Source organism: Anaerobacillus arseniciselenatis, assembly GCF_001865995.1.
Taxonomy (GTDB): domain Bacteria; phylum Bacillota; class Bacilli; order Bacillales; family Anaerobacillaceae; genus Anaerobacillus; species Anaerobacillus arseniciselenatis.
In genome coordinates this window covers 1-49,632 of record NZ_MLQQ01000007.1, presented here as the reverse complement: position 1 = coordinate 49,632, position 49,632 = coordinate 1, and the positions used below count along the sequence as shown (strand labels likewise).

At 36.6% G+C, this 49,632-nt stretch carries 46 protein-coding genes, 1 rRNA gene and 1 pseudogene; all 48 read left to right on the top strand.

Translation table 11 applies throughout. From position 1 onward, the window contains the following. The coding region (locus tag BKP35_RS19825; protein ID WP_211274602.1) for a hypothetical protein at positions 1-186 on the top strand (186 nt) is incomplete at its 5' end. Further along, positions 137-2,086 (top strand): methionine--tRNA ligase, encoded by a 1,950-nt coding sequence (gene metG / locus BKP35_RS06915; protein WP_071312645.1) that lies wholly within the window; start codon positions 137-139, stop codon positions 2,084-2,086. The genes BKP35_RS19825 and metG, both read left to right, overlap by 50 nt. A 112-nt stretch (positions 2,087-2,198) precedes the next feature. Next, the gene (locus BKP35_RS06910) at positions 2,199-2,969 is read left to right on the top strand and encodes a TatD family hydrolase (protein ID WP_071312644.1); all 771 of its coding nucleotides are present in this window, start codon (positions 2,199-2,201) and stop codon (positions 2,967-2,969) included. 241 nt (positions 2,970-3,210) lie between these two features. Continuing rightward, entirely contained in the window at positions 3,211-4,401 is a 1,191-nt protein-coding gene (locus BKP35_RS06905; RefSeq protein ID WP_245741896.1) for a G5 and 3D domain-containing protein, read from the top strand. A 183-nt stretch (positions 4,402-4,584) separates the two neighbouring features. Next, positions 4,585-5,145, top strand: coding sequence for a ribonuclease M5 (rnmV, locus tag BKP35_RS06900; RefSeq protein WP_071312642.1), 561 nt, complete (start codon positions 4,585-4,587; stop codon positions 5,143-5,145). After that, positions 5,138-6,016 (top strand): 16S rRNA (adenine(1518)-N(6)/adenine(1519)-N(6))-dimethyltransferase RsmA, encoded by an 879-nt coding sequence (gene rsmA / locus BKP35_RS06895; protein ID WP_071312641.1) that lies wholly within the window; start codon positions 5,138-5,140, stop codon positions 6,014-6,016. The genes rnmV and rsmA overlap by 8 nt, the downstream gene beginning before the upstream one ends. Positions 6,017-6,089: 73 nt before the next feature. Next, positions 6,090-6,977: a sporulation peptidase YabG gene (gene yabG / locus BKP35_RS06890; protein WP_071312640.1), complete on the top strand. Its 888-nt coding sequence runs from the start codon at positions 6,090-6,092 to the stop codon at positions 6,975-6,977. A 469-nt stretch (positions 6,978-7,446) separates the two neighbouring features. Beyond that, positions 7,447-7,710 (top strand): biofilm formation stimulator Veg, encoded by a 264-nt coding sequence (gene veg, locus BKP35_RS06885; protein ID WP_071312639.1) that lies wholly within the window; start codon positions 7,447-7,449, stop codon positions 7,708-7,710. A gap of 218 nt (positions 7,711-7,928) precedes the next feature. Then, positions 7,929-8,111 carry a small, acid-soluble spore protein, alpha/beta type gene (locus tag BKP35_RS06880; protein ID WP_071312638.1) on the top strand — a complete coding sequence of 61 codons (183 nt, stop codon included), beginning with the start codon at positions 7,929-7,931 and terminating at the stop codon, positions 8,109-8,111. Between the two features lie 292 nt (positions 8,112-8,403). Further along, positions 8,404-9,267 (top strand): 4-(cytidine 5'-diphospho)-2-C-methyl-D-erythritol kinase, encoded by an 864-nt coding sequence (gene ispE / locus BKP35_RS06875; RefSeq protein ID WP_071312637.1) that lies wholly within the window; start codon positions 8,404-8,406, stop codon positions 9,265-9,267. A gap of 58 nt (positions 9,268-9,325) precedes the next feature. Then, positions 9,326-10,180: a pur operon repressor gene (purR, locus tag BKP35_RS06870; RefSeq protein ID WP_071312636.1), complete on the top strand. Its 855-nt coding sequence runs from the start codon at positions 9,326-9,328 to the stop codon at positions 10,178-10,180. 2 nt (positions 10,181-10,182) lie between these two features. Beyond that, on the top strand, positions 10,183-10,557 hold the full coding sequence (locus BKP35_RS06865; protein ID WP_071312635.1) for a RidA family protein: 375 nt from the start codon (positions 10,183-10,185) through the stop codon (positions 10,555-10,557). 336 nt (positions 10,558-10,893) lie between these two features. Next, complete coding sequence (spoVG, locus tag BKP35_RS06860) at positions 10,894-11,187, top strand: septation regulator SpoVG (protein WP_071312634.1); 294 nt, start codon at positions 10,894-10,896, stop codon at positions 11,185-11,187. Between the two features lie 348 nt (positions 11,188-11,535). Beyond that, positions 11,536-12,903 carry a bifunctional UDP-N-acetylglucosamine diphosphorylase/glucosamine-1-phosphate N-acetyltransferase GlmU gene (gene glmU, locus BKP35_RS06855; protein WP_071312647.1) on the top strand — a complete coding sequence of 456 codons (1,368 nt, stop codon included), beginning with the start codon at positions 11,536-11,538 and terminating at the stop codon, positions 12,901-12,903. A 143-nt stretch (positions 12,904-13,046) separates the two neighbouring features. Next, positions 13,047-13,997 carry a ribose-phosphate diphosphokinase gene (locus BKP35_RS06850; protein WP_071312633.1) on the top strand — a complete coding sequence of 317 codons (951 nt, stop codon included), beginning with the start codon at positions 13,047-13,049 and terminating at the stop codon, positions 13,995-13,997. A 99-nt stretch (positions 13,998-14,096) separates the two neighbouring features. Then, positions 14,097-14,729 (top strand): 50S ribosomal protein L25/general stress protein Ctc, encoded by a 633-nt coding sequence (locus BKP35_RS06845; RefSeq protein ID WP_071312632.1) that lies wholly within the window; start codon positions 14,097-14,099, stop codon positions 14,727-14,729. Between the two features lie 251 nt (positions 14,730-14,980). Beyond that, entirely contained in the window at positions 14,981-15,538 is a 558-nt protein-coding gene (pth, locus tag BKP35_RS06840; protein WP_071312631.1) for an aminoacyl-tRNA hydrolase, read from the top strand. A gap of 131 nt (positions 15,539-15,669) precedes the next feature. Beyond that, complete coding sequence (locus tag BKP35_RS06835) at positions 15,670-15,900, top strand: anti-sigma-F factor Fin (RefSeq protein ID WP_071312630.1); 231 nt, start codon at positions 15,670-15,672, stop codon at positions 15,898-15,900. Between the two features lie 310 nt (positions 15,901-16,210). Continuing rightward, positions 16,211-19,735 (top strand): transcription-repair coupling factor, encoded by a 3,525-nt coding sequence (gene mfd, locus BKP35_RS06830; protein ID WP_071312629.1) that lies wholly within the window; start codon positions 16,211-16,213, stop codon positions 19,733-19,735. Between the two features lie 562 nt (positions 19,736-20,297). Next, a complete protein-coding gene (spoVT, locus tag BKP35_RS06825; RefSeq protein ID WP_071312628.1) occupies positions 20,298-20,837 on the top strand; it encodes a stage V sporulation protein T in 540 nt (179 codons plus the stop codon). A gap of 285 nt (positions 20,838-21,122) precedes the next feature. Further along, positions 21,123-22,721 (top strand): putative polysaccharide biosynthesis protein, encoded by a 1,599-nt coding sequence (locus BKP35_RS06820; RefSeq protein WP_071312627.1) that lies wholly within the window; start codon positions 21,123-21,125, stop codon positions 22,719-22,721. 150 nt (positions 22,722-22,871) lie between these two features. Further along, positions 22,872-24,335 carry a bifunctional methyltransferase/pyrophosphohydrolase YabN gene (gene yabN, locus BKP35_RS06815; protein WP_071312626.1) on the top strand — a complete coding sequence of 488 codons (1,464 nt, stop codon included), beginning with the start codon at positions 22,872-22,874 and terminating at the stop codon, positions 24,333-24,335. Positions 24,336-24,438: 103 nt separating this feature from the next. Continuing rightward, the gene (locus tag BKP35_RS06810) at positions 24,439-24,705 is read left to right on the top strand and encodes an RNA-binding S4 domain-containing protein (protein ID WP_071312625.1); all 267 of its coding nucleotides are present in this window, start codon (positions 24,439-24,441) and stop codon (positions 24,703-24,705) included. A gap of 374 nt (positions 24,706-25,079) precedes the next feature. Beyond that, positions 25,080-25,388: a sporulation protein YabP gene (gene yabP, locus BKP35_RS06805; protein WP_071312624.1), complete on the top strand. Its 309-nt coding sequence runs from the start codon at positions 25,080-25,082 to the stop codon at positions 25,386-25,388. Then, the gene (gene yabQ / locus BKP35_RS06800) at positions 25,385-25,975 is read left to right on the top strand and encodes a spore cortex biosynthesis protein YabQ (protein WP_071312623.1); all 591 of its coding nucleotides are present in this window, start codon (positions 25,385-25,387) and stop codon (positions 25,973-25,975) included. Before yabP ends, yabQ begins: the two co-directional genes overlap by 4 nt. 13 nt (positions 25,976-25,988) lie before the next feature. Then, complete coding sequence (locus tag BKP35_RS06795) at positions 25,989-26,369, top strand: FtsB family cell division protein (protein ID WP_071312622.1); 381 nt, start codon at positions 25,989-25,991, stop codon at positions 26,367-26,369. Positions 26,370-26,412: 43 nt separating this feature from the next. After that, positions 26,413-26,913, top strand: a complete 501-nt coding sequence (locus BKP35_RS06790) for a S1 domain-containing RNA-binding protein (RefSeq protein ID WP_420534807.1) — start codon at positions 26,413-26,415, stop codon at positions 26,911-26,913. A gap of 319 nt (positions 26,914-27,232) precedes the next feature. Continuing rightward, positions 27,233-29,727 (top strand): annotated as a pseudogene (spoIIE, locus tag BKP35_RS06785) (stage II sporulation protein E). Positions 29,728-30,167: 440 nt separating this feature from the next. Further along, positions 30,168-30,899 carry a VWA domain-containing protein gene (locus tag BKP35_RS06780; RefSeq protein ID WP_071312620.1) on the top strand — a complete coding sequence of 244 codons (732 nt, stop codon included), beginning with the start codon at positions 30,168-30,170 and terminating at the stop codon, positions 30,897-30,899. Continuing rightward, positions 30,868-31,839 carry a serine/threonine protein kinase gene (locus tag BKP35_RS06775; protein WP_071312619.1) on the top strand — a complete coding sequence of 324 codons (972 nt, stop codon included), beginning with the start codon at positions 30,868-30,870 and terminating at the stop codon, positions 31,837-31,839. Before BKP35_RS06780 ends, BKP35_RS06775 begins: the two co-directional genes overlap by 32 nt. A gap of 180 nt (positions 31,840-32,019) precedes the next feature. Continuing rightward, the gene (locus tag BKP35_RS06770) at positions 32,020-32,775 is read left to right on the top strand and encodes a threonine/serine exporter family protein (protein ID WP_071312618.1); all 756 of its coding nucleotides are present in this window, start codon (positions 32,020-32,022) and stop codon (positions 32,773-32,775) included. Positions 32,776-32,914: 139 nt separating this feature from the next. Next, positions 32,915-33,358 carry a threonine/serine exporter family protein gene (locus BKP35_RS06765; protein ID WP_071312617.1) on the top strand — a complete coding sequence of 148 codons (444 nt, stop codon included), beginning with the start codon at positions 32,915-32,917 and terminating at the stop codon, positions 33,356-33,358. Beyond that, entirely contained in the window at positions 33,318-34,730 is a 1,413-nt protein-coding gene (tilS, locus tag BKP35_RS06760) for a tRNA lysidine(34) synthetase TilS (protein WP_169819157.1), read from the top strand. The genes BKP35_RS06765 and tilS overlap by 41 nt, the downstream gene beginning before the upstream one ends. Before the next feature lie 135 nt (positions 34,731-34,865). Continuing rightward, positions 34,866-35,405, top strand: coding sequence for a hypoxanthine phosphoribosyltransferase (gene hpt, locus BKP35_RS06755; RefSeq protein ID WP_071312646.1), 540 nt, complete (start codon positions 34,866-34,868; stop codon positions 35,403-35,405). Between the two features lie 72 nt (positions 35,406-35,477). Next, a complete protein-coding gene (gene ftsH, locus BKP35_RS06750) occupies positions 35,478-37,487 on the top strand; it encodes an ATP-dependent zinc metalloprotease FtsH (RefSeq protein ID WP_071312615.1) in 2,010 nt (669 codons plus the stop codon). Between the two features lie 150 nt (positions 37,488-37,637). After that, a complete protein-coding gene (locus BKP35_RS06745; RefSeq protein WP_071312614.1) occupies positions 37,638-38,405 on the top strand; it encodes a type III pantothenate kinase in 768 nt (255 codons plus the stop codon). Between the two features lie 93 nt (positions 38,406-38,498). Beyond that, complete coding sequence (gene hslO / locus BKP35_RS06740; RefSeq protein WP_071312613.1) at positions 38,499-39,377, top strand: Hsp33 family molecular chaperone HslO; 879 nt, start codon at positions 38,499-38,501, stop codon at positions 39,375-39,377. Positions 39,378-39,483: 106 nt separating this feature from the next. Next, entirely contained in the window at positions 39,484-40,407 is a 924-nt protein-coding gene (cysK, locus tag BKP35_RS06735) for a cysteine synthase A (RefSeq protein WP_071312612.1), read from the top strand. Between the two features lie 588 nt (positions 40,408-40,995). Next, positions 40,996-42,453, top strand: coding sequence for an anthranilate synthase component I family protein (locus BKP35_RS06730; protein ID WP_071312611.1), 1,458 nt, complete (start codon positions 40,996-40,998; stop codon positions 42,451-42,453). Positions 42,454-42,466: 13 nt separating this feature from the next. Then, positions 42,467-43,039, top strand: a complete 573-nt coding sequence (gene pabA, locus BKP35_RS06725) for an aminodeoxychorismate/anthranilate synthase component II (RefSeq protein WP_071312610.1) — start codon at positions 42,467-42,469, stop codon at positions 43,037-43,039. A gap of 5 nt (positions 43,040-43,044) precedes the next feature. Beyond that, on the top strand, positions 43,045-43,896 hold the full coding sequence (pabC, locus tag BKP35_RS06720; protein ID WP_071312609.1) for an aminodeoxychorismate lyase: 852 nt from the start codon (positions 43,045-43,047) through the stop codon (positions 43,894-43,896). Between the two features lie 82 nt (positions 43,897-43,978). Next, complete coding sequence (gene folP / locus BKP35_RS06715; RefSeq protein ID WP_084031497.1) at positions 43,979-44,740, top strand: dihydropteroate synthase; 762 nt, start codon at positions 43,979-43,981, stop codon at positions 44,738-44,740. Beyond that, positions 44,740-45,105: a dihydroneopterin aldolase gene (gene folB / locus BKP35_RS06710; RefSeq protein WP_071312607.1), complete on the top strand. Its 366-nt coding sequence runs from the start codon at positions 44,740-44,742 to the stop codon at positions 45,103-45,105. The genes folP and folB overlap by 1 nt, the downstream gene beginning before the upstream one ends. Further along, positions 45,098-45,613 carry a 2-amino-4-hydroxy-6-hydroxymethyldihydropteridine diphosphokinase gene (gene folK / locus BKP35_RS06705; protein ID WP_071312606.1) on the top strand — a complete coding sequence of 172 codons (516 nt, stop codon included), beginning with the start codon at positions 45,098-45,100 and terminating at the stop codon, positions 45,611-45,613. The genes folB and folK overlap by 8 nt, the downstream gene beginning before the upstream one ends. After that, on the top strand, positions 45,583-45,789 hold the full coding sequence (locus BKP35_RS06700; protein ID WP_071312605.1) for a helix-turn-helix domain-containing protein: 207 nt from the start codon (positions 45,583-45,585) through the stop codon (positions 45,787-45,789). Before folK ends, BKP35_RS06700 begins: the two co-directional genes overlap by 31 nt. Positions 45,790-45,814: 25 nt before the next feature. Next, positions 45,815-46,816, top strand: coding sequence for a tRNA dihydrouridine synthase DusB (gene dusB / locus BKP35_RS06695; RefSeq protein ID WP_071312604.1), 1,002 nt, complete (start codon positions 45,815-45,817; stop codon positions 46,814-46,816). A gap of 411 nt (positions 46,817-47,227) precedes the next feature. Continuing rightward, complete coding sequence (gene lysS / locus BKP35_RS06690) at positions 47,228-48,724, top strand: lysine--tRNA ligase (protein ID WP_071312603.1); 1,497 nt, start codon at positions 47,228-47,230, stop codon at positions 48,722-48,724. A gap of 721 nt (positions 48,725-49,445) precedes the next feature. After that, a 16S ribosomal RNA gene (locus BKP35_RS06685) occupies positions 49,446-49,632 on the top strand; the annotation flags it as partial.

The following is a 49,632-nucleotide window of genomic DNA, read 5'->3' as shown; positions in this document are numbered from 1 at the left end:
AGCGTACCCACCAATTGGCATAGTTTCACATATTATAAAAATAATGTTAGAGGTCGTGTCGAAAAATATTTTTTTGGTACTTCTCCAACGGCTCAAACCGTTGGTATATCAATATTTATAGAGGGAGGAAATACATATGATGAAAAAAACTTTTTATATTACAACACCTATTTATTATCCAAGTGATAAGCTTCATATTGGACATGCCTACACTACGGTGGCTGGTGATGCGATGGCAAGGTATAAACGCCTGCGGGGATATGATGTCATGTATTTAACAGGGACAGATGAGCATGGGCAAAAAATTGAACGTAAAGCTGAAGAAAAAGGAGTGAGCCCTCAACAGTTTGTAGATGAAATTGTAAGTGGGATCCAAGATTTATGGACGAAGCTTGACATTTCTTATGATGATTTTATTCGTACAACAGAACCAAGACATAAGGAAATTGTCCAACAAATTTTTGACCAACTGTATAAACAAGGGGATATTTATTTAGATGAGTACGAAGGCATGTATTGTACACCGTGTGAATCGTTTTATACAGAAAGACAATTAAAAGAAGGGAATTGCCCGGACTGTGGCCGTCCTGTTGAAAAAGTAAGAGAGCAATCATATTTCTTTAAAATGAGTAAATACGCTGATCGACTTTTAAAGTTTTATGAAGACAACCCTGAATTTATTCAACCAGAGTCAAGAAAAAACGAAATGATTAATAACTTTATTAAGCCTGGTTTAGAGGATTTAGCTGTTTCTCGTACTTCGTTTGAATGGGGTGTGAAAGTACCGAATGATCCAAAGCATGTTGTCTACGTATGGATTGATGCGCTTTCAAACTATATAACGGCATTAGGTTACGGGACAAATGATCAACTAAAATATGAGAAGTATTGGCCAGCAGATGTTCATCTCGTAGGAAAAGAGATCGTTCGTTTCCATACAATATATTGGCCAATTATGTTGATGGCATTAGATCTCCCATTACCGAAAAAGGTGTTTGGTCACGGCTGGCTACTGATGAAGGACGGGAAAATGTCAAAATCAAAAGGGAATGTTGTCGACCCAGTCCCATTAATCGATCGTTATGGGTTAGATGCCCTTCGTTATTACTTGTTACGTGAAGTTCCATTCGGCTCTGATGGAGTTTTCACACCAGAAAGCTTTGTTGAAAGAGTAAACTTTGATTTAGCAAATGACTTAGGAAACCTTCTCAATCGTACAGTTGCGATGATTAATAAATATTTTGATGGTGAGATTCCGGCATATGTAAAAGATGCAACAAGTTATGATGCTAGTTTACAAAGCCTCGTTAAAGAGACGGTAACGAAAGTAGAAGAGGCAATGGAAGAGATGGAGTTTTCTGTTGCGCTATCTGCAATATGGACACTCGTAAGTAGAACGAATAAATATATTGATGAAACACAGCCTTGGGTGTTAGCAAAAGATGAAGTCAACCAAGCACAGTTAGGCTCAGTCCTTTATCATTTAAGTGAGTCATTACGTTACGTTTCAATTTTAATTCAACCATTTATGACGAACACTCCAAAGAAGATTTGGGAACAGCTTAAAATTCGTCCTGAACAAACAGAGTGGAATAGCATGGAGAACTTTGCACAACTTCAATCAGGTGTAAAGATCGACAAAGGAGAGCCGATTTTCCCAAGATTAGACGTTCCTGAAGAAGTAGCTGAAATCGTAAAAATGATGGAAGCGCCGGTTGCTCAGCCTAAAGAGGAAGATGTAGAAGTAGAAGCTCCTGACGTTGAGGAAATTACGATTGATGATTTCTTTAAAGTAGATTTACGTGTTGCGGAAGTATTAAAAGCAGAACCTGTGAAAAAAGCGAATAAGCTATTAAAAATCCAATTAGATTTAGGTTATGAACAACGACAAGTTGTATCAGGGATTGCTGAGCACTATAAACCAGAAGAACTGGTCGGTAAAAAAGTGATTTGTGTGACGAACTTAAAACCGATTAAGCTCCGTGGTGAATTATCACAAGGAATGATTTTAGCCGCTTCCCAAGGTGGAAAATTGACATTAGCAACGATTGAACAAACATTACCAAACGGATCGCAAGTTAAGTAATAATTTTGAGTGAAGAGTGTTGAGTTGTTGTTAGTAAAGCTTCGAAGCATAACTTTCATAAACTCAACACTCAACACTCAAAATTCAAAACTCAAAGTGGAGGTTTTTTTTAATGTTATTCGACACACATGCCCATTTAAATGCGGATCAATTTGAAGAGGATGTTGCTCTCGTTATTGAGCGTGCAAAAGAAGAGGGCGTCTCAAATATTGTTGTCGTAGGCTTTGATGAAAAGACGATCAAAGGGGCAATTAATTTAGCTGAAAACTATGATTTTATTTATGCGGCGGTTGGTTGGCATCCAGTAGATGCAATTGATATGACTGAAGATCACTTAAAGTGGATAGAAGAACTAGCCAGTCACCCTAAAGTAGTTGCGTTAGGAGAGATGGGGTTAGATTACCATTGGGATAAGTCACCTAAAGACGTTCAAAAGGAAGTTTTTCGTAAACAAATTCAGTTAGCTAAAAAAGTCAACTTGCCGATTATTATCCATAATCGCGATGCTCATGAAGATATAGTGACGATTTTAAAAGAAGAAGATGCAAGCGCTGTAGGTGGAATTATGCATTGTTTCGGAAGTAGTTTAGACATTGCCAAGCAATGTTTAAAAATGAATTTTTATATTTCATTCGGAGGTCCGGTAACGTTTAAAAATGCAAAGCGTCCGAAAGAGGTTGCAAAAGAGATTCCGCTTGATCGTCTTTTAATTGAAACTGATTGCCCTTATTTAGCGCCCCATCCATATCGTGGTAAACGCAATGAGCCGAGTTATGTTAAACTAGTAGCGGAAGCAATTGCTGAATTAAAAGATATTACATATGAAGAAGTAGTAGCTGTTACAAATGAAAATGCGAAAAAACTTTTTGCTATAAAACGATAGCCGTTTTTGTCGAATAGTATAGAGTGTTGTCCAGGAAAAACTATCTTCTCGTTAGTTCTACATCGAAAACCATTGTCATATGCTAGTCTTGTCGAATGTTTTATGTACCCTTTTTTACCGTTTTTATGGATAATACTACTTAAGAATTCCTAAAGGAGGGGTTTATTTCCATTGACAAGACTTCCATAACTGTATATAATTCGGTCTTTAGAAGGGGGAGTTTATCACTATGATACCAAACATGAAGAAACTTTTTTCCGATTCACTTACTGGAAAAAGGTTAATCATGTCCATCGTTAGTATGCTATTACTAATAGGTGTTGCGAGCTTTGCTACGTATGAGTTAACAAAAACGCAAGTGACGCTAGTAATAGACGGCGAAGAAATAGCCCTGAAAACTCATTCCAAGACTGTGGATGAACTAATGTTGGAGAATGATATTTTAGTAGGAGAACATGATTTTATTGAACCGTCATTGGAAACAGAGTTGACGAATGATGTAAATGTCGTTTGGACTCCTGCAATTTTAGTTTATGTGACAAATGATGGTGAAAGATCACCAGTATGGACGACCGCAAATACGATAGAAGAGTTGTTCGAAGAGTTAAACATAATAGTAGAAGATTACGATAAAATAAAACCGAGTCTAGAAACGAAACTTACTGAGGACTTGCAAGTTAATTACGAGTCTGCATTTGCTGTCACGTTAAATTCTGATGGTGAAAAAAAGGAAGTGTGGACGACTTCGACAACGGTCGCTGACTTTTTAGAAGCAGAAGAGATTACTTTAGGAGAGCTTGATCGAGTTGAACCAGAAAAAGAAAAATTCGTTAAAGCAAATAGTGAAATCAATGTAGTAAGAGTGGAAAAGGTCACCGATGTTGTGGAAGAAGCAACAAACTTTGCGACTGTGTCTAGAAATGATAATTCGCTTACAAGAGGAACTGAGCGAGAAGTTCAAAAAGGAGAACAAGGGAAGGTCGCAAAGCATTATGAAGTTATCTTTGAAAATGGTGAAGAAATATCAAGAGAACTGATTAAAACTGAAACGGTTCAAGAAAGTACCGATCGTATTGTCGCTGTAGGGACAAAACCGGTAGAGCAACAAGTCTCACGTGGTGGCACACCTGGTGAGTGGCGAACATTTGAAGCGACAGCGTATACTGCTTACTGTGTAGGGTGTACGGGAGTCACGTATACCGGATTAAATTTAAGAGCAAACCCTAATAAAAATGTCGTTGCTGTTGACCCGAACGTCATTCCGCTAGGTTCTGTTGTTGAAGTGAGACATAACGGAAGAATATTAGGACAATATAAAGCAGCTGATATTGGGAGTGCCATCCAAGGTCGAAAAATAGATATTTTCATGTCCGACCGCAGTGCTGCACTTAGATGGGGACGCCAAAATGTTCAAGTACGAATTATAAAATAACGTTTATGGGGATGACTAAGTCATCCTCTTTCTTGTTTCCTAATATTAGACGCTATATACTATGAAATAGTTACAAGAAGTTTTGAGTTTTGAGTGAAAAATTTTGAGTTATGTAAGTGCTTCGAAGCATAGCCTTCCAAAACTCAACACTCAAAACTCAACACTCAAAATTCAGGAGGATTTATGAAAATAAAAGAAATTATCGTTGTCGAAGGTAAGGATGATACGGTAGCGATTAGAAACGCCGTAGACGCCGATACAATCGAAACGAATGGTTCAGCTATAGGAAAGAAGGTAATCGAGCAAATAAAGCTCGCTAAAGAGCGTAGAGGGGTCATTGTGTTAACAGATCCCGATTATCCAGGAGAAAGAATTAGGAAAATTGTCAGTCAAAGTGTCCCAGGGTGCCAACATGCATTTTTACCTAAGAAAGAGGCAGTATCAAAAAACGGAAAAAATCTTGGTGTAGAGAATGCCTCGCCAGAAGCGATTCGGATTGCTCTAAAGGATGCCCAACAAGAAGAAAGCGACTGGGATGAGCAAATTTGTTGGGAAGAACTTGTAGCACTAGGTTTAATAGGTGGGAAAAAAGCAAGACGGCGACGAGAACGTTTAGGGGATTTACTGAAAATTGGATTTACGAACGGTAAACAGCTTTATAAGCGATTAATTATGTTTAAAATAAGTTCAGAAGAATTTTCAAAGGCGATCCGCCAAGTAATAAAGGAGGAAAAAGATGAGTAAGGATATCGCAACACCAAATCGTACGAAAGAGATTTTAAAGAAATACGGTTTTTCTTTTAAGAAAAGTCTGGGACAAAATTTTTTAATCGATACGAATGTATTAAATAATATTGTTGATTGTGCTGATCTAGAAACAAGTTCAGGGGCCATTGAGATTGGACCTGGAATTGGTGCTTTAACTGAACAGATTGCAAAACGTTGTGAAAAGGTTGTTGCTTTTGAAATAGACCAACGCCTATTACCAATCTTAAACGAGACGCTAGCTCCTTATCCTCACGTAAAAATAGTCCATTCGGATGTTTTAGAGGCTGATATACATAGTGTAATCAAAGAGAACTTTAAAGAAGGACAGGATTTAATGGTCGTAGCTAATTTGCCTTATTATGTGACGACTCCTATTTTGCTTAAACTTCTTGAAGAAAAGTTACCGATTCGTGGAATTGTCGTAATGATTCAAAAAGAGGTAGCTGAAAGAATTGCTGCTAAGCCAGGGACAAAGGAGTATGGGTCACTTTCAATTGCTACACAATATTATGCAGAAGCGACCACGGAACTAATTGTTCCTAAAACGGTTTTTGTACCACAGCCCAATGTGGACTCTGCAGTGTTAAAGCTTACGCTGCGCAGCGAGCCTGCAGTTGATCTCAAAGATGAATCTTTCTTCTTTCAACTTGTAAAAGCGAGTTTTGCGCAAAGAAGAAAGACGTTAATGAATAACTTAACGCATAATTTGTTTACAAAAAATGAAAAAGAAAAACTTGAATTAAAGATGCAAGAATGTGGAATTGATCCATCAAGGCGTGGTGAGACGTTAAGTATGGATGAATTTGCAGCATTGGCAAATGCTTTAGTAGGATTGAAAGCTTATTAAGCCTCCTTCGCCTTTCTTTTTCTACACTGTTTTGTGCTTTTCTTCATAGGCTATAAATGAGGAGGAGTGTGAGATGAAACTAAACGTAGGTGACTTTGTTGCAAGAAAATCGTACGGATGCGATATTTTATTTCGCATCTCAAAAATTGATAATGAAAAAAGTGTATTAATTGTCGGCGAAGAAATGCGATTAATTGCAGATGCTCCGTTAGCCGATTTAGTGTTAATAAACGATAATGAAAAAAGTGAAAGAATGGTGAAAGAAAAGGAGAAGATAGAAAGTTGCTATCGATTATTTAGGCAAGACACCCGCCTTCTCCGTCAAAAAAGCGAGTATGAAATGAGTGAAGGGTATAGTAGTAAAAATTCTTACTTTGAACTTCCCGGAAGGATTTTGCATATTGATGGGGATCCTGTTTATTTGAAGAAATGTACAGAGTTATACGAAAAATTAGGAGTCCCAATATACGGGGTTCACATGCCGGAAAAAGAAATGCCTGAACAAATTACCTCACTTTTAGAAATGGTCCGCCCAGAAATACTCGTAGTCACTGGACACGATGCGTATATGAGAAGTAAAGGCAGCGAGAATGATGTTAAGGCATATCGAAATACAAAATACTTTGCAGAGGCTGTGAGAGAGGCGAGGAAGTTCGAGCCACATATCGATCACTTAGTCATTTTTGCAGGTGCTTGCCAGTCTTATTTTGAAACATTAATAAGGGCTGGAGCTAATTTTGCTAGTTCTCCAGAACGAGTTAATATACATGCGTTAGACCCCGTTTATATTGCAGCTAAAATAAGTTTAACCTCATTTATGGATAGCGTTAGTATTTGGGACCTGTTACGAAATACGTTAACTGGAGAAAAAGGATTAGGTGGAATTGAAACGAAAGGCCTTTTAAGAAGAGGTATACCGATTAAAAATAGCGAAAGTTTTTATGAAAGAAAAAAGGATTAAAATAAGGAAAAAAGACTTATTAGCTGCGAGCTGCTAAGTCTTTTTTTATATAAAAAGAACGAGGGATTTCCTTCTCTTCGCTTTAAATTTCTATCGAATTTTAGAGGCTCGTTCAGGAAATCACTCGTCTTTTACATAGTAGATGGTGAAGATTAATATCGTCGTTCCATATTTTTCAACACTATTTGAGTGAATTTCATAATTACCAAAAATGAGCCACATCATGCAATATATAGTTTGCGAATGGTTTTGACGCAACTATATATTGATCTTAGTGGCGAGAATCATGAATTATGAAATTCATTTACATAAAATATAAAATCTGCGTCATACTAACAAATAAAAAATAACACAAAAAAATAAGCGAATAGTATTGACAATCAATCTGTTTAATTGCTATAATTTAAATTTTGTTTGACAATATTGTACTCGCTGTGTTATAATTTGTCTAAGTGAGGTGGGTTCAATAATGGGAAAAACATTAGTGGATATCAAAAGGACTTTAGATGCTAATATTGGAAAGCGAATTACAATAAAGGCGAATGGTGGGCGTAGGAAGACCATTGAACGTTCTGGTTTCCTTGAAGAGACATACCCGTCTGTATTTATTATAAAGCTGGATGAAGATGAAAATGCTTTCGAAAGAGTATCATATAGCTATGCGGATGTTTTAACGGAGACAGTTCAGTTATCGGTTTGTGAAGATGAGAGTGCAGTTGTAGAGGTTGATTAATTTTTAATGAATAAGAGGTATACTCATAATTTGGGTTAGACTTCTCCATTGTAAAGTATTTCTAACACTTTTTAGATATAAGTGTTTTGTGAAAATGCTTTATAACGGAGGTGCCTGACCCTCTACTTATGAGTATACCTCTTATTGGTTTATATTAAATTATTGATGAAAGGTTATACTAACGGTGTCGTAACAAGTTCTTAAAAGGAGTTGTTATTATGGCAAGAAGACGAGGGATTATGTCTGAGCAGTTTAAGGAAGAACTTGCAAAGGAACTTGGCTTTTATGAGACCGTCCAAAAAGAAGGCTGGGGTGGAATTCGTTCAAGGGATGCAGGTAATATGGTTAAGCGTGCGATAGAAATTGCCGAACAACAGCTATCCAACGGGCAAAAAAAATAAAAGTTAACTTGTTACGATAGGGTTGTCTCATAAGTATCTGACACAATGCAGATGTTACTAAATATAGACGTATAAATTTATTATCCGGCTATATTTGGTGCCTAACGGTGTCTGACACTTTCTGGGACAATCCTTTTTGTTATATACATATATGTACTAGGTTATCCTTATATAAAGTTTTAAATTAAGTGATTAGAAAAATATGTAATAGATTAATGATGAATTTTCTGGTTTGTAAGGACAACAAATGATAAAATAACGTAAGCATATGGAACATAGAAGGTGATAAAAGGTGAAGATCTCATTAAAAGCGCCGGCAAAGATTAACTTATCTCTTGATGTCCTTCACAAAAGGGAAGACGGCTTCCATGAAGTTGAGATGATCATGACTACAGTTGACTTAGCTGACCGTATTGAACTAACACGATTAGAAGAAAATCGAATTAAGGTAGATGTCTCTGAAGGTTTTGTACCTAATGACCATAGAAATTTAGCTTATCAGGCTGCAAAACTCTTAAAAGATCGCTACAACGTTAGTGAAGGAGTTTTAATTCATATTAGGAAAAATATTCCTGTTTCGGCAGGTCTTGCTGGTGGAAGTAGTGATGCTGCAGCTACATTGCGTGGACTAAATGAATTATGGAATTTGCAATTATCAATCGATGAACTGGCTAGTTTAGGTGCGCAAATCGGTTCTGACGTTTCTTTTTGTGTTTATGGAGGAACGGCGTTAGCTACTGGCAGAGGGGAAAAAATTAAACATATTAGTGCACCTCCTCCTTGTTGGGTGATATTAGCGAAGCCACCAATAGGCGTTTCAACAGCAGAAGTTTATCGAAATTTAAAATTAGAACATCTCAAACACCCGAACATTAATCAGATGATTTCGGCAATCGATAACGCTGATTATCCACTTATTTGCTCTGAGTTAGGAAATGTTTTAGAAACAGTAACATTTAAGCTTTACCCTCAAGTTCAACGCATTAAAGAACAAATGATTAGATTCGGTGCTGATGGGGTACTAATGAGTGGAAGTGGACCTACCGTTTTTGGACTTGTAAAACATGAGTCTAGAATGCTTAGGGTTTACAATGGATTAAGAGGTTTTTGTAACGATGTATATGCAGTTCGGGTAATGGGGGAACGTTACTATTGATAAAATCCGTACAAAAGTGTAAAATTACTGTTAAATATTCGGATTTTTGGAGGTAGTTATGAAGAAGTTTCGCCGCAGTGGCCGTTTAGTAGACATGACCAATTACTTAATACAAAATCCTCATCAACTAATACCGTTAACATATTTCTCAGATCGTTATGAATCCGCTAAGTCGTCGATAAGTGAGGATTTAACGATTATAAAAGAAATTTTTGAAAGTCAGGACATTGGAGTTTTGTTAACGGTAGCCGGGGCGAGTGGTGGTGTTAAGTACATTCCTACAGCAAACGAAGATGAAATAGTTCAGTCTTTAAAACAATTATGTATGAAGCTTGAGGATGCTAACCGAGTATTACCAGGTGGTTACTTATATATGATGGATATTATCGGTAATCCAAAGCTTATGAATGAAATTGGTCGTTATTTTGCTACGTTGTTTGCGGGTACGAAAGTTGATGTCATTATGACAATGGCCACAAAGGGGATTCCACTTGCATATGCCGTAGCTACATACTTAAATGTTCCGGTCTGCATTGTAAGGCATGAACATCGAATTACAGAAGGTTCACTTGTCAGTATAAACTACGTCTCTGGATCGACGAAACGGATTCAAACGATGTCACTTGCAAAAAGAAGTTTGAATGAAGGTTCAAATGTTCTTATTATTGATGATTTTATGAAAGCGGGTGGCACGATCAGAGGGATGATCAGCTTAGTAGAAGAATTTAATTCGAACGTTGTTGGCACTGGAGTTTTAGTAGAAGCTGAACATACAGAAGAAAGGCTCGTAGATGAGTATATATCAATGACCCGCTTATCTGAAGTAAATACGAAAGAAAAGATTGTAAAGGTTGAAATTGGGAACTTTTTTGAAAAGTTAAAAAATCATAAACAACAAGTTCAGGAGGATTAGTAATGAAAACAATTCAAACTTCAAATGCACCTGCAGCAATTGGTCCATATTCTCAAGGAGTAGTTGTTAATAATATGTTTTATAGCTCGGGACAAATCCCACTAAAACCAAACGGTGAACTCATAGAAGGAAACGTTTCCGACCAAACAGAACAAGTATTAAAAAACGTTGACGCTGTCTTACAAGAAGCAGGAGCATCTCGAAACACAGTAATAAAAACAACAGTATTTATTAAAGATATGAATGATTTTCCTATAATAAACGAAGTTTATGAAAAATATTTTTCTGAGCATAAACCAGCGAGATCTTGTGTCGAGGTTGCACGGTTACCAAAAGATGTATTAGTAGAAATTGAAGTAATTGCATTAGTTAAATAAGTTAGGAGACTATTTGAAAAAGGGTTGTTCCGTAATAAAGTGTCAGACACTTTTGGGACAGTCCTTTTTTATTTGGAAAGTTTGTTAGTTCGCTAGGTTGGAAAGTGTCCGCCTTTTCACCTTAGATGGTGACGGTTATCATCATGGTTTTGTATGTAAAGAACAAACTATAGTTACTTAACAAGTGGTTGAATTATGACTATTCTGTGAACGTTTTGTAAATGTTTACAAATACCGATAAAAATCTCGGAATTTTCTTTTTAAAAAGAAGGAAATGAACAAAGTGTGTTGAATTTATACAAAGACATATTTAATTGGAAAAAGGTGGTGGCAGAAATGGAAGTAACAGACGTAAGATTACGCCGTGTAAATACGGAAGGACGTATGCGCGCAATAGCATCCATTACAATTGATCACGAATTTGTTGTTCATGATATCCGTGTTATTGATGGAAATAATGGCATGTTCGTCGCTATGCCGAGTAAGAGAACTCCAGATGGCGAATTTAGAGACATCGCACACCCAATTTCTTCTCACACTAGAGAGAAGATTCAATCAGCGGTATTATCTGAGTATGAAAAAGCTGGGGATATTGATGAAGTTGAATATGAAGAAGCAGGTGCTTCATAAAAAACAAATTGAATGAGACTGTTAGTGTCAGTCACCTTAAATGGTATTAGTATAGAAGTGTACATTGTACAAGCTATGTTTAGTATCCTTGAGGTGGCTGACGCTTTTTTAGTTTTGAATTGTGAGTTTTGAGTGTTGAGTTACTTTCAAAACTCAAAATTCAAAACTCAAAACTCTACAGATATTGACCCTTTCCTTAAGAATAATATTTTTGTGTTCACAAAAGATAATCATGTATCAGACCATAAGGATGTTAATACTAATTTGTTTGAATTCTTAAATGTGCTTGAAAAGGCAACGGTTTTAGGATATATTCATAATGGAAAAAAAGAACCGTTGGAGGTAGCTATGAACAATCGTTATGCGGTAATATTAGCGGCTGGTCAAGGGACTAGGATGAAATCAAATCTTTACAAAGTGCTTCATCCAGTTTGTGGAAAGCCTATGGTACAGCATGTAGTTGATCAAGTCTCGAAAGTTGGGGTAGAAGAAACTGTTGTTGTAGTAGGACATGGGGCCGAGAAGGTTCAAGATCAACTAGGTGATAAAATTACATATGTTCTACAGGAAGAACAACTAGGTACTGGCCACGCAGTTGTGCAAGCAGAAGAACTTTTGAAGGATAAAAACGGAGTGACAATCGTTCTCTGTGGTGACACCCCTCTTATTACATCTGAGACAATGGAAGCTTTGTTAGCTTACCATGAAGAGCAAGGAGCAAAAGCAACGGTTTTAACAGCTAAAGCAACCGATCCGACTGGGTACGGTAGAATTGTTCGAGATGATAGTGGAGCTGTTGAGCGAATCGTAGAACATAAGGATGCTACGCAGGAAGAACGTGAGATTACGGAAATTAATACAGGTACGTATTGTTTTGACAATACTTTACTGTTTTCAGCTTTAAAACATGTAGGAAACAGCAATGTTCAAGGCGAGTATTATTTACCTGATGTTATTGAAATTCTTCAAAAAAATAATGACCTTATTGCAGCATTCCAAACAACTAGTTTTGATGAAACTCTAGGTGTGAATGATCGTGTCGCATTAGCTAGTGCAGAGAAGGTCATGAAAAAAAGAATAAATGAAGACCATATGCGTAAAGGTGTAACAATTATTGATCCGGAAAATACGTATATTGGACCTGATGTTACCATTGGTATCGATACGGTTATCGAACCTGGCTCCATTTTAAAAGGTAAGACTACGATTGGAGCACAGTGTCAAATTGGTCCGCATACAGAAATTGTCGATAGTTATGTGGGGAATGAAACGACCATAACCCAATCTGTCGTGAAGAGTAGTGAGGTTGGCAATCTCGTCAAAATTGGTCCTTTTGCTCATATTCGACCACTTTCTCAACTTAGTGATGAAGTAAAGGTCGGAAATTTTGTCGAAGTGAAAAAGTCTAGCTTCGGAAAAGGGAGTAAAGCTTCTCATTTAAGTTATATAGGGGATGCAGAAGTTGGCAATGATGTCAATTTAGGGTGTGGTTCAATTACTGTTAACTATGACGGTGTGAAGAAACACTTAACAAAGGTTGAGGATGGAGCTTTTATTGGATGTAACTCAAATTTAATTGCACCTGTAACTATTGGGAAAAATGCTTATGTAGCAGCAGGTTCAACAATTACAAAAGATGTTCCTAGCGATGCTTTAGCTATCGCTCGCGAAAGGCAAGCTGTCAAAGAAAACTACGTTAATAAATTAAAAGGTTAAATTTCTACTGTCATAACGCTAATATTAATATACATCTTAGTTGAGTTGATCGACTACCAACGAAAGTGTAGATAAGCATGACATATAAGAAATCGCTAATATACAAGTAATAAATTCATTTATTTATGGGGGTAAGTTTGATAATGGTGAAATATGGTGATCCAAGCTTAAAGGTGTTAACGTTAAATTCAAATAGGGATCTTGCAGGAGAAATTGCGGAAAAGATTGGCATTGAATTATCTAAGAGTTCGGTAACAAGATTTAGTGATGGGGAAGTACAAATTAACATTGAAGAAAGTATTCGTGGGTGTGACACGTTTGTTATTCAATCTACTTGTGCTCCAGCAAATGAACACATTATGGAATTATTGATTATGATTGATGCCCTAAAACGGGCTTCTGCAAAAACAATTAACGTGGTCCTCCCATATTATGGATATGCACGTCAAGACCGCAAAGCAAGAGCACGTGAACCAATTACAGCTAAGTTAGTCGCTAACTTACTTGAAACAGCAGGTGCTACACGGGTTATAGGTTTAGATTTACATGCGACACAAATTCAAGGATTTTTTGATATTCCTGTTGACCAATTAGTAGGTGTACCGCTTTTATCTGATTACTTCCAGGAAAAGCAAATGGATGACATCGTTATCGTTTCACCAGATCATGGTGGAGTGGTTAGAGCAAGAAAGATGGCTGATCGTCTTAAGGCGCCGATTGCGATTATCGATAAACGTCGCCCGAAACCTAATGTTGCAGAAGTAATGAATATTGTCGGAAACATCGAAGGGAAAACAGCAATCATCATAGATGATATAATCGATACTGCGGGAACAATCACACTTGCAGCTAATGCTTTAGTTGAAAATGGTGCTAAGGAAGTGTATGCGTGTTGTACTCACCCAGTTCTTTCTGGTCCAGCGATCGAAAGAATTGAAAATTCGAAGATCAAAGAATTAGTTGTAACTAATACAATACCATTAAGTGAAGATAAACTTATCCCAAAAATTAAACCATTATCTGTGGCCCCATTAATCGCCAAAGCGATTATTCATGTCCATGAAGAAAGATCTGTCAGTCAGCTTTTTGATTAAGACGGTAATCTCTAGAGTTAATTTTTAACGTTCATTGTTTTAAAAACCTCTATAATGGGGTACACCATATAAAGAACGAAAAATAATGAGGTGAAAACAATGGGCACTATGTTAAAAGCTAGCAGTCGAGATGATTTAAGAGGTTCATCGTTAAGGAGTCTTCGTAAAGAAGGAAATGTCCCTGCGATTGTTTACGGTAAGGATCTCCCTAGTAAACCGGTTTTTGTAGATGAAGTAGATTTTATAAAAACAGTAAAAACCACAGGGAAAAACGGGATCATTTTTTTAGCTACCGATGAAGGAACCCATCAAGTGATTGCTAATGATGTTCAAATGGATTCGTTGAAGGGCGACATAATTCATGTTGATTTCTTTAAAGTTGACATGAAAAGTGAAATGGATGCTAATGTTCCGCTTCAACTAGTCGGTGAGGCAGCAGGACTTAAAGATGGTGGAATAATACAACAAACACTCCATGAAATATCAGTCAGATCTTTACCAAATGATATTCCTGAAGCCATTGAAGTGGATATAAGTCATTTAATGATTGGGGATTCTCTTCAAGTTAGAGATCTACCAAAATCGGACAAGTATGAAATTAATAATGAACCTGAAGAAGGGATCATGTCGATTTTACCACCGGTTCTAAATAATGAACCAGATGAGCAGCAAGAAGAAGCTGATAAAGAAGAAGTACAAGCTGAAGCTGAGAATACAGCTCAAGAGGAATAATACATTGAAGGGGCTGTCCCAAAAGAAAGTGTCAGACACTTATGGGACAGCCCCTTTTTCCGTACTATATGGTCGGTAGATCGATAGTGGATTTGTTGGGATGGCATTCATCTTTAACATACTAGATGATGAAGGTATGTCTATCATGCTCGTTATGTAACGAAAATGAAGATTATAAAGGATTTTATAAACTTTTATTGAATATATATTTTTAGGATAGAAGCGTAACGTTAGAAAGTGAGGAAATATAGGTGAAGTTAATTGTCGGGTTAGGTAACCCTGGGAAAAAATACGAAGCAACAAGACATAACGTTGGTTTTTGGGCGATTGATGAGTTGGCCGAAAGTTTAAACATTTCACTGAATCATGAGAAATGGAAGGGTCAATTTGGCTTTGAGGTGATCAATGGTGAAAAGGTTTTCTTGTTAAAGCCACTTACTTATATGAATTTGTCCGGTGAAGCAGTGAGGCCTTTAATGGATTTTTATAAAATACCTCTGGAAGATATTGTTGTCATTTATGATGATTTAGATCTGCCACCAGGAAAGATCCGTTTGCGTCAGAAAGGTGGCCACGGTGGTCATAATGGTATAAAATCGTTATTAGCTCATTTGGAAAATGAAAAATTCAAAAGAATAAGAATAGGTGTAGGGAGACCGGAACCTGGTACTTCTGTAGCCAATTATGTTCTTAGTACATTTGCTCCTAGTGAAAAGCTTGAGGTTAGCGAAGCGGTGAAGCAGGCAACTAAGGCTAGCGAAGCATGGCTAAGTGAGGATTTTATTACTGTAATGAATAGATTTAATTAATTGCTGCATACAAATTCCCCTAATAGTTCATACTATAATAGATTTTTCAATTACTTCTTCTAAAGGGAGAAGCGGTTGAGATATTACATCAAAGTTAAGCATAATTTGGATATTATTAGGGAGGAATTAGTATGGCAATCCATTACCGGTGTCGCCATTGTGGATTTGACGTAGGAAAAATAGAAGAACATAATTTAAATAGTGAACAATTAGGTTTCCATCAACTTGATAGCAATGAGAGAACAGAAATGATTGAATACGATGATGACGGACATATGCATGTTAAAACGATATGTGAGGACTGTCACGAAGCACTAGATCGAAATCCGCAGTTTCATGAAAATCAAACATTTATTCAGTAAGTTTTAATTAAAGTGAATACGGTGTTTTAAATTTATTCTTTTGAGTGAGTTTCATAATTACCAAAAATGAGCCACATCACGCAATATATAGTTTGTGAATGGTTTTGACGCAACTATATATTGATCTTAGTGGTGAGAATAATGAATTATGAAATTCATTGTATGAATAAAAATTAGTTTAATGACACATAAAAGAATACTTAAATTTTTATAAAAGTGATGCACGATTAGCTTTGGTTTATACCAAGGCATTTTTCCGTTAATGAAAATGGATGGGGGAGGAATTTTTTTGACAAAGGGGGAAAGCCAATTGTTAGGATTAAAAAAGTTTTTTTTACAAGATGATGATGTAAGAGCGGTACTAGATGGGATTGAAGCAGAATTAAGTGAACAAATGATTGCTGGCTTGACAGGTTCAGCTAGAACCTTGTTATTAGCATCAGTTTTTGAACAAACGAAGCGCCCACAACTAATTGTGACAAATAATTTATTTCAAGCACAAAAGCTATATGATGACCTTATCGGCCTTATTGGCGGACAATCCGTTTATTTATATCCTGTAAACGAATTAATTTCTTCTGAAATTGCCGTAGCAAGTCCAGAGATGAGAGGGCAGCGAATAGAAGTATTAAACTATTGGAGTGAAATGCAAACGGGAATTGTCATTACTCCAATAGCAGGCTTAAGAAGATTATTACCACCTAAAGAAATTTGGCGTCAGTGCCAACTTCATTTTAAAGTTGGTGATGAAATAAATGTAGAGGAAAAACTCGATAAACTCGTACAAGCAGGTTTTCAAAGGTCAGAAATGGTCTCAAGCCCAGGACAATTTAGTTTAAGGGGCGGGATCATCGATATATACCCTTTAACTGAAGAAATGCCGTTACGAATTGAGTTGTTCGATACTGAAGTAGATTCAATTCGTTTTTTTGACGTGGACACTCAAAGGTCTCAAAAACAACTAAATGAGATTAATATTGGACCTGCTCAAGAAGTGATTATGTATGAGGAGCACTTTAGGCGTGGAGCTGAAAATTTAAAGCAAGGTCTATCTAGTAGTTTAGCAAAAATCAATGACTCCAAAGTAAAAGAAAGTTTGCTTGAACAAATTTCTTACGAGATTGAGCTTTTGAGTGGTAAAAACTCATTTGAAGGTATGTATAAATATATGTCCTTGTATTATGACGAGGTGACGACATTAATTGATTATTTACCGAATAATGGTGTTGTCTTCATTGATGAAATTAGTCGGGTCCAAGAAATGGGAGTAAGTTTAGATAAAGAAGAGGCAGAGTGGCAAACAACTTTACTAGGACAAGGTGCAGTTATTTCAGATTTGAAAATGTCTAAACATCTTGAAGAAATAATTGAAGAAACAAAAGTTCCATTCCTTTATTTTTCCCTTTTCTTAAGGCATGTACCTAATACAAGTCCGAAAAACATCATCAATTTTAATTGCAAAACGATGCAAAATTTTCACGGCCAACTTAATCTTTTAAAAAATGAGGTAGAGCGTTGGACGAAAGTCCAATATAAGGTTGCGATCGTTGCCCAAGATAAAGAACGGGCAAAACGGATCGATCATATTTTGGAAGATTATAAGATTGAAGCACTTGTAGTAGACAGCGATACAGACCTTATAACAGGATCTTGTCAAATTTTAATTGGACAACTAAGTGGAGGTTTTGAATTACCTTTACAAAAATTGATTGTTATTACTGAAGAAGAGGTTTTTACGAAAAAAGCGAAACGACCAAAAAGGAAGCAAAAGTTATCGAATGCCGAAAGAATAAAAAATTACTCAGAGTTAAAAGTCGGTGATTTAGTTGTTCACATTAACCATGGGATCGGTAAATATTTAGGGATCAAAACTCTTGAAATTAATGGTATTCATAAAGATTATATGCACATTACGTATGCAGGTAATGACAAATTATATGTTCCAGTTGAGCAAATTGATCAAGTTCAGAAGTATGTAGGTTCTGAAGATAAAGAACCGAAAATATACGCGCTAGGCGGAAGTGACTGGAAAAAGGTTAAGAAGAAGGTGCAATCTTCGGTTGAGGATATTGCCGATGACTTAATAAAACTATATGCAGAACGTGAAGCTAGCGTTGGTTATGCTTTTTCAGAGGATGGACCTGAACAAAGAGAATTTGAAACTTCCTTTCCTTATGAAGAAACTGAAGATCAAATTCGCTGTATCGAGGAAATTAAGGAAGACATGGAAAGAGAACGGCCAATGGATCGCTTGCTATGTGGTGATGTAGGGTATGGAAAAACTGAAGTTGCAATTCGAGCAGCGTTTAAAGCAATTATGGATGGTAAACAAGTTGCATTTCTCGTTCCAACAACAATATTGGCACAGCAACATTATGAAACGATTCGCGAGCGTTTTGCAGAGCACCCTATTAATATTGGCTTATTGAGTCGCTTTAGAACAAGAAAAGAGCAGAACGAAACATTAAAAGGATTAAAATCGGGGGTTGTTGATATCGCTATTGGGACTCACCGTATTTTATCTAAGGATGTTCAATATAAAGACCTTGGTTTATTAATTATTGATGAAGAACAACGCTTCGGAGTTACTCATAAAGAGAAAATTAAACAGTTAAAAGCGAATGTTGATGTGTTAACACTGACGGCAACACCTATACCTCGAACATTACATATGTCAATGTTAGGAGTTAGAGATTTATCAGTGATTGAAACACCACCTGAAAATCGTTTCCCGGTACAGACGTATGTCGTTGAGTTTAATGAAGCACTCGTTCGTGAGGCGATTGAAAGAGAGCTTAGTAGAGGTGGGCAAGTTTACTTTTTGTATAACAGAGTAGAAGAAATAGCGCAAATGGCTGATAGAATTTCAATGCTCGTTCCAGATGCTAAAATTTCTTTCGCTCATGGAAAAATGAATGAAACAGAGTTAGAGACAGTTATCATTGATTTCTTAGAGGGGAATAGCGATGTTCTAGTAACGACGACGATTATTGAGACGGGTGTTGATATTCCTAACGTTAACACGTTAATCGTTTATAATGCCGACAAAATGGGCTTGTCTCAATTGTATCAATTACGCGGTCGTGTCGGTCGTTCTAATCGAGTTGCTTATTCGTACTTTACGTATCAAAAAGATAAAGTATTAACAGAAGTGGCAGAAAAACGACTTCAAGCGATTAAAGAATTTACTGAGCTTGGTAGCGGGTTTAAAATCGCAATGCGCGACTTGTCAATTCGTGGTGCAGGAAACTTATTAGGGGCTCAGCAACATGGCTTTATCGCCTCTGTAGGTTTCGATATGTATTCACAAATGTTAAAGGATGCAATTGAAGAACGAAAAGGAAATAAAACAGAACAAGTGAAAAAAAATGAAGTTGAAATCGATCTCAATGTCGATGCCTATATCCCTGAGTCGTATATTGTGGACTCTAAACAAAAAATTGATATGTATAAGCGCTTTAAGTCGATACAGTCAGAAGATGATATCATCGACCTTCAAAGTGAAATGATTGACCGGTTCGGTGATTTCCCTAAAGAAGTAAATTATTTATTTAAAATTTCCGCGATTAAGTTGTTATCTTCCGAAGAAGGGATTCAATCCATTACAGAAAATAACCATCAGTGTTCAATTTTATTGGCTGAAAAAGAAAGTCAAACTATTGATGGGATGAAATTATTTGAATTAATTAGCAAAATGAGTCGTGAAATTGGCGTAGGTACTGCCGGTAACCAAATAAAAATAACGATTAAAACGAAAAAATTTGAACCAATGAAGTTTTTAGAGGTAATTGAGGAAATTTTATCTAAATTATGGACGGTGAAAAAAGACACTTAGTTGGTTAGTTGGATTGTTGGTCAGTCGGTAGTTGAAAAGCTGAATGTTGGAAAGTTGGAAAGGAAAACCCCTCGCCCTTTATATTTTACAAGGTGACGTGGGTACCGTCATGAGGGTTTTGCATGAAAAAAGGCGGGTGCTTTTGCGAACGAACGTCTGAGATTCGTTAGAAGGTCAAGGTGAAGTGAGGAAAAGCACCCGCCTTTTCCATATTAGATGGTGACGGTGGTACTGTCATGCGCCTTTTTCCCATCTTAGATGGTGATGTTCTGTCACATTTATATATTTGATGTTTCCGTTACTTTCTTGCTTTGTTGTAGTAACTCTTTTTTGAATAATGTTAGTTAATAAAGAAAAACTAAACTAACCATACTAATAATGGTAACAAGTTAGTTCAAAGATCAATTTCCGTTAAAGCATTTAATTGGAAAATTGGTGAATAGTTATTTTCTAAAGAAGGATAATAAGACCAAGAATTAAGTATTAATTTCTTAGTTCTACACTAAAGAAATTGATTCCTTACACCAAGTAACTACAACAAAGAAAGAGAGGCATCATCACAATGAAAGCTACTGGAATTGTACGTCGAATTGATGATTTAGGTCGTGTAGTAATCCCAAAGGAGATTCGCCGAACGCTTCGAATCCGAGAAGGCGATCCATTAGAGATTTTTGTTGATAGGGATGGAGAAGTGATACTAAAGAAATATTCTCCAATTTCTGAGCTCGGTGATTTTGCAAAAGAATATGCTGAAGCTCTTTATGAAAGTTTAAACCATGCCGTCTTAATTGCTGATCGCGATACATATATAGCGGTTGCAGGAGGTTCTAAGAAGGACTATTCAAACAAAGCTATTGGAGAAATAGTTGAGAATGCAATGAGTGATCGACAGTCGACTCTAGAGACTACAAAAGGTGAGTATAACATTGTCGGTGACTCAACAGAAGAAGTTACTTCATATGTCGTTGCACCTATTGTAGCTAATGGTGACCCTATTGGAGCAGTTGTAATGGTTTCAAAAAACGACCGTACAATGGGAGATGTAGAGCAAAAGTTATCCGAAACGGCTGCAGGATTTTTAGCTAGACAAATGGAACAATAGTAATTGAGAAGGGATTGGGTTCCCTTCTTTTTTGTTGTTTAAACAAGGTGCTGGCCCTCCAACGCTTTTCAGGGCTGTCAAGGCGCTTGCGCTTTTCTTTGTCTAGTTCCAGCGCCTAGCTTCTCGAGCGTTTCGGTCCATCAAGATTTGCCTATTTGGTGGTGTTTCGAAGAGGAGGCAAAACGTTGCTGGCCCTCCAACGCTTGTCGAAGCTTCCCAAGGCGCTTGCGCTTTTCTTGTGTTATAATGTCTTAAGTTTATTAAGGCGGTGCAGGGGGATAAATAATGGATAGCGCAGCAAAAAAATCGAACAAGTTATGGCAAGGCGCAGTTTATTTATCACTAGCTGCTATTGTTATTAAAATATTGAGTGCTGTTTATCGTGTACCTTATCAAAACATTGCTGGTGATGTTGGTTTTTATGTTTACCAACAAATATATCCGGTGTATGGCATTGCTATTTTATTATCTACATATGGATTTCCTGTCATTATTTCTAAGCTGATGAGTGAAAGAGAAAGCGCGAAGCATGAACAAATTATAAAGAGCGCTTTTTTTAGTTTATTTTTAATAAGCTTTTTTGTATTTATTGTCTTTTATGTTAATGCGCCTTTTCTGGCTAATGTTATGGGGGACGAGCTTTTAATTACACCGTTAAGAGCGGTTTCATTTACTTTTTTTGTCATTCCGTTACTTTCTGTGATGCGAGGTTATTTCCAAGGAAAAGAAGAAATGTTGCCTACAGCAGTATCCCAAGTAACAGAACAAATAACGAGAGTGTGCGCCATATTACTTTTTACATATTTTTTAATGTCTAGCGGTTTTGGACCGTATGCCGCCGGAACAGGGGCAGCGATTGGCTCAGTCATTGGTGGCTTTATCGGCTTTATCGTTTTGTATAGTTATTACATTAAACAAAAAGGGACTGTGCAGTCACAGCATCAAACCAATAACCGCATATGCTTTGAAAAAGTTAAGACGATATTAGTACAAGGAACGATGGTTTGCTTTAGTAGCCTCATATTAATTATTTTCCAACTGATTGATTCGGTGACAGTATTAAGGTTTTTATTAGAGAGTGGTATCCACATAGAAATCGCTAAAGTCTCTAAAGGTATTTTTGACCGAGGTCAACCGTTAATTCAAATGGGAACGATAATAACAACTTCTTTCTCATTAATCGTCGTACCTCTCATTGCAAAAGTTAAGCTAGGTGGTCGCGGTGATTTAGTTCAAAAATATAGCAGCCTTTCTTTAAAAATTAGTTTTCTTGTCGGTGCAGCGGCATCGATCGGACTTGCTGTAATTATTGAACCGACGAATGTGATGTTATTTAAAGATAACCAAGATTCTGTTGTTTTAGCTGTAATGGGATTAGCGATTGTTTTTACTGCTTTGTTTCTAACATCTTCGGCAATCTTACACGGTTTAAATAAAGTGTATGTAACTGTCATTCATGTCATTGTTGGTACTTTAATCAAGCTATTGTTAAACGTTGTTCTTGTACCAATTTTAGGTACTTTAGGTGCAGCAATTGCGACGGTAGTTGCCTGTGCAGTTTGTGCAACACTTAACCTAATTTTCTTATCGAGGTTGCAAGTGCTGCAAAGGGTATCTTTTTCAATAGGAAGTAAAGTTGTCATCAGTTTAATTGCCTTAGGAACAGTGACGTATTTATGGAAAAAAACGAACTTTATTATTTTTGATGAACTACTTTATAGTCGTATAGGAAGCAGTTTTGTAGCGCTAAGTAGTGTTGCAATAGGTATAACAGTCTTTTTAATTTTTATTATTGTTAGTAAATTATTTTCAGAACAAGAATTAGAGTATCTCCCGAAAGTAGGGAAGCTCGCAGTGTTTATGCAGTCGAAAATAGGTAAATAACTAGTTTTGAGTTTTGAGTGAAGAGTTTTGAATTTTGAGTGTTGAGTTATGAGTTGCTTGAAAGAAGGGCTTCGTAGCGATACCTTGATCTAACTCAACACTTTTAACTCAAAACTCAAAACTCAAAACTCAAAAGGAGAGAGTTGTACGATGGGAAAAGTAGTTGTTTTAGGATTAGGAGCTGGGGACCTTAATCAAATGCCTTTAGGTATTTATAATAAATTAATGAATGCTAAAGATGTATTTTTACGAACTAAGGAGCACCCAGTTGTTGCTGAATTAGAAAAACAAGGGTTTACATATGAATCGTTTGATAATGTTTATGAAAAAAATGATCAATTTGAAAACGTATATGAAGAAATCACAACTCAAATCATCAAAAAAGCCGAAAAAAGTGAAATAATATATGCGGTTCCAGGCCATCCTTTCGTTGCTGAAAGAACTGTACAGCTACTCCTTGAGCAAGGCAAAAAAGCTCATATAGAAGTTGAAATAGCCGGAGGCCAAAGTTTTTTAGACAATATGTTTCAAGCTGTACAAATCGACCCAATAGAAGGCTGTCAAATGGTAGATGGCACTTCACTTTCTCGGGTAGAATTGCAAGTAAGGCAACATATTATTATTTGCCAAGTGTATGATGCTTTTATTGCTAGTGAAGTGAAATTAACTTTAATGGATTTACTACCAGATGATTATGAAGTGACCATTGTTACAGCAGCGGGAAGTAGTGAACAATTATTAAAACGTGTTCCTTTATATGAGTTAGACCGAGTGACGACATTAAATAATTTAACAGCAGTTTATGTTCCGCCAGTTACAGATGAGACGATCCTTTACCGTGATTTTGATAAATTGCGCGAAGTCATCGCTGAACTAAGAGGACCGAACGGTTGTCCGTGGGATCAAAAACAGACACATCAATCGTTAAAGAAATATTTATTAGAAGAAGCGTATGAAGTTTTAGATGCAATTGATGAAGAAAATGATGATCATTTAGCAGAAGAACTAGGTGACGTTCTTTTACAAGTAATGCTTCATGCTCAAATAGGGGAAGATGAAGGAATGTTTTCCGTCGATGATGTCATACATTCGATCACTGAAAAAATGATTCGTAGACATCCGCACGTCTTTGAAGCAGGAAACTTAGACGGTGAAGACGAAGTTATAAAACAGTGGGATGAAATAAAGCGGCAAGAAAAAGAAGAGAGCGGGAATAAAGAAAGTTCCACCTTATCAGGAGTTCCTAAAAGTATGCCGGCGCTGTACCGCGCTAGTAAGCTACAAAAAAAAGCAGCAAAAGTTGGTTTTGACTGGGATGACGTTGCACCAATCTGGATGAAAGTTCAAGAAGAGATTGCTGAGTTTATGAATGAAACGAAAAATAATAATATAGATAAAGCTCATAAAGAATTCGGCGATGTTTTGTTTGCTTTCGTTAATTTAGGAAGGTTTTATAATATCGACCCCGAATTGGCATTACAATCAACAAATGAAAAGTTTTATAACCGCTTTAAATACATCGAAGAAACCCTTGAGCAAAGAGGTCTTAATTTTAATGAAGTTGATTTAGCCTATTTAGATGAGATATGGGAAGAAGCGAAAAAGCAGTCTTGAGTGAAGAGTGTTGAGTTTTGAGTTAGTTGTGGGTAAAGCTTCGAAGTGCTACTTTCACCAACTCAACACTCAAAACTCAAAACTAAATAAAGGAGTTGTAACGATGAGGTTAGATAAATTTTTAAAAGTTTCTCGATTAATAAAACGACGTACGTTGGCAAAAGAAGTGTCAGAGCAGGGGCGTATTTCGGTCAATGGTCAAGTAGCAAAAGCAGGCTCAAATGTGAAGGTAGGAGACGAACTAAAGATCCGTTTCGGTCAAAAAATAGTGACTGTTAAAATCGATGATATAAAAGAAACGTCCAAAAAAGACGAAGCAGCAACGATGTATACGATTGTCAAAGAAGAAAGTGTTAATGCAGAAACATAATTTTAGAAAAAGGAGATGACTACTGTCACTCCTTTTTTAGTTTTGAGTGATGAGTGGAGAGTGTTGAGTTATTTGCGAGTAAAGCCTAGAAACTTTTATTAAGTGAGTGAATTTCATAATTACCAAAAATGAGCCACATCACGCAATATATAGTTTGCGAATGGTTTTGACGCAACTATATATTGATCTTAGTGGTGAGAATAATGAATTATGAAATTCATTGAAGTATATAAATAAATTTAAGTCGATTACTTCGAAGCGTTACTTCCACCAACTCAAAACTCAAAACTCAAAATTGAATTGGAACAGCTTGTTCTATTCTCATTCCTCTATACATAAAATAGCGTAAAAGAGGATATGAGGAGGAACTTATCATGGATCAATACGAATACGGAACACCAATGGGTAGAGATAGAAAGGCAAGGGAACATAATATTACGATGCGAGGAAGGAAGCATTTAGATATTACGGGCGTAAAACAGGTAGAAAGTTTCGACAATGAAGAGTTTTTATTAGAAACAGAACTAGGCTTTTTAGCGATCCGTGGTCAAAATTTGCATATGAAAAATTTAGATGTTGAACAAGGTATTGTATCAATTGAAGGGAAAGTATACGACCTCGTTTATTTAGATCAGCAGCATAACGACAGTTCTAAAGGATTCTTTGGGAAGTTATTCAAGTGAGTTTAACAGTTCAGTTACAAACAATGCTAGTAATGGTGGCTATGGGTGGGTGGTTAGGAATGGCTATTGACACCTATAGCCGCTTAATTAGAGGTCGTAAGTGGAAGCAATGGATTACAGTAATAAATGATAGTTTATTTTGGATTATTCAAGGTTTATTAGTTTTTTATATTTTATTACAAATAAATGAAGGGGAAATGAGGTTTTACATTCTCTTAGCACTTCTTTGTGGATATTCGTGCTATCGCGCTCTTTTATATCGCATTTACCAAAATATTTTAGAGGCAACTATTCAAGCGATTATTAAGACATATAAATTTTGTAAAGCCGCTTTATTTATGCTTGTCATAAATCCTACTAAAGGGTTATTGAAACTTTTATACACTGTGTGTATGATGATATTAAGTTTCTTAATAACAGTTATATTTTTCCTATTAAAGGTGCTTTATACCCCCTTCATTTGGTTAGGAAGAGGAATTTGGCGCCTTTTGCCGAAAGAAAAATTGGACAAATTTTCAAATAAACTAGGATTTTTTAAAAAGATCAAGAACTATATAATGCGATGGTTTACAAAAAAAGGTTCTTAAAAAGGGTGATCGTATGAAGAATGGACAACAAAGAAAAGTGAGCGAGATAAACTCTCGTTACATAGAGCAACAAGAAAAAAATACAGAAATAAAGTCCCGGAGCAAAAAAGGACTTTTTCGTCGACTAAGTGCTTTAGGAATATTTGTTGTAGTTGTCTTAGTAATAACAGGAATTACCCTCCATTCGCAAAGTAGTGTTCTTGAAAGAAAAATCGAGAGGAAGCAAGCTTTAGAGATGGAACTTGCTCAGCTTGAATTAGAAGAAAGAGATTTAAAAGACGAAATTAATAATTTACATGATTTGGAGTATATTTCCGAAATTGCAAGGCGTGACTACTATTTAACTAAGCCTGGAGAAATTATCTTTAAAGTCGCACCATATTCTTCAGATTGACACTTGTTTTTTTCTTCATGTATAATTAGATAGTATTATAATTATGTTTTTAAGGAGGAGCATTTTTTTCATGTCAATCGAAGTAGGCAGCAAGTTACAAGGAAAGGTAACAGGTATCACCCATTTTGGAGCATTTATTGAGCTGCCAGGTGGTAAAACCGGTCTTGTTCACATCAGTGAGGTAGCAGATAATTATGTTAAAGACATCAACGAATTTTTAAAGGTTGGTGATGAAGTAGAGGTTAAAGTAATTGCTGTAGAAAAAGATGGCAAAATTGGACTTTCAATTCGCAAAGCTAAGGACCGTCCGCCAGAAGAGCAACCAAGACCTCAAAAGCGTCCACCACGTGATCGTGAGCAACAACGACCAGCAAACAAACAATACGGTTCTCGTAATAGCAGTAATAGAAATAACCAAGCTCGCCCATCCCTTTCTTTTGAGGATAAAATGAATCGCTTTTTAAAAGATAGTGAGGAAAGACTGACTTCAATAAAGCGAAACACTGAATCTAAGCGTGGAGGTCGAGGAGCTAGACGAGGATAACTTGCTGCAAATTGACAGTAATAGATGGATTCTTACTCAAATTAAATAAAGAGTTAAAAGCTTACTCGTATGAGTAAGCTTTTTTTTGCTTTTTCGCTTTTCGTGTAACAATATTCGTGCTAATCGGCTGTTTTATTTGTATATTTCGAGTTCTTTTACATGATTTATAAATAAAATCCTACCATTTAGTGGTATTTTGGCAGGGTTACTAGAAACTAGTCGAACGATTCTTTTAAGATGCTCTGTTGTTTTGACAAAAATTGAAAGAAAAATCTGTTTATAATAAGAGCACGATAAAAAATATGGGTGGTGGATGTAAGTGTTTCGAAAAGTACTGAAAGCTGTTGAGCCAATGAGAGGGGCAGTGGTGTCTGATTCAGTAGATTCGGACAACCAGTTAAAGGGGAGAATTACAGAACGGTTAAGCAATCTACCTTCTCTAGTGCTCTATAAATGGGGTTTTTTAATTTTTATTATTGGATTTTTACTCGGTCGAGCGATGATTTTATCAGAAATGCTCCCTTTTATTTTGCCGTTTTTTGCGACGATCTTTTTGTTGAAAAGGGAAAAAGCGATGATTGCGATGTTGGCATTAATTAGTGGTGCGATAACACTAGTGCCAATTCATGGGGCTTATGCATTTGCTTCTATCTTTCTTTTTTTAATACTATATCGGCTTTCTATTAAATTATATGAGGACAAGCTTAAATTATTACCGATTTTAGTATTTAGTTCAGTTTTTATTTCAAAAATCTCCTTTGCCTATGTAATTGAAGGAACGATAACAAATTATATATGGCTCGTTTCTGCAGTTGAAGGTGGTTTAAGCCTTATATTGACAATGATTTTCATTCAAAGTGTACCGTTGATTATGGATCGAAAAAAGAAACATTCGTTAAAAAATGAAGAGATTATTTGTTTAATTATTCTACTAGCTTCCATAATGACGGGCGCAGTAGGTTGGGTAATGTATGGAATGGCTCTTGAACATATATTCGCGAGATATTTAGTTTTAATTTTTGCGTTTGTCGGTGGTGCGGCAATCGGTTCAACGGTCGGAGTAGTGACAGGGTTAATCTTAAGTTTAGCTAGTGTTGCTAGTCTCTATCAAATGAGTTTATTAGCATTTTCTGGTTTATTAGGAGGGTTACTAAAAGAAGGAAAAAAATTTGGTGTCGGAGCTGGTTTATTAGTTGGAACGGTTTTAATCGGTCTTTATGCTGATGGTAGTGGACAAATTGGAATTACAGTCATGGAGTCATTAGTAGCGATTGCTATTTTCTTCATTACCCCTAGGGACTTCATTATGAAACTTGCAAAATATATACCGGGGACAGCTGAGTACTGGAAAGAGCAGCAACAATATTTACGGAAATTTCGGGATGTCACTGCTGGAAAAGTTGAACAATTTTCAACGCTTTTTCAGACGCTATCTAATAGTTTCTCTAATGTGCATTTAACGAATGATGATGATGACCCAGAACGAGAAGTTGACTATTTTTTAAGTAATGTTACAGAGAAGACTTGTCAAATGTGCTTTCGAAAGCAGCAATGTTGGACAACTAATTTTGATAAAACATATACGTATATGCAAGATATTATGGGAAGTTGTGAAGAGGAGGGGCAGTTATGTAGTCGAATAAAATCAGATTGGTCAAGGTATTGTTTAAAGGCTGATAAAGTGGTTCATGTCATTCAACATGAGCTAAGCCAATACCAAGCTGGGAAAAGTTAAAAAAACAATTATTAGAAAGTAGAAGGCTTGTTGCGGACCAGCTTTCTGGGGTTTCAAAAGTGATGGGTGACTTTGCCAAAGAAATTCAAAAAGAGCGAGAGAATTTACAAGTTCAAGAAGAGCAAATACTAGATGCTTTGCGTGATGCTGGAGTAGATATTGGTCATGTTGAGATTTTTCGTTTAGATGAAGGAAATGTTGATATTGAAATAAGTGTGCCAACTAATACGCATGGAGAGTGTGAGAAGATTATTGCTCCTATGCTTTCAGATATATTAGAGGAAACGATTGTAGTTAAGAAGTCAGAACAAGATTTTTATCCGAATGGACATACGAGCGTATCGTTTGGCTCAACGAAGCAATTTGTGGTTGAAACAGGAATAGCCACTGTAGCTAAAGGTGGAGCATGGATTTCTGGAGATAGTTATTCGACGATGGAAATAGGCTCAAGTAAATATGCTTTAGCAATTAGTGATGGTATGGGGAACGGAGAACGAGCACATTTAGAAAGTAATGAGACGTTAAAACTATTACAAAATATATTACATTCGGGAATTGAGGAAACTGTTGCTATTAAATCTATTAACTCTGTTTTATCTTTACGCTCAACAGATGAAATTTTTTCTACATTAGATTTAGCGATGATTGATCTTCAAGATGCATCGGCGAAGTTTTTGAAAATTGGATCGACACCTAGCTTTGTAAAGAAGGGTGACAAAGTCCGTATGATTGAAGGAAGTAACTTACCGATGGGGATTATTAATGAATTTGATGTCGATGTTGTTAGTGAACAGCTAAAACCAGGAGATTTACTTATTATGATGAGCGATGGTATTTTTGACGGTCCAAAGCATGTAGAAAACAATGAGGCTTGGATGAGACGAATCATTAAAGAAATTAAATCAGAAGATCCACAGGAAGTAGCAGACTTAATTATTGAACAGGTCATTCGCTCGAGTGAAAACCGAATTGAAGACGATATGACGGTTGTCGTTGCCAATATTGAACGAAATTTACCGAAGTGGTCCTCAATTCCAATGTACGATACTTCTAGCTTTAGTAGGAAGAAAGCTTTATAAGTTTTGAGTTTTGGGTGTTGAGTGTTGAGTTTGTTTCGGGCAGCGCTTCGTAGTTTTAATTAAAAATTAAAAATTAAAAATTGTGGGGCTAGCTTGGTATTTACAGAGGATGCTGTTAGGGATATCACCATTTGTATGAAAAAAGGCGGATTATTTCGTGAACGAGCCTCTGAAATTAGTTAGAGTGTGCTCCTGCGGTTAATCGTCGCAAAGCTGCATGAAGCCTATGCTACGAAGTATGACATGATGAGATTGAGGTCAGTTGCTTCACAGCGAAGAGAAGGAAACCATCCGCCTTTTCCATATTAGATGGTGAGGACTAAATCGTCATGAGTGCTTCTATTAAATTCTAAATTCTACTTTTTAAATTAACAAAGTATATTCCCTCCGAAAAAAGTGAATGATGGTAACATTCAGATAAATTGGAGGGGAATTGGCTTATGGGAAAAGGAACGTTAAAGCAAATTCTATTATTAACAGATGGTTGTTCAAACCAAGGTGAGGATCCGATTGCGATTGCCGCTTTGGCAAAAGAGCAAGGAATTACTGTAAACGTTATTGGTGTGGTTGATGACGATCGTATAAGTGAGCAAGGTATTGAGGAAATAAAAAATATTGCACTTTCAGGTGGTGGTATAAGCCAAGTTGTTTATACAAAGCAGCTTGCAAAGACGGTTCAAATGGTCACTCGACAGGCAATGACGCAAACGATTCACGGAGTCGTTAATAGAGAGTTAACGCAAATACTAGGACAAGATCAAGAAATAGAAGATTTACCACCAGAAAAGCGTGGTCAAGTAATGGAAGTCGTAGATGAACTTGGCGAAACGATGGACCTGGATCTTTTAATTTTAGTAGATACGAGTGCCAGTATGAAAAATAAGTTAGGAATGGTTCAAGAGGCATTGACCGATTTATCAATTAGCTTAAACTCTCGTATCGGTTCAAATAAATTCTCATTGTATTCATTTCCGGGGAAAAGAAAGAATGTTGATAAACTATTAAGTTGGACACCAAAAATAGAATCATTAACAGGTGTATTTCATAAGCTCTCATCAGGTGGGATTACGCCAACGGGACCAGCCCTACAAGAAGCGATTGAAATGTTCCCAAGAAAAAGTAGAAGGAGTCTGATTTCTGATGACGAGTATCAAGAAGAGTCAGGTATGTAATCTTCCTTCTGGAACAAAGTTAATCGGAAAATGGCATAAAAGGCCTTATAAAATTGTTAAAGAATTAGGTAATGGCGCTACAGGATCTGTTTATTTAGCTGAGTCTCCTTTAGGGCTAGTAGCCGTAAAAATAGGGCTTAATAGTATGGCGATTACTTCGGAAGTAAATGTCCTCAAACATTTCTCAAAGGTCCAAGGACAAATCCTTGGACCTTCTTTAATCGATGTCGATGATTGGGTAACTAATGAAGGAACATTTCCTTTTTATGCAATGGAATATTTAAAAGGTCAAAGTTTATTTTCCTTTATTAATGGGAAGGGAAGTGAATGGATTGGTATTTTAATGGTGCAATTATTAGGAGATCTTGATCGTCTTCACCAGGCGGGGTGGGTATTCGGAGATTTAAAGCCTGATAATTTAATTGTCGTAGGTCATCCAACGAGAATTCGTTGGCTTGATGTTGGTGGAACAACGTTATTAGGACGTTCAATTAAAGAATACACTGAGTTTTTTGACCGTGGTTATTGGGGCTTAGGCACTCGTAAAGCAGAGCCAAGTTATGATTTATTTTCAGTTGCAATGATTATGATCAATATTTGCTATCCAAACCGCTTTGAAAAAAACCAAGAAGGTATTAAGCAGTTAAAAGAAAGAATTCAGCGAAAGCCTGTTTTGCGTCAGTATGAAGTCGTATTAATGAACGCACTCCAAGGAAAATACGGTAACGCGCAGTTAATGAAGAAAGACGTAATTAGTTGTATAAGTAAATCAAAGCATTCTATTGTAGATTCTCACAAAAAACAACCGACCAAAAATAACGAGAAACAAAAGCCTGTAAAAGTCCGCAAAGAAAAATCTAAAGGAATTATTGAAACATTTCTATTTGGCTCTTTCCTTCTTTTAGCATATATCCTATACTTATTTGGACAAACGATGTAAAATTCTAAGTTATGAGTGAAGAGTGTTGAGTTATGAGTGAAAAGCGTTGAGTTTTTGTGGGTATTGCTTCGAAGCAGCACTCTAAATTTATTAAACACAAATTAAAAGTCTTTACTTCGAAGCAATACTTCCCAACTCAAAATTCAAAACTCAAAACTGCTTTTAAAAGGGGAGAGTGAGATGGCGAAGGCAGATGAAATGATGGATATTTGCTTGTTAGCAGGTGAAATTATGCTAACATATGGAGCAGAGACGTATCGTGTTGAAGAAACGTTAGAAAGAATGGCGAAAGCGGCTAATCTGAAGAATGTCCATAGTTTCGTGACGACAACGGGTATTTTTATCTCCTTTGAAGAGAATGGTCATGGCGATGTGATGCAAATGATCCGTGTTGATGACAGGTATCATGATTTAAATAAAGTGGCCCTCGTAAACCAAGTTTCTAGGGAGTTTGTCATCGGTGAAATTACTTCCGAAGAAGCCCACGATAAACTAAAAGATATTTATCGAACACCTTTAAATTATCCTATATGGCTTATTCATTTTGCTTCGGGAATAGCTGGAGGAGGATTCTCTTATTTATTTGGTGGTGGAATTAAAGATACCCTTCCTGCTTTTATAGCAGGTGTAACGGCAAGTGTGTTTCTTATTGAAGTGGAGAAGTATTTAAAAGTAAAGTTTTTTGCTGAATTTATTGCCGCTTTTGTTGGAGGTACCGTTGCGATTGCTCTCGTTTTCCTTGGCATTGGAACGAACTTAAATCAAATCATTATCGGAACTTTAATGCCTCTTGTTCCTGGGGTTCCTTTAACAAATGCAGTACGGGACTTAATGAGTGGTGACTTAGTTGCAGGTGTTAGTCGTGGTGCCGAAGCTACGATAACATCCTTATCAATAGCAACAGGAATAGCCTTATCAATTACTTTATTTTTATAAATTCATGAATTTCATAATTCATTACTTCCGCCACTAAGATCAATATATAGTTGCGTCAAAACCATTTGCAAACTATATATTGCGTGGTGTGGCTTGTTTTTGGAGATTATGAAATTCACTCAAGCAAGGTGAGAATGCAATGATTTTAGAACTTATTTTTTGTTTTTTAGCGACAGTTTCATTTGCAATTATCTTTAGCGTACCTAGAAACTCTCTTATATTAGGTGGTTTAATCGGTGTGCTCTCATTTGCGATTTTTAGAATATTGCCAGAATACGGTATGACTGCTATTTTTGCAACGAGTGTCGCTTCAATTACTGCAGCAACATTATCTCATTTTTTTGCTAGAAGATTTCGTATTCCAGCGACTGCATTTACGATCCCAGGCATTATCCCTCTCGTTCCAGGGAGTAGAGCTTATTTTACGATGCTCGCTTTTGTTGAAGGCGATTATCTTCTTGGGCTTGAACTAGGAATTGAAACGATGTTACAAGCGGGAGCGATTGCTGCGGGAATAGTTTTTGCTTTAGCAATATTCTCTTTTGGGAAAGGAATTGGTCATCGATATGAAACAAATCGTTAATCGATTCATTAAGAAGCATCAATTGTTATTTGATGGTGCGACAGTTGTTGTAGGTGTTTCTGGTGGCCCCGATTCGCTAGCTTTGCTTCATTTTTTAAAAGGCGAAGCGGAGGCTCGAAATTTAACGTTAGTTGCAGCTCACGTAGACCATTCGCTTCGAGGTAAAGAATCAGAGGAAGACTATCTTTTTGTCGAAAATTACTGTAGAGAAAATGAAATTATTTTTGAAGGAATAAAAATAGATGTAGAAAAATATCGTCATGAACATAAAATGACGATACAGGTTGCAGCTAGAGAATGTCGTTATCGATTTTTTCAAGAAATGATGACGAAACATTCGGCCCAACTACTCGCTCTTGCTCACCATGGAGATGACCAAGTTGAAACCATATTAATGAGGCAGATTCGCGGAGCATATGGTTTAGGGTTGGCAGGTATACGTAGTCTTCGTGAGTTTCACGATGGGAAAATCATTCGACCGTTTTTATGCCTCTCAAAAGAAGAGATCATTCGTTATTGCGAAATGGAGAATCTTGTACCAAGGGTTGATCAAAGTAACTTTTCTTCGAAATATATGAGAAACCGTATTAGAAACAAAGTACTACCTGTATTAAAAAAGGAAAACCCTTCAGTTCATTTGAAATTCCAACAACAAAGTGAACTAATGTTAGATGATGAATTATTTTTACAGGATCTCGCTGAAAAAGAGTTAAGTGGTGTTCTTCTAAACAAAAGTGATAAAAGAATCGTCCTTTCGATTTCGCAATTTAATCGTATTCGAATCCCTTTACAAAGAAGGGCCTTTCAACTAATATTAAACTATCTTTATAATGAAAACATGCCATTAATTTCCACTATACATATTGATGATTTTATTGATTTTATCAAAAACTCAAGCCCATCGGGAGATTTGCATTTTCCGAGAGGGTTATTAGTAACGAAGTCGTATGATGAATGCTCTTTATCTTTTATGAATAAGAGTACGTTAAAAAAATATGAGTATCTTTTATCGATACCAGGGATTGTTAGTGTGAAAAAGGGAAAGATAAACGCAGAAGTTTCGAAATCATTTCCTTCAGTACATGTAAATCATAATAGTATTGTGTGTGATTTAGAAAGACTAACACTACCGTTAATGGTTAGAACTCGAAAACAAGGCGATCGTATCGCGATAAAGGGAATGACTGGATCGAAAAAGCTAAAAGACCTTTTTATTGATGAAAAAGTTGATCGAGAACAAAGGGACGATTGGCCGATTATCGTTGACGGTAATGATCAGTTATTGTGGATTCCGGGTTTGAGGAGATCGAATATTGCTCTTCCTTCAAAAGAGACAAAAAACTTCGTTTTACTAACAATAGAGGAATTGTAACTACATAAGTGGAAAAGATTTATAAAGAGAAGGGATAAAAATTCACCTTTTCTTTGAGTGAATTATGAAATTCATTTAATGATATTTTAAAATTTTTTGTTATACATTACTTTAGGAGGTAATTTTTTAGACATGATGAAAGATGATATTAAAGAGGTTTTAATAAGTGAGGAAGAAATTCAAACGAAGGTAAAACAGTTAGGCGAACAATTATCTGAAGAGTATAGTGATCGATTTCCACTTGTGATCGGTGTGCTAAAAGGCGCAATGCCATTTATGAGTGATCTTATTAAACGAATCGATGCTCATATAGAAATGGATTTTATGGATGTTTCTAGTTATGGTAATGAAATGGTTTCTTCTGGGGAAGTTAAAATTATTAAAGATTTAAATACTTCTGTTGAAGGGCGTGACGTTTTAATCATTGAAGATATTATTGATAGTGGACTTACCTTAAATTATTTAGTGGATTTATTTCATTATCGAAAAGCGAAAACCGTGAAAATTGTTACTTTGTTGGATAAGCCTGAAGGTCGTAAGGTAGACTTAAAGCCAGATTTAGCTGGTTTTAACGTCAAGAATGAATTTGTTGTAGGGTACGGTTTAGATTACGCTGAGCGATATCGAAATTTACCTTACATAGGTATTTTAAAACCTGAAATTTACGAAGGGTAAATTAATTGTGAACAACTATGCTTTTATGGTAATATTATCTAAGTCTTATTTGCCAGTGGGAGGAGGTAAAGGATGAATCGAATATTTCGAAATACAGTCTTTTATTTATTAATATTTTTAGTTATTGTTGGGATCGTTAGTTTTTTTAATCAACCACCAACAGAAACTGAAGAAATGACGTATGGTGAATTCCAAACGAAATTAGAGCGTGGCGAAATTGGTCCGATTACGATGCAGCCGGTAAGGGATGTTTACGTAATTGAAGGACGTTTAAAAACAATGGGTGAAGACGAGGGCTTTGTTGTAAATGTACCTCGTTCAGACATGTCAATTGAACAAATCCACTTAGCAGCTACTAGAGGTGACACAGCGTTAGAGGTCATTCCAGCGGAGCAAACGAGTGGTTGGGTAACATTTTTTACGACGATGATTCCTTTCGTGATTATCTTTATTTTATTCTTTTTCCTTTTAAGTCAAGCACAAGGTGGCGGTAGCCGTGTTATGAACTTTGGGAAAAGTAAAGCTAAGCTTTATAGTGAAGATAAAAAGAAAGCGAAATTTAAAGATGTTGCTGGTGCTGATGAAGAAAAGCAAGAACTTGTAGAGGTTGTTGAATTCTTAAAGGATCCGCGTAAATTCTCGGCAATAGGAGCAAGAATTCCTAAAGGGGTTCTATTAGTAGGACCACCAGGAACAGGTAAAACATTACTTGCTCGTGCAGTTGCAGGAGAAGCAGGTACACCATTCTTTTCAATCAGTGGTTCTGACTTTGTTGAAATGTTTGTTGGGGTCGGTGCATCACGTGTACGTGACTTGTTTGAAAATGCAAAGAAAAATGCTCCTTGTATTATTTTCATTGATGAAATTGATGCCGTTGGTCGTCAACGTGGAGCAGGTTTAGGTGGCGGACACGATGAGCGTGAGCAAACCTTAAACCAATTATTAGTTGAGATGGACGGTTTTGGTGCAAATGAAGGTATCATCATTATCGCCGCAACAAACCGAGCTGATATTTTAGACCCTGCATTATTACGTCCAGGTCGTTTTGACCGACAAATTATGGTTGGGCGTCCTGATGTAAAAGGTCGTGAAGCGGTATTACACGTACATGCTCGTAATAAGCCGTTAGCAGATGATGTTAATTTAAAAACGATTGCAACGCGTACGCCAGGGTTTTCTGGTGCAGATTTAGAAAACTTATTAAACGAAGCGGCTCTTGTGGCAGCTAGACGTGATAAACCAAAAGTAGATATGAATGACGTTGAAGAAGCAATTGACCGCGTTATTGCAGGTCCTGCTAAAAAGAGTAGGGTGATCTCTGAGAAAGAGAAAAATATCGTTGCCTATCACGAAGCGGGTCATACTGTTGTTGGTGTTAAATTAGAGAACGCTGATATGGTTCACAAAGTAACGATTGTTCCTCGAGGGCAAGCCGGAGGCTATGCAGTGATGCTCCCGAAAGAAGATCGCTATTTCATGACAAAGCCTGAACTATTAGATAAGATCGTCGGCTTGTTAGGTGGTCGAGTTGCTGAAGAAATTATTTTTGGTGAAGTAAGTACTGGTGCACATAACGACTTCCAACGTGCGACAGGTATTGCACGTAAAATGGTGACAGAGTACGGTATGAGTGAAAAGCTTGGCCCGATGCAATTTGGTACAGGTCAAGGTGGTAATGTGTTCCTTGGGCGAGACATTAATAACGATCAAAACTATAGTGATGCGATCGCTTATGAAATTGACCAAGAAATGCAGCGAATTGTTAAAGAGAGCTACGAACGTTGCCGTACAATTCTATTGGAAAATAAAGATCGGTTAGAACTTATTGCGAAAACATTATTAGATGTTGAAACTTTAGATGCTGAACAAATCAAATCATTAGTAAATGATGGAAAGCTTCCTGAAGGGCATCATGCTAATAACGAAAACGCAAACGGAAACGAAGATGTAAAAGTTAATATTAACGCTAAGAAAGAAGAGGAAAAGCTAACTGAGCCAGAAGTGAAACAGTCTGACGAAGAGGCGATTCTTCCTTCAGAAAAGCAAGAAGAAAACAAAGCTGACGATAATAAAAAAGACTAAAAGCAAAAAGGGTGTCTTAATAGGCACCCTTTTTTTCACTAATATTATCAAGTTTTTCAAATTAAAAATACGATTAGTTATTCAATTTTAGGAGATTACTCTTTATACTAGAAGTGGTGTAAATATAAACCTAAAAAGTAGGTGACTTAGATGATCTTTGTTTTAGATGTAGGGAATACGAATATAGTATTAGGTGTGTATGATGATGAAGAGTTAAAATATCACTGGAGAATTGGAACAGACCGTCAAAGAACCGAAGATGAATATGGGATGATCATTAAGGAATTATTTTCTTATGAAGGGTTAACAACTAAGGATATTGATGGGATTATCATTTCATCTGTAGTACCGCCGATTATGTATGCTTTAGAAGAAATGTGTAAAAAATATTTCTATGTAAAACCTATGATTATCGGGCCGGGAATAAAAACTGGGCTTAATATTAAATACGATAACCCAAAAGAGGTTGGTGCAGATCGTATTGTCAATGCTGTTGCTGCCATTGAATTATATGGAAGTCCGTTAATTATTGTTGATTTTGGTACAGCGACTACATACTGCTACATAAGTGAAGAACATCAATACATGGGTGGGGCAATTGCGCCGGGCATCGGTATTTCTACAGAAGCCTTATATAATAGAGCGTCAAAGCTTCCGCGTATTGAAATCATTAAACCGAAAGACATTGTCGGTAAAAATACTGTCAGTGCAATGCAGTCAGGTATTTTATACGGTTATGTAGGACAAGTTGAAGGAATTGTTAATCGTATAAAGGATCAAGCTAATAAAGAGCCTCTAGTGATTGCGACTGGTGGATTAGCTCCGTTAATAGCGGAAGAGTCAAAAGTGATAGATGTTGTTGATCCGTTTTTAACTTTAAAAGGACTTATAATGATTTATAGAAAAAACTTGGCCTAAAGCCAAGTTTTTCTCACACTCGGACAATAATGTTAATTAATGATATTCATTTGAGTAAAGAATAGTAAAGTTTAAAAAAGAGGTGTAAAACGAATGTCAGATTACTTAGTTAAAGCTGTAGGATTCGAAGGAAAGGTAAGGGCTTATGCCATCAATACAACTGAAATGGTTAATGAGGCAGTTAGAAGGCATGAAACTTGGCCAACAGCTTCTGCAGCATTAGGAAGAGCAATGACGGCAACCACGATGATCGGAGCGATGCTGAAAGGTGATGAGAAATTAACAGTAAAAATTGATGGTGGAGGTCCAATTGGTCCGATCATCGTTGATAGTAATGCCAAAGGAGAAACAAGAGGATATGTGGGCAATCCTCAAGTCGACTTTGAATTAAATAAAGAAGGTAAATTTGATGTAGCTCGAGCGGTTGGTAAAGATGGTTTATTATCTGTAGTAAAAGATTTAGGAATGCGAGACCATTTTACAGGAAGTGTTCCATTAATTTCTGGTGAATTAGGCGAAGATTTTACTTACTATTTTGCTTCTTCTGAGCAAACGCCAGCTTCTGTTGGTGTTGGTGTACTCGTAAAACCAGATGGATCAATTCTTGCTTCAGGCGGCTTTATGATTCAGTTAATGCCAGGGGCAGATGATGAAACTATCACTGAAATCGAAAAGAGACTAAGTACTTTACCGCCAATTTCAAAGTTAATTGAAGCGGGAATGCCTCCTGAAGAACTTATTTTGGCTCTTTTAGGTGATGGTAATGCAAAGGTCCTAAATAAAATGGATGTTAAGTTCCAATGTCATTGTTCGAAGGAAAGAATTTCCCAGGCATTAATTAGTTTAGGAAAAGAGGAATTAAAAGAAATGATCGAGGAAGATGGCGGCGCAGAAACAGAGTGCCATTTCTGTAATGAAACATACAATTTTACAGTTGCTGATTTACAGGAACTTTTGGAAGAGGCGAAGTAGGTTAAATTTTACAAATATTTTTATTGACAGTGTTGTATTGCTCTGATAGGATTAATATATATTAATCCAATGAAAATACTCGGTATTAAAAAGAGGAGGAATACTAATGAAAGTAGCAAATTCAATTACTGAATTAATCGGGGAAACACCTTTAGTGAAATTAAATCGTCTTGTACCAGAAGATTACGCGGATATTTACTTAAAACTGGAATATATGAATCCGGGAAGTAGTGTCAAGGACCGTATTGCTTTAGCGATGATAGAAAGTGCAGAAAAAGACGGGAACCTAAAAAGTGGCGATACAATTATCGAACCAACGAGTGGCAACACTGGTATTGGTTTAGCGATGGTTGCGGCAGCAAAAGGCTATCGTACGATTTTAGTGATGCCTGAAACGATGAGTTTAGAGCGACGCAATTTATTACGTGCTTATGGGGCAGAGCTAGTGTTAACTCCAGGGCCTGAAGGTATGGGGGGAGCGATCCGTAAGGCTACTGAATTAGCTAAGGAAAATGGTTATTTCATACCACAACAATTTGAAAATGAAGCAAACCCTGAAGTGCACCGTTTAACAACAGGTAAGGAGTTGTTAGAGCAAGTCGGAGATCAATTAGATGGTTTCATTTCTGGAATTGGTACGGGTGGAACGGTGACTGGTGCAGGTGGAGTCTTAAAAGAAAAATTTCCGCATTTGCATATTGCCGCTGTTGAACCGCAAGATTCACCTGTTTTATCCGGCGGTAATCCGGGACCACATAAAATCCAAGGAATCGGTGCAGGTTTTGTGCCTGATATTTTAAATACAGAAGTGTATGATGAAGTTCTTCAAATCTCTACAGAAGAAGCCTTTGAATATGCTCGTCGTGCAGCTAAAGAAGAAGGGATTTTAGGTGGGATTTCCTCTGGTGCAGCGATTGCTGCAGCATTAAAAGTGGCGAAAAAATTAGGAAAAGGCAAAAAAGTAGTAGCGATTATTCCTAGTAATGGGGAAAGATATTTAAGTACACCATTATACCAATTTGAAGATTAATGATTTAAGAGGGTGCCTGATACTTTTGTATCGGGGCACCTTTTTTGTTTGTTAGTTGGCTAGTTAGTTGGTTTGTTGGTTAGTGGAAAGTTGGAAAGGATGGCGCTCGACTTTTTATATTTTTAATTTTGCATTTATATCATAGATGGTGACTGTTTTGTTTGAAAAAAGGTGGATGATTTCGTGAGCGAGCCTCTGAGATTCGTTAGAAGGTGCTCCTGCGGTTACTCGTCGCAAAGCAGCACGGAGCCTTTGCTAAGATGCGTGCCATGATGTGATTGAGGTCAGTATCTTCACAGCGAAGAGAAGGAAATCATTTGCCTTTTTTCGTATCAAAGTATGCTGGCATTTAAATTTTATCTAAGTTAATTGTTTCAGTCTGTTGAGGTATAATGATAAAATATAAGTTGGACAGAAAAGGAAAGAACTAATAACGAGTGAATTTCATAATTACCAAAACTGAGTCACATCAAGTAATATATAGTTTTGGGAATAGTTTTAACGCAACTATATATTGATCTTAGTGGCGAGAATAATAAATTATGAAATTCATGGAACATAAGTTGTAAATGGAGAGTGAACGTTATTTTGAGACAAACTAATAATTCAGATAAAGTTCAACGTTTTCCTCTTGGTAAATCATTCGAGGCTAAAGATTTTGCTTGGTTCCAAAAGTATAAAGAGCTTTCTTTAGAAAAGGATTATCACATACTTCTCGAGAGTGGCCGAGGCGGTAATTACAGTATTATGGGATTGGAGCCTTGGGCCGTATTATCAGGGAAAAATAAACAATTAACGATAACAGTTGATAAAAAGCAGGAAATAAAGAAAGGACCATTACTGCAATCGATGGAGCAGTGGATGAGTCAGTATAAAACAGAAGTAGATGAAAGTTTACCTCAATTTCAAGGTGGTGCCATCGGTTTTATTAGTTATGACCTTGTAAGACAAATTGAGAAGTTACCTACCTTAAGTGATGATGATTTAAACACAGATGATATATTTTTCTTGTTATTTGACGATGTGTTTATTTTTGATCATGAAGAAAATGTTTTTTGGATTATTACACATTATCAAGAAGGAAAGAAGCAAGAGGCTGAAAAAAGATTGGTTGAGCTAGAAGAAATGTGGTTTCAACCAAGTATTAAAGAAGAATGGAACTATGTTGAAGATGTAGAAGAAGATGAGTATTGGCATGCTTCGTTATCAGAAACCGATTTTAACAAGGCAGTAGCAAAAGTTCAAAACTATATTGCCGATGGCGATGTTTTTCAAGTGAACTTATCTGTTCGTCAAGCGAAGAAATTACAGACAGCTCCTTTGCATATATATGAAAAGTTACGGGAGATTAACCCATCGCCTTATATGTCATACATTGAAGCGCCACACTTTCAAATTATTAGTGCATCACCAGAGCTTCTAGTTAAAAAGAATGGCGAAGATATTAGCACTCGCCCCATCGCAGGGACAAGGTCAAGAGGTAAAAATACAGAAGAAGATGAACGTTTAGCAAAAACGTTAATTGAAAATGAAAAAGAAAAAGCAGAGCATGTGATGCTCGTTGATTTAGAGAGGAACGACTTAGGTAGGGTGAGCCGATTCGGCACCGTGGAAGTTAATGAATTAATGGTCATTGAAAAATACTCTCATGTGATGCATATTGTTTCAAACGTTCGTGGTAAGCTTGATCCGACATATAATTTATACGATGTCATCGAAGCGACATTCCCTGGTGGAACAATTACAGGCGCACCTAAAGTGCGTACAATGGAAATTATTGAAGAGCTTGAACCTGTAAGAAGAGGGATATATACTGGTTCTATCGGGTGGATTGGTTATAATGGTAATATGGAATTAAACATTACGATCCGTACCATGTTAGCAAAAGACGGTTTTGCTTACGTTCAAGCGGGAGCAGGTATTGTTATTGATTCCGACCCTAAGGCTGAATATAAAGAATCATTGAAAAAGGCAATGGCGTTATGGAAAGCTAAAGAGATTAGTGAAGAAGAGATGAGAGAACAAAAGAGTAAAGTGAAGAGCTGAGGAGGAAAAATAGATGATATTAATGATTGATAATTATGATTCGTTTACGTACAATTTAGTTCAATATTTAGGGGAAATGGGTGAAGAGTTAATCGTCAGGAGAAATGACAAAATAACAATTGCCGAAATTGAAGAATTAAATCCTAATTACTTGATGATTTCTCCTGGACCGTGTAGCCCTAATGAGGCCGGGATTAGTATGGAGGCGATTAAACATTTCGCTGGGAAAATTCCGATTTTTGGCGTTTGTCTTGGACATCAATCGATTGCCCAAGTTTTTGGTGGCGATGTCGTTGGTGCTGAACGATTGATGCACGGAAAAACATCTGAAATTACACATGATCAAAAAACGATTTTTTCGGAAATGCCGTCATCTTTTACGGCAACGAGATATCACTCATTAATTGTTAAAAGAGAAACGTTACCGGATTGTTTTGAGATAACTTCTGAAACAAGTGAAGGGGAAATTATGTCGATTCGCCATAAGGGACTTCCGATTGAAGGAGTTCAATTTCATCCGGAATCAATAATGACAGCAGAAGGAAAAAACTTATTAAAAAATTTCATTCGTTATTATGCGAGGTAGCGTATATGTTTATATATTTGAATGGAGAGTTTATTTTACAAGATGAAGCGAAGATTTCTCCTTTTGACCACGGCTTTTTATATGGATTAGGTGTATTTGAAACTTTTCGCATTTATAATGGTCATCCATTTTTATTGGATGACCATTTTCAACGCTTGAAACGAAGTGTTGAACAATTAAATATTATTTTAAACATAACGAAGCAACAGTTAAAAGAAATCATTTCCGAGCTTTTAACATTAAATCAACTTAAAGATGCGTATATTCGTTTTAATGTCTCTGCTGGCGCGGCACCAGTTGGTTTACAAACTGACTCTTATACGGAACCGACGATTATTATCTTCATAAAACCGATAAATAGCCCGCTTGCGCGAACGAAAAAGGCTTCGGTTTTAACAACTAGAAGAAATACTCCAGAAGGAACAGAACGCCTGAAATCTCATCATTACTTAAATAACATTATCGGGAAAAGAGAGTTGAACTCACCGGAATATGAAGGGATTTTCTTGACGAATGAAGGTTACATAGCTGAAGGAATTGTGTCTAATATATTTTGGGTAAAGGATGGACAAGTTTATACTCCGAGTGTCGCTACGGGCATTTTAAACGGGATTACACGAAAGTTTATCATTAAGGTATTAGCAAAGTACAACATACGTTGTCATGAAGGTTTTTACCCGTTAACGGCATTGATTGAAGCAGACGAAGTTTTTATTACTAACTCAATTCAAGAAATAGTATCGATTAGTAGTGTTGATGAGTGTTTGTACCGGCAAGAAAATAAATATACAAATTTTTTGCAATCAAAATATCAAAACTATATTAATAAACAGCTTTCATCGATGAAAGAAATATAAGAGAGGGCGTGGGTTTGTGCTTAAATCAACAATTATTAAAGCGGGGCCGTACGATTTAGATGTAACGAAGAAAACGTTAATTATGGGCATTTTAAATATAACTCCTGATTCTTTTTCAGATGGCGGTAAGTTCAATGATTTAGACGGTGCAGTGAATAGAGCCATTCAGATGGTCGAAGAAGGTGCCGACATCATTGATATCGGTGGAGAATCAACACGCCCAGGAGCAGAAACTGTCAACGAAGAAGAAGAGCTTGAGCGTGTATTACCGATCATTCAAGCAGTATCCAATGTGGTAAATGTTCCAATCTCTATTGATACATATAAGCACGAAGTCGCAAAACAAGCTCTAGAGGCAGGAGCTTCGATCATTAATGATGTGTGGGGCGCTAAGGCAAATCCTGAAATAGCCGACGTTGCAGCAAACTATAATGTACCAATTGTTTTAACACATAATCGAAAAAATCGAGATTATAACGATTTAATTAGTGACGTTCTTTCAGATTTAGGTGAAAGCATTTCAATATGTGAGCGAGCTGGTGTTGATCAAGCGAAAATCATTTTAGATCCTGGCATCGGTTTTGCAAAGACTTATGAGCAAAACATCTTAGTATTGCAACATTTAGATAAAATAGTAGAGCTAGGTTTCCCCGTTTTACTAGGAACTTCAAGAAAATCGATGATCGGTGCTGCATTAGACTTACCAGCTGAAGAACGTTTAGAAGGAACGCAAGCAACCGTTTGTTATGGAATTATGAAAGGTTGCCAAATGATGCGTGTCCATGATGTTTTACAAATTTCGAGAACTGCTCAAATGATGGATGCTTTAAAGGAGAGGTTTTAATGGATAAAATCTTTTTAAACCAAATGGAATTTTACGGTTATCATGGTGTTTTTCCAGAAGAGACGAAGCTAGGACAACGTTTTATTGTTGATGTTGTTCTAGAAGTTGATCTAAAAGAGGCAGGAAAGACAGATGATTTAACGAAAACTATTAATTATGCAGAGGTTTACGACATAGTTAAATCTTTCGTAGAAGGGCCACCTTTCAAACTTATAGAGGCTTTATCAGAAAAAATAGTTGAGAATATTTTAAACCAGTTTCCCCAAGTTCATAACTGTACGTTAAAATTAGTAAAGCCTAATCCGCCGATTGCAGGACATTATCACTCTGTAGCCGTTGAAATTAAAAGAGGGCAAAATGGATAAACTAAATACTGCTTATATTGCTTTAGGTTCAAATATCGGAGATCGTGCATCGTTTTTGAAATTTGGGCTAAAGAGTTTAGAAGATGATATAAAAATATCCATTATCAGTTATTCTTCAATCTATGAGACAAGTCCTGTTGGCTATGTAGATCAAGCTGATTTTTTGAACATGGTTGTTGAAATTAAGACATCTTATGACCCGTTACAGTTATTAGATTGTACACAGGAAATTCAAAAAGAAGCAGGCAGAAACACAAATGTTCGATGGGGACCACGAACTTTGGATCTTGACATTTTGTTGTATAATAAAGAAAATATTGAAATGGAACATTTAATAATTCCGCACCCCCGGATGCATGAAAGATCATTTGTTATTGTTCCATTGAAAGAAATTAATCCAAGTCTTTACTTTCCAGCAATGGAAAAGTCGATAGAACAAGTTTATGAAGAACTAAGTGATAAAGAAGGTGTTCGAATATGGAAGAGACGATTTGGGGAAGACGAATAAGGGCGTTTCGAAAGCTTAAAGGGTTTACTCAAGAACAACTAGCAATGAAGTTAGGAGTTTCAGTTTCAGTATTAGGGGAAATTGAGCGAGGGAATCGCGTACCTTCAGAAGAGCTAATAGAACAAATTTCGATCATTTTAAATGTTCGAAAAGAAGAGTTAACATCGATAAATTAATTGTTATAGATAGGAGGTGATATCAGTGCTAAAGATTGGTGATATCACTATGAAAAACCCGGTGGTCTTAGCGCCTATGGCGGGGGTTTGTAATCCTGCTTTTCGCTTGATCGCGAAAGAATTCGGAGCAGGTCTTGTATGTGCGGAAATGGTTAGTGACAAGGCGATTTTATATAAAAATCAGAAATCACTACAAATGCTATACGTTGATGAGAGGGAAAAACCGCTCAGTTTACAAATTTTTGGCGGTGACAAAAAGACACTCGTAGAGGCGGCTAAAGTTGTCGATCAACAAACGAATGCTGATATTATTGATATTAATATGGGCTGCCCTGTTCCGAAAATAACAAAGTGTGATGCGGGAGCTAAATGGCTCCTTGATCCAAATAAAATTTATGAAATGGTCGCAGCGGTGGTTGATGTCGTAAAGAAGCCAGTCACAGTGAAAATGAGAATGGGCTGGGATGAAGATCACATTTATGCAGTGGAAAATGCCCAAGCGGTCGAGAGAGCTGGTGGACAAGGAGTAGCAGTTCACGGCCGTACGCGAGTTCAAATGTATGAAGGTATCGCTGATTGGGATATTATTAGGCAAGTGAAAGAGGCGGTGAACATTCCAGTCATAGGTAATGGAGATGTTAAAACACCTCAAGATGCGAAACGGCTATTAGAGACGACGAAAGCAGATGGTGTAATGATCGGTCGAGCAGCATTAGGTAATCCGTGGATGTTGTATCGTACCGTTCAATTTTTAGAGACTGGAGAACTTTCTCCAGAGCCGACACCACGAGAAAAAATAGACGTTTGCATGCTTCATTTAGACCGTCTTATTGCGTTGAAAGGTGAGAGAGTTGCGATTCGTGAAATGAGAAAGCATGTCGCTTGGTATGTTAAAGGTATGCATGGTGCAACTAAAGTAAAAGATCAAATTAATCAGTTTGAATCTAAGGAAATGATCGAAGCGACATTGTACGGTTTTATAGAAGATTTTGAAGCAAAACAAGGCGAGGAATCGGCTGTTCGTTAATTTGACAATCGATCGTATGTAACCTATAATACGTCTGAGATTAGTAACTGTCAGCAAGATGCTGGCAGTTTTCTTCATACTTTAAGAAGATTAATTTTGTGGTAGAGCTTGAAAATAGTTTTTAGAAATTTACGACAAACTATGGAAAAATTATTACTACGCTCCATAAAGGAATACGTACAAATATTATAGATAAGCCTTTAAATGGTTATACAAAATAATAACTTATACGAGTGAATTTCATAATTACCAAAAATGAGCCACATCACGCAATATATATAGTTTGCGAATGGTTTTGACGCAACTATATATTGATCTTAGTGGCGAGAATAATGAATTATGAAATTCATTGATACATATATGCAATAAATATTCGCGGAATTAATATTTAAACTTTAGGAGATGAGAAAGATGACAAACGAATTAGAGTTAAATGATCAGTTGATAGTGAGGCGGGAAAAGTTAAAAAAATTAACCGAAGATGGGCTCGATCCATTTGGAAAACGTTTTGATCGCACTTATACAGCAGAGACAATGGAAACCTCGTTTGGGCAATTGACGAAAGAGCAACTAGAAGAAGAGAGCGTTGAAGTGACAATCGCTGGTCGTATTATGACAAAGCGTGGTAAAGGAAAAGCAGGCTTTGCTCATTTACAAGATTTATCAGGACAAGTTCAAATCTATGTTCGTAAAGATGCTATCGGTGACGAGCAATATGAAGTTTTTAATACGATCGACATTGGTGATATTGTAGGAGTAACAGGGGTTGCTTTTAAAACTAAAGTAGGCGAGCTTTCAGTAAAGGTAAAAGATTTTCAACTGCTTACAAAATCTTTAAGGCCACTACCAGATAAATTTCATGGATTAAAAGATGTCGAACAACGATATCGCCAACGTTATGTTGACTTAATTATGAATCCAGAAGTGAGAGATACTTTTGTTACTAGAAGTAAAATCCTTAAGTCTATGCGTAACTATTTAGACTCGAACGGTTACTTAGAAGTTGAAACACCGATGATGCATTCAATCGCAGGAGGAGCTGCTGCAAAACCTTTTATTACACATCACAATGCATTAGATATGCAGTTATATATGCGGATTGCAATTGAGCTACATCTAAAGCGTCTGATTGTTGGTGGTTTAGAAAAGGTATATGAAATTGGTCGCGTGTTTAGAAATGAGGGGGTCTCAACAAGGCATAACCCTGAATTTACGATGATTGAACTTTACGAAGCTTATGCTGATTACAAAGATATCATGTCGCTGACAGAAAACTTAGTGGCTCATATAGCTGAAGAGGTTTTAGGGTCAACGACTGTTAAATATGGTGACTATGAAGTTAATTTAAAGGCTGAGTGGAAAAGGCTTCATATGGTAGACGCGATTAAAGAGTATGCAGGAGTTGATTTCTGGAGCGAAATGTCGGACGAAGAAGCTCGTGCGATTGCTAAAGAGCACAATGTCCCGGTGAAAGAAACAATGACTTATGGTCATGTCGTTAATGAGTTCTTTGAGCACTTCGTTGAAGAAAAGTTAATTCAACCTACATTCATATACGGACATCCAGTGGCGATTTCACCATTAGCTAAGAAAAACCCTGAAGATGAAAGGTTTACGGACCGTTTTGAATTATTTATAGTAGGAAGAGAACACGCAAATGCTTTTACTGAATTGAATGATCCTATTGATCAACGTGAGCGTTTTGAAGCTCAACTTGTAGAACGTGCTCAAGGTGATGATGAAGCTCACATGATGGATGAGGACTTTGTTGAATCTTTAGAATATGGGATGCCTCCTACAGGTGGGTTAGGAATTGGGATTGACCGTTTGGTTATGTTATTAACAGATGCGCCGTCGATTAGAGACGTATTATTATTCCCACAAATGAGACATAAAGAAGAAAACTAAACGGATATAAGACTAACCTATAACAGAGTTAGGATAGTACTGAAAATTAATCCTTAAATAGTTTAAGGGTTTTAGACCCCCACCTCAACGCGTAGCGTAGGTGGGAACTTTTAATCAGGTGAGTCGAGACTTCATCTGATTTCTCGATGTTTCAGCTTGCTGAAACGAGTTCGCTTCGTTTTGGATACAATTTATGTGTGGCTGATATAATTGTAGAAAAAGAAGGTAACGCCGTTATATAGTGGCTAGTTACCTTCTTTCTTTATTTAGGGGAACTTTTGGCACTCTTCTATTATCGTGGGTGGCATTAAAAACCTTAATAAAAATTAGCGGGAATGTAATAATAAAGTATAATAATAATGATAATAATATAGATTGTATAAAATGAACGATATAATATTGACTTTAGATATTAATAATGATATATTATTACTTGTCGCTTTAAATCGGTATTACAAAATAATTAATTTTAAATTATTGTTGACGCCGACAAGTGACTATGGTATATTAATTAAGTCGCTGTTGAGCGGTAACAATATTATACAAGTTTCGATATGAGACTGGATGTTATAATTAATTTTTAGTTTCGTTCTTTGAAAACTGAACACACAGCCAAGCGAATTAAGAAAGGTGGAAGGCAACACTTACTAGTGAAGTCTGAAACTTTAAAAAGAGATATAAAAATCTCGTCAATGTTTTATTTTGAGCTTTATCAAACACTTTTATGGAGAGTTTGATCCTGGCTCAGGACGAACGCTGGCGGCGTGCCTAATACATGCAAGTCGAGCGGAGTTTTAAAAGCTTGCTTTTAAAACTTAGCGGCGGACGGGTGAGTAACACGTGGGCAACCTGCCCTGTAGACTGGGATAACTTCGGGAAACCGAAGCTAATACCGGATAATCTTTGGA

Bases quoted from the DNA above. Each gene is read 5' to 3' on its own strand.
- purR (WP_071312636.1), top strand. From the start codon at position 9,326: ATGAAGAAGTTTCGCCGCAGTGGCCGTTTAGTAGACATGACCAATTAC.
- BKP35_RS06820 (WP_071312627.1), top strand. From the start codon at position 21,123: ATGGATAGCGCAGCAAAAAAATCGAACAAGTTATGGCAAGGCGCAGTT.
- BKP35_RS06795 (WP_071312622.1), top strand. From the start codon at position 25,989: ATGAAGAATGGACAACAAAGAAAAGTGAGCGAGATAAACTCTCGTTAC.
- spoVT (WP_071312628.1), top strand. From the start codon at position 20,298: ATGAAAGCTACTGGAATTGTACGTCGAATTGATGATTTAGGTCGTGTA.
- yabG (WP_071312640.1), top strand. From the start codon at position 6,090: ATGAAACTAAACGTAGGTGACTTTGTTGCAAGAAAATCGTACGGATGC.
- BKP35_RS06845 (WP_071312632.1), top strand. From the start codon at position 14,097: ATGGGCACTATGTTAAAAGCTAGCAGTCGAGATGATTTAAGAGGTTCA.
- hslO (WP_071312613.1), top strand. From the start codon at position 38,499: ATGTCAGATTACTTAGTTAAAGCTGTAGGATTCGAAGGAAAGGTAAGG.
- rnmV (WP_071312642.1), top strand. From the start codon at position 4,585: ATGAAAATAAAAGAAATTATCGTTGTCGAAGGTAAGGATGATACGGTA.
- glmU (WP_071312647.1), top strand. From the start codon at position 11,536: ATGAACAATCGTTATGCGGTAATATTAGCGGCTGGTCAAGGGACTAGG.
- BKP35_RS06880 (WP_071312638.1), top strand. From the start codon at position 7,929: ATGGCAAGAAGACGAGGGATTATGTCTGAGCAGTTTAAGGAAGAACTT.
- BKP35_RS06810 (WP_071312625.1), top strand. From the start codon at position 24,439: ATGAGGTTAGATAAATTTTTAAAAGTTTCTCGATTAATAAAACGACGT.
- pabC (WP_071312609.1), top strand. From the start codon at position 43,045: ATGTTTATATATTTGAATGGAGAGTTTATTTTACAAGATGAAGCGAAG.
- folP (WP_084031497.1), top strand. From the start codon at position 43,979: ATGGGCATTTTAAATATAACTCCTGATTCTTTTTCAGATGGCGGTAAG.
- BKP35_RS06835 (WP_071312630.1), top strand. From the start codon at position 15,670: ATGGCAATCCATTACCGGTGTCGCCATTGTGGATTTGACGTAGGAAAA.
- BKP35_RS06745 (WP_071312614.1), top strand. From the start codon at position 37,638: ATGATCTTTGTTTTAGATGTAGGGAATACGAATATAGTATTAGGTGTG.
- rsmA (WP_071312641.1), top strand. From the start codon at position 5,138: ATGAGTAAGGATATCGCAACACCAAATCGTACGAAAGAGATTTTAAAG.
- ftsH (WP_071312615.1), top strand. From the start codon at position 35,478: ATGAATCGAATATTTCGAAATACAGTCTTTTATTTATTAATATTTTTA.
- BKP35_RS06770 (WP_071312618.1), top strand. From the start codon at position 32,020: ATGGCGAAGGCAGATGAAATGATGGATATTTGCTTGTTAGCAGGTGAA.
- spoVG (WP_071312634.1), top strand. From the start codon at position 10,894: ATGGAAGTAACAGACGTAAGATTACGCCGTGTAAATACGGAAGGACGT.
- metG (WP_071312645.1), top strand. From the start codon at position 137: ATGATGAAAAAAACTTTTTATATTACAACACCTATTTATTATCCAAGT.
- BKP35_RS06780 (WP_071312620.1), top strand. From the start codon at position 30,168: ATGGGAAAAGGAACGTTAAAGCAAATTCTATTATTAACAGATGGTTGT.
- folB (WP_071312607.1), top strand. From the start codon at position 44,740: ATGGATAAAATCTTTTTAAACCAAATGGAATTTTACGGTTATCATGGT.
- BKP35_RS06700 (WP_071312605.1), top strand. From the start codon at position 45,583: ATGGAAGAGACGATTTGGGGAAGACGAATAAGGGCGTTTCGAAAGCTT.
- BKP35_RS06905 (WP_245741896.1), top strand. From the start codon at position 3,211: ATGAAGAAACTTTTTTCCGATTCACTTACTGGAAAAAGGTTAATCATG.
- cysK (WP_071312612.1), top strand. From the start codon at position 39,484: ATGAAAGTAGCAAATTCAATTACTGAATTAATCGGGGAAACACCTTTA.
- veg (WP_071312639.1), top strand. From the start codon at position 7,447: ATGGGAAAAACATTAGTGGATATCAAAAGGACTTTAGATGCTAATATT.
- folK (WP_071312606.1), top strand. From the start codon at position 45,098: ATGGATAAACTAAATACTGCTTATATTGCTTTAGGTTCAAATATCGGA.
- BKP35_RS06790 (WP_420534807.1), top strand. From the start codon at position 26,413: ATGTTTTTAAGGAGGAGCATTTTTTTCATGTCAATCGAAGTAGGCAGC.
- BKP35_RS06865 (WP_071312635.1), top strand. From the start codon at position 10,183: ATGAAAACAATTCAAACTTCAAATGCACCTGCAGCAATTGGTCCATAT.
- yabP (WP_071312624.1), top strand. From the start codon at position 25,080: ATGGATCAATACGAATACGGAACACCAATGGGTAGAGATAGAAAGGCA.
- hpt (WP_071312646.1), top strand. From the start codon at position 34,866: ATGAAAGATGATATTAAAGAGGTTTTAATAAGTGAGGAAGAAATTCAA.
- BKP35_RS06775 (WP_071312619.1), top strand. From the start codon at position 30,868: ATGACGAGTATCAAGAAGAGTCAGGTATGTAATCTTCCTTCTGGAACA.
- BKP35_RS06765 (WP_071312617.1), top strand. From the start codon at position 32,915: ATGATTTTAGAACTTATTTTTTGTTTTTTAGCGACAGTTTCATTTGCA.
- pabA (WP_071312610.1), top strand. From the start codon at position 42,467: ATGATATTAATGATTGATAATTATGATTCGTTTACGTACAATTTAGTT.
- yabN (WP_071312626.1), top strand. From the start codon at position 22,872: ATGGGAAAAGTAGTTGTTTTAGGATTAGGAGCTGGGGACCTTAATCAA.
- lysS (WP_071312603.1), top strand. From the start codon at position 47,228: ATGACAAACGAATTAGAGTTAAATGATCAGTTGATAGTGAGGCGGGAA.
- BKP35_RS06850 (WP_071312633.1), top strand. From the start codon at position 13,047: ATGGTGAAATATGGTGATCCAAGCTTAAAGGTGTTAACGTTAAATTCA.
- BKP35_RS06910 (WP_071312644.1), top strand. From the start codon at position 2,199: ATGTTATTCGACACACATGCCCATTTAAATGCGGATCAATTTGAAGAG.